The sequence below is a fragment of the Rhodococcus sp. ABRD24 genome (genome assembly GCF_004328705.1).
Taxonomy (GTDB): Bacteria; Actinomycetota; Actinomycetes; order Mycobacteriales; family Mycobacteriaceae; genus Prescottella.
The window spans coordinates 461,372-519,042 of sequence record NZ_CP035319.1 but is presented as its reverse complement, the minus strand read 5'-3'; the positions used below and the strand labels follow the sequence as shown (position 1 = coordinate 519,042).

Sequence of the window (57,671 nt, the reverse complement as noted above, 5' to 3'; positions counted from 1 at the left end):
GACTTGGCGGCTGTGGTGCGGTCGGGCATGTCACCCTCGATTGCGGGAGGGGGGGATGAACTCATCTGTATCCCTTTGGTATGTCGGGACGACTGAAGCGTCAGGGGGCTGCCTGGTCGTTCAGCTGGCTAACGGATGAAATAAATCGTGGCGAACAGGCCGATCCACACAATGTCGACGAAGTGCCAGTAGTACGAGACGACGATCGCAGCAGTGGCCTGGGCAGGCGTGAACTTGCTGACCTTGGTGCGGATGATCAAGTAGACGAACGCGATGAGGCCGCCGATGACGTGCAGGCCGTGGAAGCCGGTCGTCATGAAGAAGACGGAGCCGTACACGCTGCTCGAGATGGTGACGCCGTCGCTGACGAGCACCGTGTACTCGTAGCCCTGGCCGAGCACGAAGAACGTGCCCATGGCGAGGGTCACCAGGTACCAGCGCCGGAGGCCGAAGACGTCACCCTTCTCCGCCGCGAAGACACCCATCTGGCAGGTGAAGGAGGATGCGATCAGCACCGCGGTGATCGGCACGGCGAGTGCCAGATTCAGATGCACGGGCTCCGGCGGCCAGTTGTCGCCGGCTTGCGCCCGCGCAACGAAGTACATAGCGAAGAGCCCTGCGAAAAACATGAGCTCACTTGACAACCACACGATGGTGCCAACGCTGACCATGTTTGGTCGGTTCAGCGAGTGCACGCGTTGGGTGATTGCCGATCCTGAAGTCCCTACTGCGCTCGTCACGCTGAGAAGTATGACGCTTCGTCGTAACAGAAGGCCACCCGGGTCCGCTCTCGGCGCGTCGGCGCACGTCAGAGGGTGTTCTATTCCTGCGGCGGTGGGGCCCGGCAAACGTGACAAGGTAGGCACATGGAACTCACGCGCGGTGTCGCACGTTGGCTACGTGAACTTCTGTCTCGCGACGGTCCCGCGCCCCTGGATTCGGCCCGCACCGACCTCGTCGTGGTGGCGTCCGGATTCGACGACGCCGAGTCGTGCTCGACGGTGCTCGAACGGGGCGCCGCGGGGGAGCCCGCGTGGATCCCTGCGAGCGAGGCAGTTCTCCGACATCACCTGACTTTGCCCGCCGATGCTGTCGATGCGGCTGCTGGGATTGCGGCGCAGGACGGCTACAGTCCGGCCGGCGAACCGACCCCTGGCACGGATGGCAGCGTCACCCTCCTGTTGCAGCGGGTGCAGGTCCTCGACGCCCTGCATTGTTCGCAGGAACGGTCCCGGATGGCGAGTCTGGCGCAGCGACTCGGCGGCACCGCGGTCGGTTGGGAGGGATTGCAGGCGCCGTCGTCGTCGGGGGATGAGGGCTGAGCACTAAGCTGCGGGGCGACAGGCTCCGCCGTGCGGTCGGTGGGCAACGAGAGAAGGGGTCGCGATGGTGCGGCAGGCAGTGGCGCAGGGCACGGAACAAGTGGCAGGCGCAACTGACCGGAGCTGGCCCGCCGTGCTCGGAGTGCTGACCGACGGACGCGACCTCACCGCCGCGGACACAGGCTGGGCGATGGACGAGATCATGTCCGACAATGCGACGTCCGCGCAGATCGCGGCGTTCGGGGTAGCCCTCAAGATGAAGGGCGTGACGGCCCCGGAGCTTCGGGGACTCGCGGACGCGATGCTCGGCCACGCGAAGACCGTGCCCGTGTCCCAGGACGTCGTCGACGTGGTCGGCACAGGTGGTGACCGCTCCCACACCGTGAACATCTCGACGATGGCGTCGGTCGTCGTTGCCGCGGCCGGCGTGCGCGTGGTCAAGCACGGCAACCGGGCGGCGTCCTCGAAGAGCGGCGGCGCTGATGTGCTCGAGGCGCTCGGTGTCCACATCAACCTCGGCGCGCAGGAAGTTGCTCGCTGTGTCGAGGAGGTCGGGATCGGTTTCTGCTTCGCACCGGTGTTCCATCCGGCACTGCGCTTCGCTGGGGCCCCGCGGAAGGAAATCGGCATTCCCACGGTGTTCAATGTGCTCGGACCGCTGACCAACCCGGCGCGCCCTCGGGCCGGGTTGATCGGGTGCGCGTTCGAGGACCTGATCCCCGTGGTCGCGGGTGTGCTGGCGGAGCGCGGCAACTCGGCCCTGGTGGTCCGGGGCGACGACGGGCTCGACGAGATCACGACGTCGACCACATCGGTGGTCTACGTGGTCGACGGCGGCAGCGTGACCGTGCGGAAGTTCGACCCGACCGCACTCGGGATCGCCCGGGTACCGCTCGATGCGCTTCGCGGCGGGGACGCGGAGGACAATGCGAGGGTTGCTCGGGGCATCTTCGCCGGGGAACCCGGTCCGGTGCGGGATGCTGTGCTACTCAACGCCGCGGGTGCCATCGCAGCCTTCGACGGTATCGGCGACAGCCTCGAGTCGTCGCTGGCTGCCGGGATGGCGAAGGCGGCCCACGCCATCGATTCCGGCGCGGCAGCGGCGCTTCTGGACCGGTGGGCGGCGCTGACCGCAGAGCTGGCAGCTTCGCGGTGACCCGGAGTCGATCCGCCGGGACGCAGCGCTGATCCGGCGCAGCAGGCCGCCGCGCTCGACTCGAACGCGGCGGCCTGCTGCGCGTGGACTTCTACTCGCCCAGCGAGAACGCGGCCTCGATGTCGGCACTGGAGTATGACTGGAACGCGATGTGAGTGGCGGTCTTGGTGACTCCACGCACCTTGTTGATGCGTTCGGTCACGACCTCCGCGATCTGGGCGTGGTCGCGCACCCGGACGATCGCGACGAGATCGATATCGCCGGCGCACGAGTACACCTCGGCCACCCCGGCGAGGTCGGCCACTGCCTGCGCGGTCTCCGGGATCCGGTTGGCCTCGGCATGGATCAGGACGATGGCGGTGATCATTGCGCTCCTCGAGTGTGCTCTGCACAGTGCTGCGGTTCGGCACCGTGCGGTCATTCGACCATCACAGTAGGCGGTGCGGCCGCGCGGGCGAGTGTGCACCAGTCCTCCCATCCGCCGGCGCCGTGGGCGGGTTCGGCGTAGCCGCTACTGGCGCGAACGATCCGTACGCCATCGGATTCGAGCCAGCGGGCCACGACGGCCAGTTCCTCCGGCGAGGCGCCGCGCAACGGCGTCGGCTCGGTGCGGACCGTCTCGGCCGACGCGGCGAGGGTCTCGACGACCGGCATGGGAGGCACGCCCTGCGCGGCCGTGCCGGCGGACGCCAGACGGCCGGCGCGGATGACCGCGATTTCCCAACCGCCGCCTGGGTCCTTCCGGGCGGCTATCAGTTCCTCCACCGCCGCGAGGGCGGACAGCCGCTGCATCCGGCGCAGTGCCAGTCCCAGCGCCGCCGTTCTGTCTCGCAGCCGGGCCGCGCTCTCGAACAGCTCGCTCGCGGCCAGTTCCTCGATGCGCTCCCGCATCCGGTGTAGCGGTGCGTCGTCCGTGCCGCGGAAGAGCGCCCGGGCCAGCTCTGGCGCAGCGCGGTACCCGTCCTCTGTGTCGGCGGTCGCCGGGCAACTACCGATCTCCTTCGGCGGGCACTTGGAACCGTGCCTGCTGCCCTTGGGGATTCGCGACCGGCAGGTCCGGATGCCGCAGAACTCTGCAACGGTCAGAGCGGCATCGGCGGCGTCGCTGCGGGAGCGGAACGGCCCCAGCGAGTCGATGGTCGGCATCCGGACCACCGCCAGCCGTGGGAAGGCCTCCTCGGTGAGCGTGATCCACCACCCACGCATCGGGAACTTGGAGCGCCGGTTGTACGGGGGCACGTGAGCGCTGAGCAGTCGCAGTTCGCGCACGCCGGCCTCGAGGGGATGTGCGCATACGACGTGGTCGACCCGTATTGCCAGCGCGACCATCTCCCGAATCCGGCCTCGGGTCTCGGAACCGGTGAAGTAGGTGCGGACCCGTCGGCGCAGATCGGATGCGGTACCCACGTAGAGCACTTCTTCGGACGGTCCGCGGAACAGATAGACGCCGGGGGCTTGCGGGAGGTGCGTGGCGAGTGACCGTTTGGCGCGCTGCGACGATGAGACGTTCGGGATGTAGTCGAGCAGCTCGGGCAGGCTGTGCACGCCCTGGTTCCCGACCCGCCCGATGAGCGCGTGCAGGACGTCCACGGTCGCACGGGCATCGTCGAGCGCGCGGTGAGTCGGTGTGGTTTCCGAGCGGAACAGCGTCGCGAGTGCGGAGAGCTTGACCGATGGGGCCTCGTCGCGGCTGAGTACGCGCCGCGCCAGTTTGACGGTGCACAGCACCTGGAAGCGGGGCCAGGGCAGTGCGGCTCGCGCCGCCGCCGCTTTGAGGAAGCCGATATCGAATCCGGCATTGTGCGCTACCAGGACCGCCCCCTCCGCGAACTCGAGGAACGTCGGTAGCACCGCGTCGATCCGCGGCGCCTCCCGCACCATCGCTGTGGTGATGCCGGTGATCTGGACTATGTAGGGCGGAATGGCGCGGCCCGGGTCGACGAGCGTGCCGAACTCGCCCAGTATTTCGCCGCCGCGCACCTTCACCGCGCCGATCTCGGTGATGGCGTCGGCGTCAGAACTGCCGCCGGTGGTTTCCAGGTCGACCACCACGAAGGTGGTCTCGCGTAGCGGGGTGTCGAGCTCGTCGAAGCTGAGTTGGATGCCGCCCGAACGATCCGAGTCGAGACTCCGGCCAGACGGTCGGGGACGGGGCAGGCTCACGGCGATGACACTAGAGATGAGTACCGACATCTCGGTGGCGGGCACTTCCTGGCAGACGAAAATTGGTGTGGCAACACCGGAATCGGCACCGAAAAAGCATCGAGAGACGAGGATCACATTCGTCGTGCCGGGATGCGAGGGCGAGGTTCGTGTGGGGGTCGGCGAACCGCGGAGGTGGGGTCGGTGGATGGCGCCGGTGGGCGATCGAAGTAGACCGACCGGTCTTCGTCACGGTCCGTCCTGAGGGTGGTCGGGTGACCTGGTGTAACCCGGGCTCGGGGTGTCGCGGGCGGACCCGGGCGCGGCTCGCCGGTGCCGCGGTGGGGTGTGTGCTCGGCGCGGAATCGGACCCATCGTTATCTGGTCGTGACTTGGTTGCCGATGGTCGACCCGAACGTCGGGCAAAAGCGGTGAATCGGATCAATATTCGGCGCTGCGGTCGACACGAAGGTATGCGGTTTCGTAATCTTCTCGAGACCTAGCGGAGTCTTGCCGCCCGAACCGGGGTGGCATCGCTGGGACCGCCTAATCGAAGCCTCTCGAGAGGTGACGTGCCGGGAACCCAAGTTCTTCTGGGGTGAATCCCACCGAGTGTGCACTGCGCGCTTCGGAGGGTAGGGCTGATCTTCCCAGCCCGAACCCGTCAGCTAACTCGGTCGGCGGATGAACGGAAGAAACGGAGTACCCCTTTTCGTGGCGTCATCAACTTTCAAGCGTTCCGCGCGACGCGCAGTCGTCGCCGGTGCACTTGCCTTCGGAGCGGTCACGGTTTCCGCGGCACCGGCACTCGCCGAGCCGATCAGCATCCCGGGCGTCGGCACCGTCGACGTTCCCGGTGTGTCGCAGGCGCAGGTCGACTCTGTGCTCGGAAATTTCGCGCCGGCTCCCGGCGCCCCCGCGCCCGCTCCGCTGGCTCCGGTTGTCACCGCAGGTGAGAAGGCTGTGAAGGCTGCCGAGAGCAAGCTCGGCGCTCCCTACGTCTACGGCTCGGCCGGCCCGGATTCGTTCGACTGCTCCGGTCTGGTGCAGTGGGCCTACAAGCAGGCCGGGCTGAACCTGCCCCGCACCAGCTACGACCAGGCCGCTGCGGGTGTCGCGGTTCCGCAGTCGGATCTGCGTCTCGGCGACGTGATCTCCTTCTACGGCGGCAGCCACTCGGGGATCTACGCCGGCAACGGCAACGTCATCCACGCGTCGACCGCGGGCCAGCCGGTGAAGCTCGCTCCCGTTTCGTCGATGCCGTTTGACGGTGCTCGCCGCTACTGAGGCCACCGCGGCCACCGCGGCCACCGCGGCCGCTGAGCTAGTGTGATGTGAAGACACAGATACGAAGGGCGGGTCCGGCGACGTCGGGCCCGTCCTCGTGTTTGTGCCTGAGGGGGTCGTCGTGATCCCGCGGGTGTCTACTCCCGGGTAGACACGGACATATGCCATTCCGTAACCTCTTCGAGACATTACGGACTCTGCCGCCCATCTGTGCGGCAGAGGCAAATCGAGAAGACAAATCGAGAAACGGAGAGTCGCGCTGCTGTGGCCTCGCAGAAGATGAAGCGCTCGATGTGTACTGCTCTGGCTACGGGAGTTCTCTCCCTGACGCTCGTCGCGATTCCGGCGATGCCAGCGTCCGCCGATCCGGTCGTGGCCAACCCGACCGAGGCGTTGGAGCGACTGGCTGAGCTCTCCCGTCAGTCTGAGCAGACGACCGAGGCGCTACACAACGCCCAGATCGATCTCGACGGCAAGCAGTCCGCCCAGCGGACCGCCGAGGCGCGGTTGGCCAGCGACCGCGAACTCCTCGCTGCCGCCGGTGCCCGGATCGACCAGTTCCGTCCTGCGGTCGGCAAACTCGCGGCCGCGAGCTATCAGGGTGCCCGGACCAACCGCCTGTATGCGCTCATGGTCAGCGATTCCCCCCAGCAACTACTCGATCAGATGTCCGCGCTCGACGCGATCTCGAACGAGACCGCGAAGGCCGTCTCCGGCTTCAAGCAGGCGACGTCCGAGGCAGCCGTGGCCGCGGAGGCCTCGCGCGTGTCGGCGGACGCCGCCCGCGCCGCGACCGAGCAGGCCAAGCTGGTCAGCGACGAGCTGCAGAACAAGCAGAGTGAACTGCAGAAGCAGATCGACTCGGTCACCCGGGCCTTCGATCAGCTCACCGGCGCCGAACGGGCTCAGCTCGCCGGTAGTCCGTTCCCCGCGGGCTTCGACGCGGGCCGGATACTCGCCAATCTTGCGCCAGGATCCGGCTCCGCAGCATTGCAGGCGGGCCTGACACAGGTCGGAAAGCCGTACAGCTGGGGCGCGACCGGACCCGATGCGTTCGACTGCTCCGGGCTGGTGGTCTGGGCGTACAAGCAGATCGGCAAGGTCCTGCCCCGTTCGAGCCAGGCTCAGGCGGGCGGCGGCACTCCCGTCGACAAGGGGCAGTTGCAGCCCGGCGACGTCGTGCTGTTCTACAACGACGCCTCCCATGTCGGGCTGTACGCCGGCGATGGGAACGTGCTGCACGCTTCGACGTACGGCACTCCGGTGAAGGTCGATTCGATGGCGTCGATGCCGTTCTATGGCGCGCGGCGGTACTGACGAGGTACCGATCCGCGTCTGATGCACGGACCCGATGAACCCGATACCCAGGGGTATCGGGTTCATCGGCGTCTGTGGCTCTTACACTTTCGGGCGTGCCCGCTGAAGATCAATCTCCCAGTCCCACGCCGCGTCGGCGTGTGCGGCGGTGGGAGTGGGCGGGACTGGCCGGACTCGCGGTCGCGGTGACGCTGGTCCTGGCTTTGACGGCATTCGACCGGGCGGGTCACGATCGAGATGGCCGTCATGGCGCGGCACCGATCGGCAACCCGTACGAGGATGGCCGCCGGGCGGGTGCGCAGGCCCTGCTCGACGCGTGGGCCCAGGCGGTGCGAACCGGGGATACGACGGCATTGCCGGCGTTGTTCGATCCGGGAGCCACCCCCGGATTTCTCGACGCGGAGATCCGGCGGGCCGGCAATGCGGCGGATGTGCCGTTCTCCGAGTTCGGTTACGAGATCGCCGAGGATCCGGAGGTTCCGGTGCCGTCTGTGGTGGTGGACCAACTGGGGGCCTCCGACGTATGGGCGCCGACGGTGTACCTGCGCTACGCGATCGACGGAGCCGATGCCCAGCCGACGCGAAAGCCGGTGTCGGTCCTGCTGGCCCGTCACGGTGACGACTGGGCGCTCGTGAGTGATTCGCAGATGCCGGGATCGGAGCGCGAGACATGGCGGGGCCCTTGGGATTTCGGTCCGGTCGAGGTGCGTCGGGTGGGCGGCGCCGACGGCCGATCCTCGGTGGTGCTGGGGCATCCGGAGCAGTCCGCAATGGTGGATGTGCTCGCGACCGAGCTAGCTGACGCGGTCGCGCACGTGACCGATGTGTGGGGCGAGGACTGGGCTCGCCGCGCTGTCGTGATGGTTGCGGGCTCACAGGAGGAGTTCGCGGCGCTGGTCGGCTCCGGCCACAGCGGATCCGACATCGCGGCGGTCGCGATATCCGACGCCATCGAACCGGGATCGGACACGGTCTCGGGTCAGCGGATCGTATTCAGCCCGGCGGCAGCGAGTCGCCTGACCGATGTGACGAGGGTGGCGGTGCTGCGGCACGAACTCACCCACGTTGCGGCTCGATCGGCAACCGAGGACGGGTCACCCATGTGGATGCTCGAAGGGTACGCCGACTACGTCGGATACCGGGGCCTGGAGGCGACGTTCGAACAGCTCGCCCCCACCCTCGCTGCGACGGTTGCCGAGAGTGGGCCACCGGCGTCGTTGCCGAGAGACGAGGATTTCCGGGCCGGCGGCGATGTGGCCCGCCTCGCCTACGAATCATCTTGGTCGGTTGCTGCTTTCGTTGCGGCCACATATGGCGAATCCAGCCTCGACGCGCTGTACCGCGACCTTGCATCGGGGCCGGTCACGGGGGTCGAGCTCGATGCGCGGATCCGCGCCGTTCTGGGCACGAGCGCGGAGGGTCTGGTCCAGTCCTGGGGAACCTGGGTCAAGCAGCAGCTGTCCTGACCCTGCGTCGGTCCTTTCCGGCGTCGGGTCCTACGGTGAACACATGCGTCGAACCCTGTTGGTGACGAATGATTTTCCTCCGCGCCCGGGGGGAATCCAGTCGTACCTGCAATCTTTCGCGGCCCAGTTGCCGCCCGGTGAGCTGGTGGTCTACGCACCGCGTTGGCGCGACGACAGTCATGTGCGCTTCGACGCGGAACAACCGTACGAGGTGGTGCGCCACCGGACGACACTGATGGTGCCGACGCCGTTCGTGGCGCGCCGGGCGGCGCGGCTCGTCGAGAAGTTCGAATGCACGAACGTGTGGTTCGGCGCGGCGGCACCTCTGGCGCTGTTGGCCCCGACGGTCCGACGGGCCGGTGCCCAGCGGGTGATCGCGTCGACCCATGGCCACGAGGTGGGCTGGTCGATGCTTCCCGGGTCTCGCCAGGCGCTGCGCCGGATCGGTGACCACACCGACGTCGTGACCTATGTCAGCAAGTACACGCGTGGCCGTTTCGCGTCGGCCTTCGGCCCGCATGCGGGACTCGAGCATCTGCCGTCGGGGGTTGATACCGAGGTGTTCTGCCCGGACCCGGCGGCGCGGGCAGATCTGCGCGCCCGGTACGGACTCGGCGACCGGCCGACGATCCTGTGCCTGTCGCGGCTGGTCCCCCGGAAGGGCCAGGATCAGCTGATCCGGGCGTTGCCGACGGTGCGACGGACCATCGACGGAGCTGTGCTGGTGATCGTCGGCGGCGGTCCGTACGCCGAGCGCCTGCAGGCGATCGCCCGCGAGTGCGGCGTCGCCGAACATGTCGTGTTCACCGGCGGAGTCCCTGCGGAGGAACTGGCCGCCCACCACACGATTGCGGACGTCTTCGCGATGCCGTGCCGCACCCGAGGCGCCGGACTGGACGTCGAGGGGCTGGGCATCGTCTATCTGGAGGCTTCGGCGACGGGGGTGCCGGTGATCGCCGGGCGTTCAGGGGGAGCGCCGGAAACGGTCGTCGAGGGTGAGACCGGGCTGGTGGTCGACGGCACTTCCGTCGACGAAGTTGCGCAGTCGCTGATCGAGGTGTTGGGGGACCGGGACCGGGCCGCGGCGATGGGCGCGGCCGGACGCGACTGGGTGAGGGCACACTGGCGCTGGGACGGGCTCGGCGCGAAGTTGCGTACCCTGCTGGCCGGATAACGGCCGACACCCGCGGTCCGAGCGGACCGCGGGTGCCGGATTCGAGCGGGGGCTACGTGCTGTAGATCGCCTCGATGTCGTTCGCGAAGCTCTGGTGCACGACATTGCGCTTGAGCTTCATCGTCGGGGTGAGTTCCCCGGTCTCCTCGCTGAAGTCGATCGGCAGGATGCGGTACTTCTTGATGGCCTCTGCGTGCGAGACCAGCTTGTTGGCCTCGGCGATGGCCTCGTCGATCTCGGCGGTCAGGTCGGGGTCCGACAGCAACTCGGCGACGGTGGTGCCGGCGGGCTTGCCGTTGCGCTGGTTCCAGCCGGGCAGCGCCTCCGCGTCGATGGTGAGGAGCGCGCCGATGAACGGTTTTTGGTCGCCCACGACGATGGCCTGGCTGATCAGTGGGTGCGCGCGCAGGTGGTCCTCGAGTTGCGCCGGGGCGACGTTCTTGCCGCCCGCGGTAACGATGATCTCCTTCTTGCGACCGGTGATGGTGATGTAGCCGTCGGCGTCGACGGTGCCGAGGTCTCCGGTGTGGAACCAGCCGTCCTCGATCGCTTCCTTCGTCGCGGCCTCGTTGCGCCAGTAGCCGGAGAAGACAACCGGTCCACGGAGCATGATCTCGCCGTCCTCGGCGATGCGAACGGAATTGCCGGACAACGGCTTTCCAACCGAGCCGACCTTCTGGTGACCGATCGTGTTGACGGCGAACGCGGCCGTCGTCTCGGTGAGGCCGTAGCCCTCGTAGATCGTGACGCCGATGCCGCGGAAGAAGTGACCCAGACGGGCACCGAGCGGTGCGCCGCCGGAGATGGCCAGCCGGCACTTGCCGCCGAGGGCGGCCTGGAGCTTCGAGTAGACGAGCTTGTCGAACACTGCGTGCTTGAGGTTCAGCAGCAGGCCCGGCCCGCCGTTGTCCTTGGCCTCACTCCAGGCGATAGCGGTGGCAGCGGCGGCGTCGAAGATCTTGCCCTTGCCCTCACTGTGTGCCTTCTGTCGAGCGGTGTTGTAGACCTTCTCGAACACGCGGGGGACCGACAGAATGAAGTCGGGCTTGAACTCACCGAACGTCTGGACCAGGTTCGGGATGTCGCTCGTGTGGCCGACCGACGCCCCGGCGTCGAACGCGGCGATGGATACAGCCCGCGCCAGGACGTGTGCCAGCGGCAGGAACATCAGAGTGCTCACGCCGGGCGTTTTCAGCAGGTCACCCAGGCTGGATTCGATGATGCCCTTGGACTCTGCGATGAGGTTCGAGTGGGTCAGCTGGCAGCCCTTCGGGCGGCCGGTCGTGCCGGAGGTGTAGATGAGCGTTGCCGGGTCGCTGGCCCCGAGCGCGTCGGCGCGGGCCCGGACCTCCTCATCGGAGACGGCGGCACCGTCCGCGGTGAGCTCCGCGATGGCTCCGGTGCTGTCGCCGCCCGGTTCGATCTGCAGGACCGCACGAACATCGGGCGCCTCTTCGGCGACCTGGGTTACCGACTTCGTGTGCTCGGCGGTCTCGACGATCAGCTCGATCGCGCCGGAATCCTCCAGGATCCACCGCACCTGATCGGGAGCGGACGTCTCGTAGATCGGCACCGTGACGCCGCCGGCCGCCCAGATCGCGTAGTCGATCAGCTGCCACTCGTAGCGGGTGGCGGACATGAGAGCGACACGGTCGCCGGGCTGGACACCGCGGGCGATCAGCCCCTTGGCGACCGCGGTGACCTCGTCGGCGAACGTGCGCGCCGAGACGTTCACCCAGGTTCCGCCGACCAGACGCCGGAACACGACGTGATCGGGCTTCGATGCGGCGTGCGCGAAGACGGAGTCGACGGTTGCGGCATCCTCCGGGATTGTGAACGTCGCTGGAACGTGGAACTCGGGCACGACAACCTCCGACACTGCAGATACTGGCGAGTAGGGTTTCCTGGCCCTCACGATAGACCGCGTGCCGGGAGCGTGCTGCAAGGCCGTCGGTGTTGCACCGACAACCCGCGCCTCCTCCGCGGAACGTGGTCCCCGTCACGGCCGTGCAGAGCGGTGTGTGAAGCTGTGGGAGTGAGCAGCATTCAGGTCGCCGACCAGACGTTCGTCGCCGCAGCCCCCGAGAAGGTAGCCGCCCGCGTGTCCGTGCCTGCACGGTGGCGGGCCTGGTGGCCGGACCTGGTTCTGGATGTACGCGAGGATCGCGGTGAGAAGGGCGTCCGGTGGACTGTCGCGGGCCCGCTGACCGGGACGATGGAGGTGTGGCTCGAGCAGGTCATGGACGGGACGATCGTCCACTACTTCCTGCACGCGGAACCGACTGGAGTGAGCTCGCCGGGTCTGGCCTCGCTCGACCTCGCCGGGATGAACCATGCGCGTCGCCTCGCCGGCAAGACCATGGCGTTCGAGATCAAGAAGCAGCTCGAGGCGGGGCGCGCTGCGGGCGAACCCCCGGTTTAGCTTGCGGTTGCGGTCCGTGTCGCTGATTGTGTGTCCGGCCGGGAATCGTGTGTGATGGACGAGCGGTGGGACGCCACCAGCCACAGGCGAGGCGCGGCACCGCTCGATTCTGAAAGGAAGCGCCCGACGTATGGCCGAGAAGACCAAGAGGTCGATCACCATCGACGCCCCTGCCGAGCAGATCATGGCCGTCATCGCGGACTTCGACGCCTACCCGGCATGGGTTGCGGCAGCGAAGTCTGTCGAGGTGCTCGAACCAGGTCTCGACGGCCGCGCCGACCGGGTCCGGTTCGTACTGGACGCCGGCATGGTCAAGGACACCTACGAGCTGAAATATCGCTGGGCGGCAGACGGTATGGCGGTGAGCTGGGAACTGGTCGCGGGTGAGATTCAGAAGTCCCAGGTCGGTTCGTACCGACTCGCGCCCGGGCAGGACGGCGGTACGAGCGTCACCTACGAGCTGACCGTCGACCTCACGATCCCGATGATCGGGCTGTTCAAGCGCAAGGCGGAGAAGGCCATCACGGACACCGCGCTCAAGGAACTCAAGAAGCGAGTCGAGGGCTGAGCGCCCAAGGTTCCGGCGCGGTCACCCAGGTCCGGCTGGTCGTCGGAAAAGGCGGGGTAGGCAAGACGACGCTTGCGGCAGCGACCGCGGTGGCCCTCGCACGGGACGGGCGTCGGGTTCTGATCGTCTCGCTCGATCCGGCGCACTCGCTGTCCGACGTCCTCGACCGGCCGATCGGCGTTCGAGGGCGTGCGGTGGCCGGTGAGGTACGGATCACCGATCGCCTCGACGCTCTCGAAATCGACACGCTCGCGCTGCTCGAGGAGCGGTATCGAGGGCTCGTCGCTCTCCTGGCGCTCGGGGGCACCCACGACCACGGCGCACAGTTCGCAGACCTCGCACCGGAGGAACTGACCGGGATGCCCGGGATCGAGGACCTGCTCGGTCTCGGTGAGGTTGCCCGCCTGGCCGCGCGGTCGCGCTGGGACGTGATTGTCGTCGACTGCCCGCCGACGGCGGAAGCGCTGCGCATGCTGGCCGTGCCGGAGACGGTCGCGGGTTATGTGGAGCGGGTGTGGCCACAGCACCGACGCGTCGCCGCGGCGACATCGCCGGATACCCGGCTGGCGCTGATCGTCGCGCTGATCGATCGCCTCGTCGATGCCACTGCGGCGGTGACCACGCTGCTCTCCGACTGGTCCCGCACGGCGTTGCGGGTGGTGACCACCGCCGAACGCGTGGCGCTGGCCGAGACGCGGCGGGTGCTGTCGGCTGCGGCGTTGGCGGGCCTGCGGGTGGATGCGATCATCGTCAACAAGCTTCTGCCGGAAGTGGATTCGCAGTCCGGCGTGGCGTTCATGATGGCCTGGTACGAGGGCTGCCGCGCGGCGCAGCAGGACGTACTGTCCGCCGTCGAGGCGGTGGCGGGCGACGTCCCGATCTTGACGGCGGACCGGGCCGACGCCGAACCGATAGGGTGGGACGCTCTCGATGTGTTGGCGCGGTCGGTCTTCCGGGGCGTGGCCGATGCCGGCGCGATGCTCGTGGACGGATCGCGACCGATCCGCGTCACACTCGAATCGGGGTCGGGAGTGGACTCGGTGTACGAGATGCGGATGCACTTGCCGCTCACGGACCCGGGAACGTTGACGCTGGGACGAGTGGAGGACGACTTGGTGGTGGGGGCCGACGGGAAGAGACGTCGGATTCGTCTGGCATCGGTGCTTCGACGGTGCACGGTCCGGGATGCGGACTTCGACGGTGCCGATCTGGTGGTGCGGTTCGTGCCCGACCCCGCGGTGTGGCCGCAGTGACGGGCGAACACGCCGAGCTCACCGCGGAACTGCGGGCTCTTGCCGAAACGGTGCTCGAGAGGCTCGGGCCGGTCCTGCAGAAGGCGGCGGCGCCGCGGCCGGAGGGTGCTGTCGGCGATCCCGCTCCCTGCCCCAGCTGCTCGTGGTGTCCGCTGTGTGCGCTCGCGGCGCTGATCCGGGGCGAGCAACACGACCTCGTCACCCTGCTCGCGGGACAGGCGTCCACCCTGCTTGCGGTGCTACGCGAAGCGCTCGACAACCACGAGTGGGCCCCCGCGTCCCCGGGGACCGAGCCCGATCCGGCCGGTGGCACATCCTCCTTCGTGCCGATCGACGTCACGATCAAGAACTGAGGTGTTGCGGCGGAAACCGGTCGACTGCTGACGGGTTCCGAGTCAGTGGTACCTGGCGTACCGGCATTCGGGGCGGATGGGCAGAATACTTGTCGTGGAGAACACCGAGCTGCTCACAGTCGGAATCGATATCGGCGGCACGAGCATCCGGGCGTCGGTGGTCGACGCGAACGGTGAGGTACTCGATTCGACGCGCGCGCCCACCCCGCATTCCGCGGACGCCCTGGAACGCGGGATCTGCCGGGCCGTGAGCGAGCTGGCGGGTCGGCACGAGGTCGCTGCCGTCGGACTGGCGGTGGCGGGCTTCATCGATCTGGACCGCACCACGGTCCGGTTCGCGCCGCATGTGCCGTGGGTGGATGCTCCGGTTGCGCGGATTCTCGGTGACATGCTCGGGCTGCCCGTGGTGCTCGAGCACGACGCCAATGCGGCAGCATGGGCCGAGAGCCGATTCGGCGCGGCCGCCGGCGGCCGCAACGTCGTGATCGTTGCGATCGGAACCGGAATCGGTGCCGCGTTGCTCGTCGACGGCCAGCTCTATCGCGGCTCGTTCGGCGTCGCACCGGAGCTGGGACATCTGCAGGTCGTTCCGGACGGACGAGCCTGTGCGTGCGGCAAACGTGGATGCTGGGAGCGCTACTGCAGTGGCACTGCGCTGGTGGACACCGCACTCGAACTGCTCGCGGCTGATCCGTCGGCGTCGACGGTGCTCGCGCGCGATGTTGCAGTCGACCCGGGGTCGCTCACGGGACGACGGATCGCCGCCGCCGCGCAGGAAGGCGACATGCTCGCGATCGAGACGTTCGCGGATTTCGCACGGTGGCTCGGGGTGGGGCTCGCCACGGTGACGGATGTCTTCGACCCTGACTTGGTTGTGATCTGCGGCGGCGTGGGCAGTTCTGCGCCGCTGTTCCTCGACGCTGCGCGTGAGCATTACGCGGGCCTCGTCACCGGAGCGGGGCACCGTCCGCTGGCCCGGATCCGGCACACGCAGCTCGGTGAGGCCGCCGGCATGATCGGCGCTGCCGACCTCGCACGGACCGCGGTCTCGGGTCCGTGACCCGGGGCCCGATGGTGTCCGCGGAACCCAGTCCTGACCAGGCCACCGTGTGGCACCTCACGGTCACGCTGAGTACAGTCAACCCCTAGGTAGGACTGGGGGAATCGACCCCGGACGGAAGGACGCCATGTGGTACTGGCTGTTTAAGTACGTGTTGTTGGGTCCCATGCTGTGGCTCCTCGGCCGCCCGAAACTCGAAGGTGCCGAGAACATTCCGGCGGACGGCCCGGCGATTCTGGCCAGCAACCACCAAGCCGTGCTCGACTCGTTCTTCTTGCCGCTGAGGGTCAATCGACGCATAACTTTCCTCGCCAAGAGCGAGTACTTCACGGGCACAGGCGCAAAGGGAGCCTTCCAGAGGTGGTTCTTCTCTGCCGTTGGTCAGGTGCCGATAGACCGGACCGGTGCCGATGCCGCGCAGGACGCACTCAATGCGGGTCTGCGCGTGCTCTCCGAGGGCAAGCTGCTCGGCATCTACCCCGAGGGCACCCGCTCTCCCGACGGGCGGCTGTACAAGGGCAAGACCGGCATGGCGCGGCTCGCGCTCGAGTCGGGCGTCAAAGTCATCCCCGTAGCCATGATCGACACCGCGAAGGTGAATCCGATCGGTTCGCGCGTGTGGCGGCCGGCCAAGGTCACCGTCCGCATAGGTGAGCCGATCGACTTCTCCCGATTCGAGGGGATGGGCGGTAACCGGTTCGTCGAGCGCGCCATCACCGATGAGGTCATGTACAAGCTGATGCGCCTGTCCGGTCAGGAGTACGTCGACATCTACGCGGCAACTCTGAAGGATGCCGCCGGTACCGCGCCGGAGACTCGGCCTGCCGCCGACGTCACTCGCGTGCCGGACACCCAGGCCAGCTGAGCGCGCCGCTGCGCGCGGTATCTTGCCAATCGTGTCCTTCCTGCGTACCCGGCCGCGTGTGCTCTGGGGCATCGTCGTAGCGGTGATGGCCTGTGTCTATGTCGGTTCGCTTGCGGTGTATGCCGCGAGCAGTTCGCGCGATACCGGTTGGGTGACAACGATGCCCGCTCCCGACGAGGTGATCGTTCTCGTCACGTCCACGTCGCTGCACCCGACCGCCGACCGGCTCGATGTCGAGGTCACGATCGCGCCGGGTAGCGACTTCTACAGCGAGAACGGCGACACGCTGGACCGTCCGATCAGCCTGTTCGTGGTGCCCAGTACGTCGAAGACGGAATTGGTCTTTCCTGCGGGATCGGTACCCACGACATTCGACGCCCAGTTGATCGTGCGGGGATCGGCCGGCCATTGGCCACTGGACCGCTTCGACGTCAGCCCGCTGTTGGTCGAGGCATACACCGGGACCGGTAGCGGTACCGAATTGCACCCCACCCGGGTGCTGTTCGACGGTCGTCTCGACGGTTGGAACATGCGGCAGGAGCGGGTGGACGTCGACGATCAGTTCTCGGCGACCGGCGAGGGTACGAATCTGCAGTTCGAGCGTTCCGGGGGGACGCTCGTCTATTCGGCGATCCTGTTGCTGATGATGGCGGTGCTGGCGGTGCTCGCGGCGTTTGTGGCGGTCCAGACCGCGCGGCGTCGCAGGCTCGTGCACACCGACATGCTCGGCTGGATGGCGGCAATGCTGTTCGCAGTCATCCCACTGCGCGGAATCCTGCCCGGTAGTCCGCCGATCGGTTCGTGGGTGGACATCGCGTTGACCATGTGGGTGGTGGTGACGCTCGTCGGATCGCTCGCGTTGTACGTTTGGTGCTGGTGGCGGGACACAGCGGCGGAAGAACCGCCGCGTGGGTCACGAGACGGTGGTGAGGTCTGCGGGGTCCCCGTGGGCCGAGGAGCGGTCGACACGCGGTCGGGGAGGGAGACCGGCGCCGGCGATCGCGACGATCACCGCGACGGCCCACCAGACATACGACGACGCGAGGAACTGGTCCCACAGAGGCCAGCCCACCCCACTCCAGCGGCCTTCACCGAGGCTCCAGTGGGGTGCGATCTGGAAAAGGGCCCAACTCGCGGCGACGAAGACCCCGAGGCCGACGCTGCGCCGACGGTGGGCGTGTACCGCGAGTAGGACCAGTAGCGGAACCACCCACACCCAGTGGTGCGACCATGAGACCGGCGACACCAGCAGGCCGAACAGGGCGTTGATGCACAGCGCCAGTGCGGGCGCCCCGGCGGTGAAGGCGCGGTGCATCGCAATCGTGGCCGGGACGAGGATCAGCAGTGCCGCGGCGATCCACAGCATCGACCGCATCGACGGATCGAACCCCAGCCGGGCCAACATCCCGGTCAGGCTCTGATTCGCCGGGTAGCCGGGCTCGCCGATGCGGCTCGAGTCGAACAGGGTGTCGGTCCAGTACGTCCACGAATCGCCGCGGGTAGCCAGGAATCCGATCGCGGTACACGCGAGGAAGCTCAGTCCGGTCGTCACCGTGGCCCGGAAGTCCTTCCGGATCAGGAAGTACAGGACGAACACCGCGGGGGTCAGCTTGAGCGCGGCCACGAGGCCGATCAGCATGCCGCGTGGCCACGGCGTCTTCTTCGGCAGGATGTCGGCCGCTACGAACACCATCAGCAGGATGTTCACCTGCCCGTAGTCGAGCGTCGAACGCACCGGCTCGAGCATCAGCGCCAGGGCGGTGGCACCGGCCGCGGCCCACAGCATTGTCGTGCGTGGCGCGACGCCGACCGATCTCAGCGTCAGCACCACGGTCGCGAACAGTGCGACCAGCGTCAGGACGGTGAGCACGACGCCGGCCGTGGCGAGCGAGATCCACGACATCGGGACGAACACCACGGCCGCGAGCGGTGGATACGTGAACGGCAGTTGCGAGCCGTGGAACGTCGGCGGCATCTGGCCGTAGAGCTCGGCACCCGACGCGAACGCCGCCCCACCGAGCCGATAGACGTCGAGATCGATCCGGTAGTGGTTACCGAACTCACGCAGTCCCGGGAACCCGTAGAGGTTGAAGAGCATTCCGATCGCCAGGGCGGTCGCGATCGCGATCCGGCACGCGACGGTGGCAGCGGGCAGTCCTTGTCCCGGTGGCGTCCGACCGTGGATCGGTTCGGACCCGGCGACGGAATCGGGGGTGGGGCTGCGCACGGATGGACCCTTCTACGAATCGGGGGGCGCCGTGTGAGGTACCCCTGCGCGTGGGGCATAGGCTGCCTCCGTGCGCTACTTCTACGACTGCGAGTTCATCGAGGATGGTCGCACAATCGAGCTCGTCTCGATCGGTGTGGTTTGCGAGGACGGGCGCGAGTTCTACGCGGTGTCCACCGAGTTCGACCCCGAGCGTGCTGGTAAATGGGTGCGCCGGAATGTGCTTCCGAAGCTGCCGCCGCCATCGTCGCCGCTGTGGAAGAGCCGCTCCCGAATCCGCGACGATCTGGTGAAGTTCCTCGTGCCCCGGCCCGGCATCGAACCTGAGCTGTGGGCATGGGTCGCGGCATACGACCATGTCGCACTGTGTCAGCTGTGGGGTGCGATGACCGAGCTGCCGTCGAACATGCCGCGGTACACCCGTGAGCTGCGTCAGCATTGGGAGAGTCACGGCTGCCCCCCATTGCCGCCGGTCCCCGACGACGCGCACGACGCGCTCACGGACGCCCGGCACAACCTCGCCAAGTTCGATGCGATCGAGGCTTTCCGCTCCGTTCGGTGACGAGAATCACCGCTCTCGGCGGTGATCGATCCCGAACTGATCTTGTTCAATGGGGGCCTTCGCTCACCCTGGGTCGACGGGGCGAATATCCTGTAGAGGTGAACTGGACTGTCGACGTTCCCATCGACCGCTTGCCCGAACTTCCGCCGCTGCCCGCGGGTATGCGTGAGCAGCTCGATGCCGCGCTCGCCAAGCCGGCCGCGCAGCAGCCGCAGTGGCCTGCCGACCAGGCGGCCGCGATGCGCACCGTCCTCGAGAGCGTGCCGCCGATCACGGTGGCCAGCGAGGTCGAGGCACTGTCGGCGAAGCTCGCTGAGGTTGCGCGCGGTGAGGCCTTCCTGCTGCAGGGCGGTGACTGCGCGGAGACCTTCGCGGACAACACCGAACCGCATATCAAGGGCAACATCCGTACGCTCCTGCAGATGGCGGTCGTGCTCACCTACGGTGCGAGCCTGCCGGTCGTCAAGGTGGCCCGCATCGCGGGTCAGTACGCCAAGCCGCGCTCGTCCGACACGGATGCGCTGGGCCTGCAGTCGTACCGCGGGGACATGGTCAACTCGATCGTCGCCGACGAATCCGTCCGCGTCCACGATCCCTCGCGGCTGGTCCGCGCGTATGCCAATGCCAGCGCCGCGATGAACCTGGTCCGTGCGCTCACCGGCGCCGGGATGGCCGATCTGCACAAGGTGCACGACTGGAACCGCGAATTCGTCGCGTCGTCTCCGGCCGGTGCCCGTTACGAGGCCCTCGCCGCCGAGATCGACCGCGGCCTGCGGTTCATGAACGCGTGCCGCGTCAACGACCCCAACTTGCAGTCCGCGCAGATCTTCGCCAGCCACGAGGCCCTCGTACTGGACTACGAGCGTGCGATGCTGCGGCTGGACAACACCGACGACCACCCCAAGCTGTACGACCTGTCGGCTCACTTCCTGTGGATCGGTGACCGCACCCGCCAGCTCGACGGCGCGCACATCGCGTTCGCGGAGCTGGTAGCGAACCCGATCGGACTCAAGATCGGTCCGTCGACCACGCCGGAGCAGGCCGTCGAATACGTCGAGCGCCTCGACCCGACCAACAAGCCTGGGCGACTGACCCTGATCTCCCGGATGGGTAACCAGAAGGTCCGCGACCTGTTGCCGGCGATAATCGAGAAGGTGCAGGCCACCGGACACCAGGTGATCTGGCAGTGCGACCCCATGCACGGCAACACTCACGAGGCGACCACGGGTTACAAGACCCGCCACTTCGACCGCATTGTCGACGAGGTGCAGGGCTTCTTCGAGGTGCACAACGGTCTCGGCACGCACCCGGGCGGCATCCACGTCGAGCTCACCGGTGAGAACGTCACCGAGTGCCTCGGCGGCGCGCAGGACATCTCGGACATCGACCTGTCCGGCCGCTACGAGACGGCATGCGATCCGAGGCTGAACACCCAGCAGTCGCTGGAGCTGGCGTTCCTGGTCGCGGAGATGCTGCGCGACTAGCGCCAACTCCCGCCGATCTGAAAGGTCCCTTCATTCGCTGAGAGCGCGTGAAGGGACCTTTCAGTCGTTCAGGTGGGGGCGCGGGATCACGGGAAGGAGATCAGCGTGACGGTGCTGCCGGGAGCAACGCGATCGTCCGAGCCGGGGTTCTGGGAGATCACCAGCGAGCGGTCTGATCCGGCCACCTGACGGACCTCGTACCGCAGGCCCAGTCGGTCCAGCTCGGACTTCGCGGACCCGACCGTGCGTCCGAGCAGCGACGGCACCTCGACCGCGTTCGACACCCGCAGGACGACGCTGGTGCCCGCGGTCACGGACGTGCCCACGGCTGGGTCGGTGCCGACCGCGTCGCCGCCGTTCACCTTCGCGTCGAATACCTGAATCACGTCGCGGACCGTGATCCCGACGGCCTCGAGAGAGGTGCGTGCGGCGTCCGCCGACAGCCCTGCGACATTGGGGATGGTCACCGGCGGTGCACCTTTGCTGCGGATCATCCGCACCTGCGAGCCGACGTCCAGCGCCGTTCCGGGCGCTGGGTCGAGTGCCGCGACGGCGCCGACCGGGACGCGGGTGCTGAAGGCCTCGCCGCCGTCGACCGGTTCGAACGTGCGATCGCGGAGGCCACGTGCCACCGTCTCGGAATCCCCGCCCCCGGTCACCTCCGGCACCGTGGGCCGGCCCAGGGAAACGAGCAGAACCACCGACGATCCCCGCGGCACTTTCGACCCGGCGGACGGATCGGTGCCGACCAGCGTCTCGGCGCCCGCCGTGTTCGAGTACTCGCCACGGGTCTCGGCTGTGAACCCGGCGGCCTCGACCGCGGACGCCGCCGCCGCGCGATCGAGGCCAGCGACAGCCGGCACGGCGGCGAACCGGCCGGAGCCCAACCACCAGCCGCCGAGTCCCACCGCTGATGCGATCATGAGAACCACCAGCACCCACACGATGATCGCGCGACGCGACCGCTTGCGTCGAACAGCCGCGCCGTCGAACGGGTGCTCGTCGCCGATCTCTGACTCGTCGGGTAGCCGGGGAGTGGAGGTGGTGACCACCTTGGTGTGGTGTGGGCCGGCGTTCCGGGCGCCGACATGCGGGTCCGCTCTTGGTGCGGGCGTGACGACCGTCGGATCCGCGTCCGATGTGGCCCCCGGCTCGAGCGGGGTGCGGGTGGTCGCTGCGGTCGGGACGCCGGCCTGCTGCGCGGTTCGGCGGGGTGCCGGAACCCGGTACGCCGGCAGTTGCAGCTGCGTGGCCACCGCCCGCAACTGCGCCGCCATCGCACCGGCATCGGCGAAGCGGTCCTGTGGGTCGCGTTCGGTGGCGCGGACCACCAGGTCGTCGAACTCCGGCGGTACCCCTTCGATGTGCGAGCTCGGCTCGGGTACGTCGTTGTCGATCCGCTGGTACGCGATCGACAACGAGGTATCGCCGGTGAAAGGTGTTTGGCCGGTGAGCATCTCGAACAGGAGCACGCCGGCGGCATAGACGTCGCTGCGGGCGTCGGCGCTGCCGGTGGTCACCTGTTCCGGTGACAGGTACGCGGCAGTACCGAGGATGACGCTGCGCGAGGTGGTGCTCGAAGCGGCGATTGCTCGGACCAGCCCGAAGTCGGCGATCTTCACCTCCCCGGAATGCGAGATCAGGATGTTCTCGGGCTTGATGTCCCGGTGCACCAGCCCGGCCCGGTGGGCGACGGCGAGCGCCTCGAGGACCGGACGGGCAACGGCCGCGGCGGCGTGCGGCGGCATCGGACCGCGCTCGCGCAGCAGCTCGCGCAGTGTGCCGCCCTCGACCAGTTCCATGACGAGGAACGCGTGCTCGCCGTCGCTGCCCTGATCGTGGACACCGACCAGGCCGGGATGATTGAGGCGGGCGACGGCGCGGGCCTCGAACTCGAACCGGGCCAGGAACTGCGGGTCGGCGGCGAACTGGGGATCCATCACCTTGATTGCGACGGGGCGGTCCAGACGCAGATCCATGCCGCGGTAGACGGTGGACATCCCGCCCCGGGCGATGGATGCATCGATGCGGTACCGGCGATCGAGCACCACGCCGATCAACCGTTGACCTCCAGAGTTCAAGCTCGCGCCCCTCGTCCGTATCTGTTTCGAGTCGCAGATCCACATAGATCGTAGTCAGCTGACGGCACGCTCCGGTTTGCCCCGGCGTCGCTGGGGGCGTCGCGTTCGGTGGGACCGTGGTGATCGGCGGCGCCCGGACCCGATAACGTTAGGGGAGTGAGTGCTATCCCTTACTGCGATGACGTGTTGGACCGTTCGATCTCGCTGCTGCAGCTGGTGGACGTGTCGAAGAGCCTGGATGTCGCCGTCACCCGCGTGCACCAGCTCCTGCGGGACCACCAGTTGATCGCGGTCCGCCGAGACGGCGTGCTCGGTGTTCCCGAGACGTTCTTCGGCGCGGACGGCCAGATCCTCAGATTCCTGCCCGGACTGTTCTCGGTGCTCCGCGACGGCGGCTACGAGGACGAGGAGATTCTGCGATGGCTGTTCACCGCGGACGACTCTCTCCCAGGCACGCCGATCGAAGCGATGCACGGCGACAAGGCACGCGAGGTCATTCGCCGGGCCCAGGCCATGGCCTTTTGAGGCTTTCCGAGGCGTTCTGAGACGTTCTGAGACGTTCTGCCGCGTACCCGAGCGACTGCTGTACCGGACGTTTCAGGCCGGAGGGAGCAGTGTCCGCGCGAGCAGGGGCAATGCGACCGCGACGCGGCGTCTGCGGGACACCGTCGCGCGTCGGTCGAGGACGCGGTATCCGGACCGCTCCACCTCGTCGAGGATCTCCCCGTAGAGCACGAACGCCGCACGCAGCCCGGGACGGACTCGGGGCGCGAGCATCTCCAGCCCGGGTTCGGCCCGTCGGTACAGCGCGCGGGTGAGTGCGGTGAAGTGTGCCAGTGCCCGGCGTAGGCGGGGATCGACGGTGCCCGTCCGGCGACAGTGGTGCAACAGGTCGGCGTCGACGCCGAATGCCGCGAGATCATCGGCGGGCAGGTAGATCCTTCCCCGATCGAGGTCCTCACCGACGTCCCGGATGAAGTTGGTCAGCTGGAACGCCTCGCCGAGCGCGGCAGCGTGCGGTGCGGCCACGGAAACGGGGACGGTCGTTCCCAGCACCGGCAGCATCTGCAGACCGATGACGGCCGCCGAGCCGTACATGTACCGGCGCAGCTCGTCCATGTCGCGATAGGTGCCGCGGTAGGACGCCGAGCCGGGGATATCCATTCGCATGGAGTCGAGGAAGGCCCGGAAGTACTCCACCGGGATGTCGTAGCGCCGCACCGTGTCCGCGAGGGCGAGGACGACCGGTCCGCTGCGCGTGTCGGTGACAGCGCGGCCCGCGAGTGCGTCGTCGAGGTGCTGTTCTATCAGGTCGACGGCGGCGGCGCGGTCGACGCCTGGGCGTCCCGCACAGTCCGCGTCGACCACGTCGTCGACGGTTCGGGCGAATCCGTACAGGGCATGCACCGCGGGGCGTTGCGGCGCCGGCAGCAATCGAGTGGCCAGATAATAAGTCCGGCCGTGTTCGGCGGCCAGTAGCCGGCATTGCCGGTACGCCGCGGACAGATCCTCGTTCACCGTGTTCCGATCACAGCGGCGACGAGCGCCGCTCGGTGACATCGGTCAGCTCGGTCGCAATGTTCGGGACGAGTGGCGCGGCGCGCTCAGGGTCGGTGACGGCCACCGACCGCAGCCGGAGCGGGTCGACCGTTCGCAGTGACAGCGCCGCGACCACGGCAGCGAAGGTCGCCAGTGCCACCTGTGCGAAGTTGTAGAGCCCGATCGAGCCGTCCGGCTGGAACACCAGCATGAGCCACGTCGACAGGCCGACCAGGATCTGCAACACCCTGGTGGAGATTGCGAAGCCCGCTGCCACCGCGAGCGGCCACGAGTAGTACCACGGCAGCGCGGCCGGGGAGAGGACGACGATCGCGACGAGGGCGATGAGGATGCCCATGACGGCGTCGCGCTCGGTCTTGCGGAATCGCCACCACACCGCGACGAGGATCGCGACGAGCGCGAGCGCACAGATCATGCGCGTGACCCCGAGGACCGGGTTACCGGCGTGCAGGTCGGTGCTCACCGTGACGATGTGCGCCATGATCGTCGGAAGCGACAGCCAGTTGATGATCTTCGCGGACCCGGACAACGCCGTCAGCCAGCCGATTCCGACACCGGCGATGGCGGAGGCGGCAGCGAAGACCGCCAGGAAGACGGCGACGCCGGTACCGGCGGTCTTCGTGAACAGTGCGAGCGGCGTCGCAGGCTCTCTGCCCTCCGCCTGCGCGCGATCACGTTCGTGCAGCATCCAGATCCACACGATGAACGGCAGGGCGATCCCCGCCATCGCCTTGACGGCCACGCCGAGCGCCACGACCGCGACGGAGGCGACGTGATGCCGGTCCAACGCCAGCGTGATTCCGGCAACCATGAGGCCGACCATCAGCAGCTCGTTGTGCACCCCGCCGATGAGGTGAATGAGGACCAGCGGGTTGAGTACCGCGAGCCACAGCGCGATCGAGGGGTTCCCGCCGAGCTGACGCGCCAGCCGCGGCAGCGCCCACATCATGAGCGCCAGGCCCGGCAGCATCGTCAAACGCAGCATCATCGTGCCGGCGATGACGTTGTCGCCGGTGATGGCGGTGATCCCCTGGCCGATCAGCAGTGAGACCGGACCGTAGGGCGCGGTGGTTGTGGTCCACACGTTGCTGACGTTGTCGAGCAGGATGCCGGGGTTGACCACAGGGCCGACCGCATAGGGGTCGAAGCCGTCCCGGAGCAGAGCGCCCTGGGCAAGATACGAATAGGCGTCCCGGCTGAACATCGGGGGAGCGAGCAGCAGCGGCGCGATCCACACCGGCACCGTCCACAGCAGGGCCCGCGTTCCGACCCGTCCGGCAAGTGCACCGCGGCCGAGGCGCACCCACGCGGCAATCATCGACAGGACGCCGACCCAGATGAGCACGGTCGAGAGCGCATAGCCGTGCCCGAACCGCAGCCACGACAGATTGATGTCCTCGAGCAGTGGATCGTGGCGGCGCACACTCCCGGCGCCGAATCCGCCGAATGTGATCATCGCCGCGCCGGCGGACCCGAGCACCGTCGAATGACCGTTGGGGGTCCGCAGGAAGCCGGCGCTCGAACGCAGCCAGGACCGACCGGCGGCCGACGTGTCGCGGATGCGGGTAGAGGCCGACATCGGTGCAGGTTCCTCCCCCGGAAGGATGGTTCGGTGCGCTCCGGCCGTGTAGTCACTGCCGGGGAGCATGGGACGGCTACTCACTTTAGTGGGTCGGCGGCAATTTTCCGGCAAGCCCGGTACCCAACGTTCCGCAGATGCGTTCGGCGGCGAGCTTGCCCGAGATCAGCACCGTGGGAACGCCCACGCCGGGGGTGGTTCCGGATCCTGCGAGGACTACGTTGGCGGGATGTCGTAGCAGGTTGCGTCGCCGGAATGGCCCGGTTTGCCGGAATATGTGCGCGGGAGCGAACGGACTTCCGGCGGCCATGCCACGCTCGGCCCATGTCTGGGGTGTATCGATGTGATCAATGACATATCCCTCGGTGATGCCCGTGTATCCGCGGCCTTCGAGGACGCGCAGCAGTTCCCGCGTGTAAGCGCCGGTGAGCACCGACCAGTCGAACGGTGCGCTGTCGAGATTGGGGCACGGCGCCAGTACCGACAGTGGCTCACACTCTTCGCCGCCGCGGGTGATCAGCAGCCCCGGATCGGTGACCGCAGGGCGGGTGATCAGCAGCGACGGGTCGCTCATGAGCTTTCCGCGGCCAGACCGCGCCGCGATCTCCGCGAAGGTGCGCTCCCACGCCGCGCCGAAGTCGATCGTGTGATGGTGTGGCGCACCCCATCCGGCGCTCGTGCGCCGTGGCACGGTTCCGTGCAGCACGACAGCTGACGGGGAGATGCGCTGAGGGCGCTGACGGCGCTTCGTGAGCAGCTGGTCGACAACGGGCAGATCCGGCGTCATGACCAGGGCATCGCACTCGAAGGCCTGTCCGTCCGCGGTACGGACTCGCCGCGCCCGGCCACCGGACCGCTCGATCCGCGTCACCGTGGTCGCGAGGTGCAATCGGCCGCCCGCGGTGGTGAATGCGTCCGCCATCGACTCCGCGATCGTGCGCATGCCGCCCTCGGGGAACGAGACGCCGAGCGAGGTGTCCATGTGTGCGATCGCGCCGTACACCGCGAGGGCCTTCGCCGGTGCCACCCCCGCATAGAGTGCCTGGAACGTGAAGACCCGGCGCAGCCGCGGGTCGGTAATCCGACGCGCGACCTGGTTCCCGAGCCGGCCGAAGCCACCGGCCGCGGTCAGCCGCGCCAGGTCCGTGGCGGCTCTGCGGCTCGAGACCAGGTCGAGTAGTGAATCGAAGTTCGAATCGATGAACGTGCCGAACTCGGCCTGGAAGATGCGTGCGAGCCACCGGCGCAGATCCAGGTACCGTCGTGCCTCCGCGGGCCCACATACCCGCGTCACCTCGGCGACCATCTTGTCCGGGTCCGAGTGCACGTCGATGGTGGAGCTGTCCGCGAACCGCGCGTGATAAGCGGGTTCGAGGGTGTGGAGCCGCAGCGGCGGCGTCGTGGAGTCGAAGTCGGCGCCGACCGCGGCCAGGGCGTCGCGCACCAGCTCCGGCATCGTCAACACCGTTGCGCCGTTGTCGATCGTGTAGCCGGGACCCCGGTGCACGCCGACGCGTCCGCCCGGATGGTCCTCCCGTTCGAGCAGCGTGACGTGCCGCCCGGTGCCGCGCAGATGCAACGCCGCGGACAGTCCGGCGAGCCCTGCCCCCACGACCACGACCCGGTCCGTGGCACCGGCAACGGTGCGCGTGCCCACGGCGATCAGGCGTTCCGGCGGGTGACGGCGATCGCCATTTCCCGAAGCTGGCGTTTGCCTTCCGCTGTTGCGGTGCTGCCGTCGAGCGCGGTGAGCGCACTGTCCGTGAGTTCCGCGATGCGACGTTCCGCGTCGTCGACAGCGCCCAGGTCGGTGATCAGTCCGCGCAGCCCTTCGACCTGTGCGTCGGTGAGATCGGTTCCGATCGAGCTGCGGAGCAGTGCCGCAGCCTTCGGGTCGGTCTCGTCTGCGCGTTCGAGCGCCACCGCGAACAGCACTGTGCGCTTCCCGGCCCGCAGATCGTCGCCCGACGGTTTGCCGGTGACGTCGGGGTCACCGAACACTCCGAGCAGGTCGTCGCGCAACTGGAACGCGATCCCGATGTCGGTGCCGAAGCGGCGGTACGCCTCGATCAGCGACGCGTCTGCGTCGGCGAGGGCCGCGCCCAGGTGCAGCGGTCGTTCGATCGTGTAGGCGGCAGTCTTGTAGCGGTTGACGCGGAGTGCGGCATCGACCGACTCGTCGGCGCGGACCTCGTTGCTGATGTCGAGGAACTGTCCGCCGAGTACCTCGGTACGCATCGCCGACCACACCGGTGAGATTCGCGCCGCCGCCGCCGGCTCCAGGCCCGCCTCGCGGACCATGTCGTCGGCCCAGGCAAGGGCAAGGTCGCCGAGCAGGATTGCCACGGCACGGCCGAATTCTGCCGATCCGCCGTTCCACTGCTGCGTGGCGTGCTGGTCGGCGAACTCGACGTGCACGGTGGGGAAGCCGCGACGGGTGGTCGACGCGTCGATGATGTCGTCGTGGACCAGCGCGCACGCCTGTACCAGTTCGAGCGCTGCGGCGGTGCGCAAGGTGGCCGGCGCCTGTGGGCCGGTGGGGTCGCCGCCCGCACCGAGCCAGCCGGTCCAGGCGAACACCGGCCGCACCCGTTTGCCGCCGCGCAGGACGAAGCTCTCGAGTGTCTGGACGGCGGTCTCGTAGCCGCCACCGACTGTGGCGATCGCGTCGGCGCGGGATGCGAAGAACTCCCGCAGCACGTCCTCGACGGCATCGGTGAGCGGTGGAGTGGACTGGGAAGGGTGCGGGGACACACCGGCTCCAGCGGACAGGACTGCCTCCAAGTTGAGTGCGGACTCGACATCGATCACTGAAACGCTGCGCGTGCTGGCGCGAATGCCTTGTCCCCACCATAGTGGCCGGGTTCGGGTCGCCGGTCGCATATCCCAGGCAATGCGATGCGATTGCCTGGCGCCGCTGTACTTATGCTGGATTGGTGACTTTCGATTCCGTCCGAGGGCGTGACAGTGCGGGCTTCGTGACCCGGACGCCCTCGATCGTGGACCGGATCCGCTCGTCGACGAGTGGCCGGATCCCGTTTTCCGTCGAGTTCTCCCCACCGCGCGACGCCGACGCCGAGGCGCGGCTCTGGCGCGCGGTGCGCGAGTTCGAGCGTCTCGGACCGGCATTCGTGTCCATGACCTATGGGGCTGGTGGCTCTACCCGGGACCGCACCGTCCGAGTCACCGGGCAGCTCGCCGAGGACACGACTCTGCTGCCCGTAGCGCATCTCACCGCGGTGGGGCACAGCATCGACGAACTGCGCTCGATGTGCGGTGCCTACGCGGACCGCGGGATCAGCAATATCCTCGTGCTGCGCGGCGACCCCCCGGGCGATCCGCTCGGCGAGTGGGTCAAGCACCCCGACGGTGTCGAGTACGCGGAGGAACTGGTCCGCCTCGTGCGCGACATGGGCGACTTCCACGTGGGTGTGGCCTCGTTCCCCGAGGGGCACTACCGGGCCCCCGACCTCGAGCACGACACCAAGTACCTGGTGTCCAAACTGCGTGCCGGCGCCGAGTACTCGATCACCCAGATGTTCTTCGATGTCGAGGATTACCTGCGCCTTCGCGATCGCGTGTCCGCATTCGATCGTGAGCAGGGCGACAAGCCGATCATCCCGGAGATCATGCCGATCACGTCACTGCGCTCGGCTCGCCGCAGCCTCGAGCTGTCCGGGTCCACACTGCCTCCGGCGCTCGAGGAGCGGCTCACCCGGGCCGCGGGCACCGGAGCGGAAGAGAATCGGGCCGCGGTCCGCGAAATCGGTATCGAGATCGCGACTGAAATGAGCGAGCGGCTCATTTCCGAAGGTGCCCCGTGCCTGCACTTCATCACGCTCAACTTCGCGCGGGCGACCAGCGAGGTGCTGGCCAACCTCGGCATGGCGGCCCCGGCCGCCGTCTAGCCGAGTACCCGGTCCTTCCATCGCAGTCGGCCGAGCCGCCGATCGCGGTGCGAGGCGGCCGTGAGACCAATCAGCCCGACGATCGACGCTGGGTGTGCGGCCGCGTCGAGCACATCGCGCGGTGACGGTCGACGGCCGGACTCGACGGCCCGCGCGATCAGCCTCGACGCCGTGGCCGCGATGTATCCGGCCGCGCCCCACCCGCGGGTGCGCCCGCGTCCGATCAGCATTGCCACCGGCGGCACCAGGTAGGTGAGCGCGGCGCCGGCAGTCACCGCCGCTGATCCGGCCGGCGAGCCGAACGCCGACCACAGCCAGCGGGCGTATCCAGCCCGCAGCGGCCCAGGACCGTGGTACATGCGACATGTGATGCGGTCCTGCGCCGCAGCCACCACGCTGCGTCCTCCGCGTCGGCGCAGCGCTCGGGCCATGTCGAGGTCCTCGGTGAAGCTGTCCGCCGCCGCGGCGTGTCCGCCGATTCGGTAGTAGGCGGCGGCGTCGAAGACCAGGATCTGGCCGCAGGCCACGGCCATGGACGGACGGGTCGTGCGATTGGCGAGCATCATCGGCAGCGTGGCGAACCAGGACCAGCACAGCAGCGGCTGGATCAGACGCTCGACGCCGGTTCCCGAGTCCTGGCGGGGCCACGCTGAGACCAGATCTGCCCGGGTCCGGCGCAGTTCGGTGACGCCCGCCGCGAGCGCGTCGGATGTCAGCCGTACGTCGGCGTCGAGGAAGACCAACACACCTGGTCCTCGGCGATCCACCAGTCGTGCGGCGTGCTCAGCGGCCCGCCTGCAGGCCGCCGTCTTGCCGACCCAGCCGGGTTCCGGTGCCTGAGTGTTGCGGACGAGCGCGAATCGGCTGTCGCCGCCGAAGGCACGAGTCGACACCTCGGCCGTCTCGTCGGTGGAGTCGTCGTCGAGGACGATGACCCGCAGGGTGCCCAGCAGCGTCTGGGCGCGCAGGTCTGCGACGAGGCCGGCAATCCTGTCCGCCTCGTTGCGGGCAGGTACGACGACGGTCACCGGTTCGGTGACCGGCTCGGCCCGCAGCCGCGGCAGAGTGCGCGCGTTGACGGCTGCCACGACCGCACCATAAATCGAGACAACGGCGCCGGCACGAACCGCGACGGCGATCGGTGACGCCACTAGCGCAGGCTCACGGCGTCGATGTCGTTTCGAGGGCCCCATCCTGACGGGGACCGGGCGGTGCGGTCCGGTTCCGGGTGGCCCACGCCATGACCCCGACGATCGCCGCGATGCCGATCGTGACCCCGGCGGCCATGCCCGCCCATCCGGCGAAGCTGCGGGTGCTGGGGTCGGCATATCGAACCTCGGCGCGCAACGTGCTGATCTCTCCGGCGGGCAGCTTCCACGTCACGGTCGACTCGCCCTCGCGGGTGCCGTTGGTTGTCGCGATCCGCGCCGGGAACGCGATCGTGAACTGGACATCGGTGCCCTGCGCCGGGACGTTTTCCAGGTCGATCCGGCCGTCGAGACTCACCAGATCACCGGCCCGCCGCAGCGTCAATTGCAGGGCGCCGTCCGTCTGCCCGGCCATGGCACCGATCTGCTGTACATCGCCGAACGACAGGCCGCTGAAGAACGCCTGGGTGCCGACATACCCGTCTTTCTGATACTCCTGCACGCGGATTCGGTTGGCCAGCGAACTCGGCGGCGTCAGCTGCGGGCCCTTGTCGTTGTCTTCCTTGGGGACGGTTGCCGCGACGATCTGTCCGGACACCTTGTCATCCGCCGACACGCCCATCGAGACCTGCACCCGCAGGCACCCGGCAAGCATCGGCACGAGCAGCAGCGCGAGGGCTGCGGTCGAGAGCAGGCGGATGCGGGCACGGGAGGGCGTGGTTCTGGACGGTTGCACAGCGATCATCGTGCCAGTCACTGGTATTCGTGTCAGGCGGTAGGGGTGTTGTCCGGTTCGGACTGGTCGGTGCGTACCAGCCGTGCCCCCAGATGCACGACCAGCGGCACCCCCAGCACACCCATAGCGAGGAATCCGTACACCGCCGAGTACCGCAGTTCGGGTGCGTCGAGGAACACCGCGTGAGCCAGCGCCGAGCCGAGCCACGTCCACAGGAACAGCGCGGTGGGCACGCCGTCGCGGCTGGGCGGCGGCTTCGGTCCGAGCCCGCGCCGGTCGACGATCTCCAGCAGAACGGCCATCACCGCAGCGACCAGCACCCAGCCGGCATAGTTGGTGAGCGGGATGTGGGCGATGCCCGGCAGTCCGGCATCCGCAACGCACCAGGCCCACTGGCCGTCCGCGACCATCTGCGGGTCCAGGAACAGGTCCCACCCCACGACGCCGACGGTGGTCAGCGCGATCCGGCCCGTGGGCCCGCGCGCCAGCCGGGTCGCGACGCACCACACCGGATAGAACCCCGCCGTCCACGCGAAGGGCACCACCAATGGCACATCGGCGATCGACCACCCGAGGCGGCCGACGGCGTAGTCGTAACAGCCGTACGGCATACCCGTCGCGGTCCCGAGAATCTCTGACAGCAGCCCGATTCCGGCGGTGATCAGCACCATCCCGGTCGCCCAGCGGACCCCGCGAACGGCGACGGCGTGGGTGACCGATGCAGCCGCGAGGAGGGCGACTACCGCGACGGTGACGGCATCCCGCGCCTCGCCGTTCACCAGGGGGTAGACGATCTGGGCAGCGACGGCGGCGATCGCGATCACCGCCGACGCCCGCAGGACCGGCGCTCTCATCGGAAGGTCCTGCGCAGCGCTCGCCGGATCCGCCCGCCGCGAGCGTCGGCCAGCGCGATTCGTGCGGCGCTGCGTCCGCTCGCTCCGGAAACCCCACCACCGGGGTGCGTCGACGCGCCCGTGAGATAGAGGGTGTCCGCGTCCGGCACCCGATGCCCCGACAGTTCCGGGATCGGGCGCCACAGCATCATCTGGTCCAGCGACATCTCCACGTGCATCACGTTGCCACCGATCAGTCCCATCTCCCGCTCGATGTCGGCAGGCGTCTGCACGTGCCGGTGCCGGATGCTCTCGGCGAACCCGGGTGCGAGCGCGTCGACGCCCGCGACGATGCGGTCGGCCTCGCTCGCGCCCAGCGCGTCCCAGCTCCGGCAGCCGGACAGCGCGTACGGGTGCCACTGCGACCACAGCGTCACCTGGTGTTCGCCGGGCGGGGAGATGGTGGGGTCGATCCCGCTGAAACTCATCGCGAGCACCGCAGGTTCGGGCGGCAGCTCACCGGCCAGCGCGGCCCCCTGCGCGAGCCGTAGCTGCGCCCGATCCGAGACCAGTAGCTGCAGACCCGACGTCGCGTCAGCGCTCGACGGCGCACTCGGGTAGGACGGCAGCGCGTCCGTCCCCAATCGCAGCACCATGCCGATACCGGGGCCGACTCGAATGCGCCGCCGCCAGCCGCCTAGTACCGCCCGGTCGTAGCCGCCGCGTTCGAGCAGGTCGAGGGTGGTCAGCACGTGGCAGCCGGCGATGACACTGCGGGCGCGAACCCGGCGCCCGGACTCGGTCACCACCGTCCAGCCGTCCTCGTCGCGGTGCAGTTCGACGGCCCCGTCCCCGAGCGTCACGGAGGCGCCGTCGGCGGTCAGCCGGGAGGCCAGTGCTGCGGTGAGCGCGCCACTGCCACCGACCGCGCGGCCCGGCGGCAGCGTGTGCATCAGTGCCGCGAAGCCCACCATCGGTGCTGTTCCCGGTTCGGACATCGGCGGCCCGGATTGCGCGCCGAACCATGCGAGTGCGGCCTTGAGTGGTTCGCTGTCGAAATACTCGTCCAGCAGGGCGTCGCCGGACGTGAGGAACTCTCGGGACAGTTCGCTGCCGCCGCCTCCGGTGTCGAGTCCCCAGAACGAACGCAGGAGATGACCGCCGGTCGGTGGCGCGGAGAAGGCGCGCATCACACGGGTGGTGCGTGGGCCCCACGTCTCGACGAAGCGCCGGTAGGCAGCCGCGTCGGCGGGTCCGCAGGACTCCTCGACGGACCGGCATGTGCGATCGAGATTGCGGTGGAAGACGATTCCCGGACGATCCGAACCCGGGGGAGCAGGCGCGAACGCCCACGGGTCGCAGTCGATGTAGCGCAGGCCGTGAGCGGCGAGGTCGAGCTCCTCGATGATGCCGGTGTGCCGGATCATGATGTGTGCCGAGGAGCCGCGGTCCACTTTGTGCCCCGGGAATCGTTCGACGGTCGAAACCGCGCCGCCGAGGACCGTATCGCGTTCGAGGACTTCGACCGACCATCCGGCCTTCGCGAGGTAGCAGGCCGACACCAGTGCGTTGTGGCCCGAGCCGATCACGACAGCGTCAATCACAGTGGTAGCCCCCTGCCCAGGACCGCGAACGGTCGCTGATCGCCGGCGAAGGTGAAGCTGCGGACGACGTCCTGGAAACCGGTTCGCCGATACAGGCGCCACGCGCGATTGCTCTCGTCGGCCACCTCGGGGGTGGACAACAGCACACCGCGTTCCGGGCGGTCAGCGAGCAGTCGCCGCAGCATCTGCTCACCGAGCCGATGACCCTGGGCGCTCGGATGGACGTGGAGTTCGGTGAGTTCGAAGTAGTTGCCGAGGATGTGGTCGATCTGCTGGCGCCTCCAGCCCGCCGCCTGCATTCCGCGCCGGACCTGCTGCTGCCACCACTGGTCGGGGGCGCCGCGGTAGCCGTACGCGATGGCGACCAGGGGGGAGGGACGGTCGGGTGCGGCTGCGGGGTCGGGGAGAACGGCGCCGACCGCCCGCCAGCCCGGTCGCCGGGTGTGTTCGGCCCACATCGGTGCCCGGTGGTGCTCCGTGCCGCGGGGGTACCCCATCGCGGCAACGTAGATAGACAGCGCCTCGGACAGCCGGGCGCGCATCTCCGCTGCCGACAGGTCTGCGATGACCGGCACGGAGTCCGGGTTCGCGTCGGGGTTCGAGTCCATGCGTGGGCTCACCCTCTTCTCTCTCTTGACGACGTGTCGGTGGGGCCAGCTATATTGAATATGTCGAACGCGTGTTCGATATCGGCGATCCGGTGATGTTCGAGGGAAGCGAACCTCGCCGGATCGCCGGCTCTGAGCTTCGGACCGGTGGGAGGTGCTCGAAGTCATGTCGAAGGTCAAGCCGACGGTAGTGCCAGGGCGGGGGCAGGTCTCGATGTCCGGGCCGATGGGGCCGTCCCGCTGTGTCCCGGTGGCAGGTCCTGCCGCCGCGCCGCTCCGTGCGAGGACTCTGCTCCGTCGTGCCGATGGACTCCTCGCCGAGGCGGTGGGTGCGCCGGATGCGGCCGAGCGTTTCCGTTGTGCGTATCTCGGTGCGCTCCGCGGGTCGGCTGCCGTGCTCGCTGCCGCGGAGGCGACTGCCGGTGCGCGGGCCAGTGCACGCCGTCCTCGGTCGCGCAATGCGTGGGTGCTGATGGCGGGTGCGGCACCCGAGTTCGCGGAATGGGCGGACTACTTCGCCGGGTACTCGGCCCTGCGGGCTGCGATCGATTCGGGTCTCACGCGGACCGTCGCGGAAGCGGAGGCTGACGGGTTCTATGCCGAGGCGGGGAGATTCCTCATCGCTGTGGAGGATTTCCTCGGCGCATGCGGTCCACCGAATCGGGCTCGAGGGTAGTCGGGATTGCCCGGCTCGGGTGATTCCGGACACGTTGGAGGCTGCTTGGAGGCTGCAGAGACCCGTTACATCACTGGATCGCCGCCGAATCGATGACAACTCGTCGGTGGAGTAGGTGGTCTGGGGCGGGCTGTGCTCGTATTATTGAATTCAGGTAGCCGCCAGTCGGTTACCCACCTCCCCGCACCGCGGGGAAGGTGCCGCTACCAGTGCCGGGGGAGGGACCGTGCCACTCTCCGAGCACGAGCAGCGCATGCTCGACCAGATCGAGAGCGCGCTCTACGCCGAGGATCCCAAGTTCGCCTCCACAGTAAGAGGCGGTCGCATACGTGCGGTTTCCAGTAAACGTCGATTGCAGGCGGTGGCCCTATTTGTTCTGGGCCTCGTCCTCCTGATCGCGGGTGTCGCGCTTCCAGTCAAGCTGGGCGACTTCCCGATCATCAGTCTCGTCGGCTTCGTAGTCATGTTCGGTGCCGGCGTGCTCTTCCTCCTGGGTGGGGGAAAGCCGCATCTCGCGGCAGTTCCCGACGGCGACAATTCGCCGCCGGCCGAAGGGTCGGGCTCGCGGGGATCGCATTCCCGCAAGTCCCATGGGGGTAAGAAGTCCGGTGGCGGATTCTCGTCTCGGATGGAAGACCGGTTCCGGAAGAGATTCGAGCAGGAGTAACCAACTCGATCGAACACAGCGATGGCGCGGCACCTCTGGTGTCGCGCCATCGCTGTCTTTCGGTGCCGACGAAGACTGCCTTCATGTTCCCCGGTCCGGATAGCGGTGGCCCCCACCGCGCCCCACTGTCTTCCCCACCGTGCCCCACTCGTTCGGTGAACAGTCTCGGCCGATGTGTTCTGCGTGACGCACACCCCGTCCCACCTGGCCATCTGTATGCGGTCGCGTACCAACGCGAGGTCCTACTCGGTGGCACGGCGGGTGTTTGCGATCACGTCCCGAAAGTTCCCCCACTCCACTCCACGCTTGCGAACTGCGGTTATTGGCGGCCACTTGTCAAATTCGTGCGTTCTTTGGACTCGCAGTGGAGGGAAGTGGGGTATTGTGGTGTACAGCGGATCGCGGATGCGACCCGCATGAATGCAGGGCCGCGCCACCGGGCGTCGGTCCACACGTTCGCCACAACGGAGCGCGGCGGGAGGTGTCGAGATGTTTCTCGGTACCTACACGCCGAAGCTCGACGACAAAGGGCGGCTCACGCTGCCGGCCAAGTTTCGGGATGCACTGGCGGGAGGTTTGATGGTCACGAAGGGTCAGGACCACAGCCTTGCGGTGTATCCGCGCGACGAGTTCACTGCTCTCGCACGTCGCGCTGCGGCGGCATCCCGGAGCAACCCGCAGGCGCGCGCCTTCGTGCGTGGACTCGCGTCGGGTACCGACGAACAGCATCCTGATGCGCAAGGGCGGATATCGCTGTCCGCCGATCATCGTCGCTATGCGGGCCTGTCCAAGGACTGTGTGGTGATCGGATCAGTCGACTTCCTCGAGATATGGGACGCCCAAGCCTGGGATACCTACCTCGCGGAGAACGAAGAAAGCTACTCGCAAGCCAGAGATGAGGCGCTCGAGGGGATCTTCTAGCCCACCGGACGCCATTGGCGAGTGCCGCGAGGCCTCTGCCCGAAGCGCGACCCTGACGCACTTCCCCAGTGTCAGGTGCGCCACCGGGAACCTGACGCACTTCCCCAGTGTCAGGTTCCCCGATCGGACAGGGACCTCGAGGCATTCGCCTCCCGGAAGAAGTGCAGTTCGCGAGTTTCGTTGCAGGACAGGTCCGACGCCAGCACGTAGAACCACTGACTTCCGGCCTTTGAACGACACGTAAGAGTGCCAGCACCGCACCCTAGAAGGAGCCGGAGGAACCATGGTCGACGGCGAGGACGACACCCAGTCCGTCCCCGGCGGCTTCGGTCATGTCCCGGTGCTGCTGCACCGCGCTGATGAACTGCTCGGGCCGGCGCTGACGCGCGACAACCCGCGGGGTGAGGGCGCGGTCATGATCGACGCGACCCTCGGCCTCGGTGGACACTCCGAGCACTTCCTGCGTACCTACCCGGGGCTGCATCTGATCGGGCTGGACCGAGATCCCAACGCACTGCGCATCGCATCCGAGCGGCTGGCGCCCTACACGGACCGCACCACGTTCGTGCACACCCGCTATGACGGCATCGTCGACGCGCTGGACCAGGCCGGGCTCGCTTCCACCGGGACGGTCCACGGCATCCTCTTCGATCTGGGTGTGTCGTCGATGCAGCTCGACGAGGCGGACCGCGGTTTTGCATACTCGGTCGACGCTCCGCTCGACATGCGCATGGATCCGACGGCCGGCCTCACCGCCGCGGAGGTGCTCAATACCTACAGTCATGGCGACCTGGCCCGCATCCTGAGCACGTACGGCGAGGAGCGGTTCGCCGGACGCATCGCTTCCGAGGTCGTGCGCCGTCGTGAAAAGCAACCGTTCACGACCAGCGCGGCACTAGTCGAGCTCATCTACGACGCCATTCCGGCAGCTACTCGGCGCACCGGCGGCCACCCCGCCAAGCGGACCTTCCAGGCGCTGCGTATCGAGGTGAACAGCGAGCTCGACTCGCTGCGCGCGGCCGTCCCTGCCGCACTCGACGCATTGGCGGTCGGTGGGCGTGTGGTGTTCATGTCGTATCAGTCTCTCGAGGATCGAGTCGTCAAACAGGAACTCGCTCCGCGCGCGAAGTCGAAGACCCCGGAGGGGCTTCCCGTCGAGTTACCGGGCATGGGGCCGGAATTCCGGATCCTCACCCGCGGCGCGGAGCGCGCATCCGAGCAAGAGATAGAGGAAAACCCGAGATCGGCTCCCGTGCGCTTGCGCGCTGCGGAAAGAATCGCGAGGAGGACGACGTCATGACGGTTCAGGTGCCTTCCGCCGGTGCCGACGGTGCGCGCGTTCGGCGATCCACTGCAGCTCAACGGGCATATGAACGTCGCCAGCACCGGGCCTCGGTTGTTACCGGGGATACCACGTCACCGGTCGTCTCGGTAACCTCCGCGGCCTATTCCTCGAAGGTGATCGTGGCGCGAATTCCTTTCGTGGCCACCATCATCGGTTTGCTCTGCCTCGGCCTGGCGGCCACCCTGTTGTTGACAACGCGATCCGCGGAGGACTCGTACCAGCTCAGCGCAGCGCGCTCGCACAATCAGACGCTGCGTGAGCAGAAGGCGGCGTACCAGCGTCAAGTGGCGGCGGGTAGTTCGGCGCCGATCCTTGCGGCGGAGGCGGCCAAACTGGGGCTGATTCCGGCGAAGGATCCGGCGCGTCTGGTGATGTCTACGGACGGCAGTGTGCAGGTGGTCGGGACACCGAAGCCTGCCGAGGGCAAACCGGTGCCTCCACTCGACCGGACGCCTGCGCCCACCCCTGCTCCCACGGCAGCGCGACCTCCGGCAGGTTCCCGCCCTGCGGCGCCGGTACCTGCAACGCCGAATTCTTCTCCCCAGACACCCGCACCGGCACCCACCACGCCGCAGCCCGTCAATGACGGCCGGATCCAGGCGCGGGAGGGACAATTGACTCCTGTGACCGTCATCACGCAGCCTTCGCCTGGTGGTCGGCAGTGAGTGGACGCACTCCTGCTCCACGCCGCCGCGGGCCGGTACCTCCGCATCCGAGAACAGGACGGGGGTCCGCGCGAGGACGCAAGCCGCCTTCGCGCAGCACCGAATCGTTCGGGTTCCGGCTCAGGTACGGCAGGGCGATAATGCTCGTCGCCCTCGGCCTCACCGCGGTGCAGCTGCTGTGGGTCCAGGGCATCGACGCCCCGCGGTTGTCGGCGGAAGCGGCCAGCCAGCGCACGACGACCGTGGTTCATCCGGCCGTGCGCGGCGCGATCCTGGACCGCAACGGCAACAAGTTGGCCTACACGCTCGGCGCGAAGGCGCTGACCTTCCAGCCGGTGCGTGAACGCAAGAACATCGAGGAACTTCACGCCAAGGACCCGGACGAGCCGAATGTCCCGACGCGGCTGAAGGAAATCGCCAAGGGGATCCACGGCCGGCTCGGTGAGGACGCCCCCGAGAGTGACCTCCTGGCCAAGCTGGAGAGCGAGAAAACATTCGTCTACCTGGCGCGCAGCGTCGACCCGGCGGTGGCCGCCGACATCGCGGACGAGTTCCCCGAAGTCGGCCTCGAACGCCAGGACATCCGCGAGTATCCCGGTGGTTCCCTCGCCGCGAACATCGTCGGCGCGACCGGATGGGACGGGCACGGACTGCTCGGCCTCGAGGACTCGCTCGATTCGACGCTCGCCGGCACGGACGGTTCCGAAACGCACGACCGGGGCTCGGACGGTGCCGTGATTCCCGGTAGCGAGCGGGACAAACAACCGGCTGTGGACGGTTCGACTGTCGAGCTCACGATCGATGCCGACCTGCAGTACTACCTGCAGCAGCAGGTCCAGCAGGCCAAGGACCTCTCCGGTGCGAAGAATGCGTCCGCGATGGTCATGGACGCGAAGACCAGCGAAGTTCTCGCGATGTCGAACGATGGGACGTTCAATCCGGCGATCGGCGTCGGCAACAACCCACGTACGGCGCAGATGGGCAACCTGCCGGTCAGCTCGCCGTTCGAGCCGGGTTCGGTGAACAAGATCGTCACCGCGGCCGCCGCGATCGAGTACGGACTGACCACACCGGAAGAGGTGCTACAGGTCCCCGGCACCATCCAGATGGCCGGAGTGTCGGTCAAGGATGCGTGGGCGCATGGCGTCGCGCCGTATACCTCCACCGGCGTCTTCGGGAAGTCGTCGAACGTCGGGACCCTGATGCTCGCTCAACGGGTCGGCGAGGACCGCTTCGCGGACATGCTGCACCGATTCGGGCTCGGCCAACGCACCGATGTCGGGTTGCCGGGCGAGAGCCCCGGCAACGTGCCCGACCGGGACCAGTGGTCCGGCGGTACCTTCGCGAACCTGCCGATCGGTCAGGGCCTGTCGATGACATTGCTGCAGATGACCGGGATCTACCAGGCGATTGCGAACGATGGTGAACGAATTGCCCCGCGGATCGTCAAGTCGACGGTGGCCGCTGACGGTACACGCACCGATACCGAGCGTCCCGAGTCCGTTCGGGTCGTGAGCGAGGAGACGGCCAAGACCGTCCGCGACATGTTCCGTTCCGTCACGCAGAAGGACCCGATGGGATACCAGCAGGGTACGGGTCCGCAGGCTGCGGTGGAGGGCTATCAGATCAGCGGCAAGACCGGTACCGCGCAGCAGGTGGATCCGGCGTGCAAGTGCTACTCGAACTCGAACTACTGGATCACGTTCGCGGGCATCGCTCCCGCCGACGATCCGCGCTACGTCATCGGGATCATGCTCGATGCGCCGGTGCGCGGTATCGACGGTGGTGGCGGGCAGTCGGCGGCACCGCTGTTCCACAACATCGCATCGTGGCTTCTGCAGCGTGACAGCGTCCCGCTGTCCCCGGACCCGGGTCGGCGGCTGGTGCTCCAGGCAGATTGACCCCGTAGGGACCGACGCCCGCCTTTCCAGGTGACGATTCCCACGTACCCGGCGTGCACTTGGACGTGGTGGGTCGTGCGCGCGGTGGCGGCGCCGGTAATCTGACACGTCGATCTTCTTCCCTGAGGATCTCCACGACCGAGTGTGCGTGCCGACACACGAAACCCGTTACACGAGCTTGAGAGGATTCACCACCTGTGCATCCGAGTCCGCAGCAATCCACACCGGGCGCGGCGCCGGGGCGCGGTCTCCGCCCGACGCATCCGCCCGTGACGGAGCTGACGGACCTCGCAGCCCGAATCGGCGCGCGGATCGAGTGGCTGGGTTCAGCGGCGTCGCGGCAACAGTCGCGCGCGGCTGCGGTGACGGGCGTGGAACTGCGGGCGCAGGCGGTGCAGGCAGGCGACCTGTTCGCGGCCCTTCCTGGAGCCCGCGCGCACGGCGCGGAGTTCGTCGGGACAGCCGTGCAGGCCGGTGCAGCGGCGGTGCTCACCGATGAGCTCGGGTTGGAGTCGGCCGCCCGGCAGGTGCGCGAGGGTGCGGTGCTGCCGGTTCTGGTCCATCCCGAGCCGCGCCGCGTGCTCGGCGAGGTGTCGGCGACGATCTACGGGCGCCCGTCCGAGCAGATGCAGGTCATCGGTATCACCGGCACCTCGGGCAAGACCACGACGTCTTACCTCGTCGAGGCCGGACTGGTTGCGGCGGGACGCACTGTCGGTCTCGTGGGGACCATCGAGACCCGGATGTCCGGGCATCGGGTGCCGAGCGCACTGACGACGCCGGAGGCACCCCAACTGCATGCGCTGTTCGCCGTGATGCTCGAGCAGGGGATCGACACCGTCGTCATGGAGGTCTCCAGCCACGCGCTTTCCCTGGGCCGTGTCGACGGCGTCAGGTTCGCGATCGGTGCGTTCACGAACCTGTCCCAGGATCACCTGGACTTCCACCGCGATCTCGACGACTACTTCACGGCGAAGAGCAGGCTGTTCGCCGCTGATTCCACCGTTCGCGCCGAGCGCGCCGTCGTGTGCATCGACGACGAATGGGGTGTCCGGATGGCGGACATCGCCCGTGGCGCCCACCCGGGCGACCCGGCGGCCGTCGTCACGGTCGCGACGTCCACGCCGGGCGACTGGGCGGCGGGTCCGGCGAGAGCCACCGATTCCGGCACCCAAACGTTCACGCTCACTGCTCCGGGCGGCACCGATCACGCCGTGACGCTGCGGTTGCCCGGCCACTACAACGTCGCCAACGCGACGCTGGCGGTGGCGGTCTGCGCTGTGGCCGGAGCCGACGTCGATGCTGCCCTCGCTGGCATCGCGCAGGTCGACGTGCCCGGACGGGTGCAGCGGGTCGATCGGGGGCAGGACTTCCTGGCCGTCGTCGACTACGCCCACAAGCCGGCCGCTCTCGAGGCGGTGATCGCGACGTTGCGCGGACAGCTGCAGGGCCGGATGGGCGGCGAGCCGCAGGGCCGGATCGCGGTAGTGGTCGGCGCGGGCGGCGACCGGGACAGCGGCAAACGGATCCTGATGGGGGAGGCGGGAGCCCGCGGCGCGGACCTGCTCGTCGTCACCGACGACAACCCGCGAAGCGAGGATCCGGCCACGATCCGGGGCGCGCTGATCGAGGGCGCCCTGGCAGTGCCGTCGTCGGAACGCGGTGAGGTCCGCGAGATCGGCGATCGAGGGGAGGCGATCGCCGCGGCGGTGGCCTGGGCCGAGCCCGGAGATGTGATCCTGGTGGCGGGGAAGGGTCATGAGACCGGCCAGGAGATCCACGGGGTGAAGTACCCATTCGACGACCGCGAGGTTCTCGGCGAGGCGATCGAACGGATCGCACCGAACCGCGCACACGGAGGAAACGCATGATCCCGATGACGCTCGCTCAGATCGCTCAGGCGGTCGGCGGGACGCTGCACGACGTCGACAATCCGTCGGCCACCGTCTCGGGAACGGTGGAGTTCGATTCCCGCAAGATCACCCCCGGCGGACTCTTTCTTGCGCTGCCCGGTGCGAACGTGGATGGTCACGACCACGCCGCGGCGGCCGTCGCCGCCGGTGCCGTTGCGGTCCTCGCTGCCCGGCCGGTGGGCGTGCCGGCGATCGTCGTCGAGCCACTCGGTTCTTCCGGGAGCGGTGCCCTGGCGCTCGAACATGACACGGACGGCTCGGGTGCGGCGGTGCTCGAGGCGCTCGCGAAGCTAGCCCGCGTCAGCGTGGACCGGCTGACAGCCGAGGCGGGTCTGACCGTTGTCGGCGTCACCGGCTCGTCGGGGAAGACGTCGACCAAGGACCTGCTTGCCGCGGTGTTGACCCCGCTCGGTTCCGTCGTGGCTCCGCCCGGGTCGTTCAACAACGAGCTCGGGCATCCGTGGACCGCACTGCGGGCCGACACCGATACACGTTTTCTCGTGCTGGAGATGTCCGCGCGGGGACGGGGACACATTGCTGCGCTCGCGCAGACCGCACCGCCGCGGATCGGCGTAGTGCTCAACGTCGGCACCGCCCACCTCGGCGAGTTCGGTTCCCGCGAGGCGATCGCCGAGACCAAGGGTGAGCTGCCGGCGTCGCTTCCGGCCGCGGCGGACGGTGGTGTCGCGGTGCTCAACGCGGACGATCCGCTGGTGGCGGCGATGGCGCAGCGGACACAGGCTCGCGTCGTGCTGGTGGGGCAGTCTGGCCGCGCGGACGTCCGGGCCACCGATGTCCAGCTCGACGATCAGGCCCGGGCCAGCTTCACGCTGACCTGCGCCGCCGGCAGCGTTCCGGTGACGCTGGCCGTGCACGGCGAACATCAGATAGGCAACGCTCTCGCCGCTGTTGCCGTCGCGCTCGAATGCGGGGCGACGCTCGAGCAGATCGCCGCGGCTCTCAGGGATGCGACGCCGGTCTCGGCCCGCCGGATGGACGTCCGGGACCGGGCCGACGGAGTCACCGTCGTCAACGACTCGTACAACGCGAACCCGGATTCGATGCGCGCGGCCATCAAGGCGCTGGTGTCGATGGCACGTTCCGATCGTGGTGCGGCACGCCGGAGTTGGGCAGTCCTCGGCGAAATGGCTGAACTGGGTCCAGAATCAGTGGTCGAGCACGATGCGATCGGACGGTTCGCGGTGCGCCTGGACGTAACCAAGCTGATCCTCGTCGGAGCCGGCCGATCTGTCCGCGCGATGTACCAGGGAGCAGTAATGGAAGGTTCTTGGGGTGACGAGGCGGTTCACGTGCCCGACAGCGCGGCTGCGATCGCGCTGCTGGAGCAGGAACTCGAATCCGGTGACCTGGTGCTGGTGAAGGCCTCGCAGTCGATCGGGCTGTGGGAGGTCGCGGACGCTGTCCTGGCGGGACCGGTCACTCGTTCGGAGGCGTCCCAGTGAGACAGATTCTCTTCGCCGCGGGAATCGCACTCGCGGTGTCCATCCTGCTGACGCCCGTACTGATCAAGATCTTCTCGCGACAGGGCTTCGGCCAGGAGATCCGCGTGGAGGGTCCGGCCAGCCACCAGGCCAAACGTGGGACCCCGACGATGGGTGGCGTCGCCATCCTGGCCGGCCTGTGGGCTGGGTACTGGGGTTCGCACCTCATCGGTATCGGCTACGACGCGGAGGGCCCGTCGGCCTCCGGTCTGCTGGTCCTCGGCCTGGCGACCGCTCTCGGCGGTGTCGGCTTTCTCGACGACTTCATCAAGATTCGCAAGCAGCGCAACCTCGGCCTGAACAAGACCGCGAAGCTCGTAGGGCAGCTCGTGGCCGCGGTCGCCTTCGGCATCCTGGCCCTGCAGTTCCGCGGCGGCAGCGATCTCACCCCCGGTAGCGTGCACCTGTCCTACGTGCGTGACATCGCCACCGTCAGCATGGGCTCGATCGTCTTCATCCTTTTCTGCTACTTGCTGGTCAGTGCGTGGTCGAATGCGGTGAACCTCACCGACGGCCTGGACGGTCTCGCGGCCGGTTCGATGAGCCTCGTGCTCGGCGCATACGTGATCATCACGTTCTGGCAGTACCGCAACGCGTGCACCGGGCCGGGGAGCATCGGCCCGTCGAAGGGCTGCTACGACGTCCGTGATCCGCTGGACCTGGCGCTGCTGTGCGCTGCCGGCGCCGCTGCGTGCATCGGCTTCCTGTGGTGGAATGCCGCGCCCGCGAAGATCTTCATGGGTGACACCGGTTCGCTCGCACTCGGCGGCATGCTCGCCGGCCTGTCCATCACCACCCGCACCGAACTGCTGATGGTCGTCATCGGCGCGCTTTTCGTCGCGGAGGCCACCTCCGTCGTCATCCAGGTCGCGGTCTTCCGGTCGAGCCGCCGCCGGGTGTTTCGGATGGCGCCGTTCCACCATCACTTCGAGCTGGGTGGCTGGGCCGAGACTCAGGTGATCATCAGATTCTGGTTGCTGGCCGCGATCGCGTCCGCGATCGGTCTGGCTTTGTTCTACAGCGAGTATCTCGCCGCGCTCGGGGGCTGACTCATGCCGATCGACGCGGTGGGCTCAGCCGTCCCGAGTCCTGAGCTGGACCGACTGCGCGGGGCCCACGTACTGGTCATGGGCGCGGGGATTTCCGGTCGTGCGGTCATCGCGCCGCTGCACGATCTCGGCGCTCGGGTCACCGTCACGGACTCGAACACCGATGCGCTGGGCAGGTGCGTGGACCTCGGCGCGGGAATCGTCCCGTTCGACGAGCTGGCCGCAGAACCCGGCCGGATGGCCGACTTCGCGTTGGTCATCACGAGTCCCGGTTTCCGTCCGGACACGCCGGTGCTGCGCGTGGCCGCGGATGCGGGTATCCCGGTCTGGGGAGACATCGAGTTCACGTGGCGAGTGGACCGCGCGGAGGTCTACGGTCCGCCACGACCGTGGCTCGTCGTGACCGGAACCAACGGCAAGACCACGACGACGTCGATGCTGCACTCCATTCTCGAGGCTGCCGGGGTGTCGTCCGCGGCGTGCGGGAACATCGGGCTGCCGGTCCTCGATGCGCTGCGTGCACAGGGGCCGCGGGTAGACGTGCTGGCCGTCGAGCTGTCGTCGTTTCAGCTGTACTGGGCTCCGTCGGTGTGCCCGGACGCCGGTGTCGTACTCAACATCGCCGAGGATCATCTCGACTGGCACGGCGGCATGCAGGGATATGTCGACGCCAAAGCACAGGCGCTTACCGGTGCGATCGCAGTGGTGGGGTTGGACGACGAGGCTGCTGCCCGGCTCGCGAGCCGCCCCCGAGACGGGCACACTGTCGGATTCCGGCTCGGCGCCCCCGACGTCGGGCAGCTGGGTGTGCGCGGCGGGATGCTGATCGATCGGGCGTTTGCCGATTCCGTGCCGCTCGTCGCCGCCGACGAGATCAGTCCGCCGGGTCCTGCCGGGATTTCGGACGCCCTCGCCGCGGCCGCGCTGGCCCGGGCGATCGGTGTGTCACCCGCGGCGGTTGGCGCCGGTCTGCGGGCATACCGGGTGGGACCGCACCGAGCCGAACTAGTCGGCCGCGTCGGCGAGGTGTCCTATGTCGACGACTCCAAGGCGACCAACCCGCACGCGGCGCGGTCGTCGATCGTCGCTCACGAATCAGTGGTGTGGATAGCCGGAGGGCAGCTCAAGGGCGCGCGCGTCGACGACCTTGTCGTCGAGGTCGCCGATCGCTTGGCCGGCGCGGTACTGCTCGGCCGCGATGCGGACCAGATTGCCCAGGCCCTCGCCCGACACGCCCCCGACGTCCCGGTGGTTCAGCTCCGTTCGGGAGACCATGGTCCGGTGGGCGAACAGATCGCCGGGGCCGAGGTGCTCCACCTCGATCTTGCCGCCGCCGACGCGGAGACCGTGATGGCGGAGGCCGTTCGCGCTGCCGCGGCGCTGGCCGCGCCGGGTGACACGGTCCTGCTCGCCCCGGCCGCCGCATCGCTGGACATGTTCGATTCCTACGGTCACCGCGGTCGCAGCTTCGCCGCAGCCGTCGCGGCGCTCATGGACACCGAGCCGGGGCCCGGGACACCCGGATGACCCAGTCCGCCGAGCGCGCGCCGCGTACGCGGATCGGGGCATGGCTGGCGCGTCCGCTGACGTCGTTCCACCTGGTTGTCACAATTGCGGTGCTGCTGACCGTGCTCGGGCTCGTCATGGTGCTGTCCTCGTCGAGCGTGGAGTCGGTGGCGCAGGACGGTTCGGCGTACGGCAAGTTCGTTTCGCAGCTGATCTTCGCCGGCCTGGGCATGGTGATCTTCTATGTCGCGCTGATGATTCCGGTTCGGATGATGCGCAGGTTCGCGCTGCCCGCTTTCGGAATCACCATTGTGATGTTGATGCTGGTGCTGATCCCCGGCATCGGTACGAAGTCTCAGGGCACGCGCGGGTGGTTCGTGATCGCGGGGTTCTCGCTGCAGCCGTCGGAGCTTGCGAAGATCGCATTCGCCGTGTGGGGCGCGCATCTGCTTGCGACACGGCGACGAGGCGGCGCGTCGCTCAAGGAGATGCTGATTCCGCTGGTGCCGGCAGCGTTGCTGGTGTTCGTCCTGATCGTGCTGCAGCCGGACCTGGGCACCACGATCTCGCTCGCGATCATCCTGCTCGCGCTGCTGTGGTTCGCGGGGCTGCCGCTCAAGATCTTCCTGGGCATGCTCGGCGCCGGCGCCGCTGCCGCGGTCACGCTCGCGTTGACCGCCGGCTACCGCTCGGCCCGGGTACAGGCCTTCTTCAATCCCAGCGCGGACCCGCAGGGTGACGGCTACCAGGCTCGGCAGGCCAAATACGCCCTCGCGGACGGAAGTATCTTCGGCGAGGGCCTCGGGCAGAGTCGCGCCAAGTGGAGCTATCTGCCGAATGCGCACAACGACTTCATCTTCGCGATCATCGGTGAGGAACTCGGCTTCATCGGCGCGGGGGCGGTCATCGGGTTGTTCGCGCTGTTCATCTACACAGGCCTACGCATTGCGCGACGTTCGGTGGACCCGTTCCTGCAGTTGCTCACGTCCACCGCGACCGCCTGGATCACGGGGCAGGCGTTCATCAACATCGGCTATGTGATCGGGCTGCTGCCGGTGACCGGACTGCAGCTGCCGTTGGTGTCCGCCGGCGGCACTTCGACCGCGACGACGTTGCTCATGTTCGGCCTCGTCGCGAATGCCGCGCGGCATGAACCGGAGGCTGTGTCCGCCCTTTACAGCGGGCAGGATGGACGCGTCAGCCGGCTGCTCCGGCTGCCGAAGCCCGCGGCGTATGTCCCTCCGCGGCCGCGTGGCGCGGCGGTGGTCCGGCCGCAGGAGACCCGCAAGGTCCGGCCGACCCGTGAACAGCAGTCGGCGTCTCGGGCACAGCGGAGAGCCGGACATGACGACCCGCGCCGGTCTGTGGACGACCGGCGCCGAACAGACGACAACCGGGGGCGCAGTGCCAACCCAGGGAGCAGTGCCAACCCAGGGAGCAGTGCCAACCCGGGGCGCGGTGCCAACCGGGGGCGCAGTGCCGCCGACGACCAGACACACAGACCGATGACAGACCGGGGACGGCCGACACGTCAGCGCGATCCCCGACCAGGAGAGCGAGGAACGCGTAGGTGAGCGGCGACAAGTCTGCCCTGTCAGTGGTGGTGGCCGGGGGTGGCACCGCCGGGCACATTGAACCGGCGATGGCCGTCGCCGATGCGATCCGTGCCCTCGACCCGTCCGCGACGGTGACGGCATTGGGTACAGAACGCGGACTCGAGACCACGCTGGTGCCCCAGCGCGGCTACCCGCTGGAGCTGATCCCGCCGGTTCCGTTGCCACGCAAGCCCACGATGGACCTGCTCCGGCTGCCAGGCCGCATCCGGCGTTCGGTCGCTGCCGCACGGGCAGTGCTCGACAACGTGGACGCCGACGTCATAGTGGGCTTCGGCGGTTACGTCGCGCTCCCCGCCTACCTCGCGGCTGGTCCGGGGCTGCTCCGGCGCCGACGACGGATTCCGATCGTCATTCACGAGGCGAACGCGAGTGCGGGCATCGCCAACAAGATCGGTGCGCGACGCGCACGGCGCGTGTTGGCCGCAGTCGCGGGATCCGGGGTCGCTGCTCGCGGCGCGGCGGATGCGGAGATCGTCGGTATCCCGGTGCGCTCGTCGATCACGAGCCTCGATCGGGCGGCGTTGCGAGCACAGGCCCGTGAGCACTTCGGATTGCCCCAGGAAGGTCCGGTGCTGCTGGTCTTCGGCGGATCCCAGGGTGCCCGCTCGCTCAACGATGCGGTGTCGGGGGCGGCGAAGGAGCTAGCCGCGGCCGGCATATCGGTGCTGCACGCCTACGGTCCCAAGAACTCGGTGGACGTCGAGTCGACGCCGGTCGCACCGTATGTCGCCGTCCCGTATCTGTCGCGGATGGATCTCGCGTACTCCGCGGCCGACGCGGTCATCTGCCGCTCGGGCGCGATGACGGTCGCCGAGGTCTCGGCGGTGGGACTGCCCGCGGTCTACGTGCCGTTGCCACACGGAAACGGCGAACAGGAACTCAACGCCCGGCCCGTCGTCGCCGCCGGAGGTGGGATGATCGTTCCGGACGCGGAATTGACGCCGCAGTTCGTCGCGGATGCCGTGGTGCCGCTGCTCGGGGATCGGGCACGGCTCGAAGATATGGGCCGCAGTGCGGCGGACGCCGGTCACCGCAGCGCGGCCACGACAGTCGCACAGATCGTTGTCGACGTAGCAAGGGGTAACCGATGAGCGAGCAGCTACCCGAGGGGCTCGAGCGGGTGCACATGGTCGGCATCGGCGGCGCCGGGATGTCCGGCGTCGCCCGGATCCTCTTGGCCAGGGGCGGGCAGGTGTCCGGATCCGACGCCAAGGAGAGCCGTGGGGTGCTGGCACTACGTGCCCGCGGCGCCGTCGTGCGCATCGGACACGACGCCAGTGCGCTGGATCTGCTTCCAGGCGGCGCGACGGCGGTCGTCACGACCCATGCTGCGATCCCCAAGGACAATCCTGAACTTGTCGAGGCCGCTGCCCGTGGCATCCCCGTGATCCTGCGTCCGGCGGTACTGGCGTCGCTGATGAAGGGGCATCGCACCCTGCTGGTGTCCGGAACCCACGGCAAGACCTCGACGACGTCGATGCTCGTGGTGGCGTTGCAACACTGTGGATTCGACCCGTCGTTCGCGGTCGGTGGCGAGCTGAACGAGGCTGGGACGAATGCTCACCACGGCTCCGGCGCGGTCTTCGTCGCGGAGGCCGACGAGAGCGACGGCTCCCTGCTGCAGTACGACCCGGATGTAGTGGTGGTCACCAATATCGAGGCCGACCATCTGGACTACTTCGGTACCAGCGAGGCATACACGCAGGTTTTCGATGACTTCGTCGCCCGCATCGCGCCGAATGGACTGCTGGTTGCGTGCCTCGACGATCCAGGTTCGGCATCCCTCGCGCGGAGGGTTGTCGGTTCCGGTCGTTCTGACATTCGGGTGATCGGGTACGGCACCGAAGAAGGTGCGCGAGATGCAGGGGATGTCCCGGTGGGCGTGCGACTGCTCTCGTGGGAGGCACGTGATGTCGGGGGAGTGGCCCACATCCAGCTGGCCGGTGAGGGCACGCCCCGTTCTCTCGCTCTGAGTGTCCCCGGAAAGCACATGGCACTCAATGCTCTTGCGGCTCTGCTGGCGGGCCTGGACGCGAGTGCGCCGGTGGACGAGCTACTCGAGGGACTCGCCGGGTTCGGTGGCGTGCATCGCCGTTTCCAGCTCACCGGGCGTGAGCGCGGGGTCCGGGTGTTCGACGACTATGCGCACCATCCCACGGAGGTCCGCGCGGTGCTCGGCGCGGCCCGGGAACTCGTCGCGGGCCGCGATCGGCCCGGCCGCGTGATCGTGGTGTTCCAGCCGCATCTGTACTCGAGGACGGTGACGTTCGCGCAAGAATTCGGCGAAGCGCTCGATCTCGCGGACGAGGTGGTGGTGCTGGACGTCTACGGGGCGCGCGAGGAGCCGATTCCCGGCGTCAGTGGTGCGCTCGTAGCCCAGGCGGTGACGAAAGACGTTCACTATCAACCCGATCGATCGCAGGTTCCGCGTCAGGTCGCTACCCTCGCGGAGTCGGGTGACGTGGTGATCACGATGGGCGCCGGCGATGTGACAATGCTCGGCGGCCAGATCCTCGACGCGTTGCGCATTCGACCCAACCACGGCAGTCGTTCGGCGGCAGCGGGATCCGGTACGGAGCTGCAGTGACGGCGCCGCGCCGATCCGGGTCCAGTGCCGACCGGCGTTCACCCCGGCGGTCCACGGACCGCCGAGGCGGGCGTTCACGTAGTACCGTGCGCGAGCGCCGCGAGCCGTCGGTCCGGACCACCACGACCGAACCTACCGGTCGCGGCAGCGCGGATCGTGAACGCGCGCGTTCGTTGCGGCGCAAAGTATTTCTGCTCTCCGGGGTCGCCGTCACGATTGTTGCCGTCCTGTTCGCGGTGCTGTGGTTCAGTCCACTGATGTCGGTGCGGAAGATCGAGTTCGTCGGCGACGGCGTCCTCACCGAGGAGGAGCTACTGCCAGTTCTCGGTATCGCCGAGGGCACGCCGTTGCTGCAGATCGACACCGGGGCAGCCGCTCGCCGTATCGCGGGCAATCCCCGGGTTGCGGAGGCAAGAGTGCAGCGGAACTATCCGTCGACGGTCCGGCTCACCGTGACCGAGCGGATTCCCGTGGCGTTCTTCGATTCCCCGCAGGGTACCCATTTGCTCGACTCGGACGGCGTCGACTTTGCGATCGAGCCGCCGCCGTTCGGAACGGTGCGGCTGGTCACTCCGGCGCCGGGCTCCGAGGATCCGGCGACGACCGCTGCCCTCGGGGTTCTCGAGGCACTGCCCCCGTTGGTACGTGGCCAGGTGGCCGAGGTTGCGGCACCGACGATTTCGAGTGTTTCGGTTAGGCTTATGGACGGGCGGGTCGTGGTGTGGGGCGGTGTCGACAACTCAACGAGGAAGTCGGCAGTGGTCTCCGCGCTGCTCACGCAGCCCGGACAGACCTTCGATGTGTCCAGCCCCGAGCTACCCACAGTAAAGTGAACAGTGATCTGATAGTCCGATGCCCGGAATCCATGTTCCGGGAAGGCTCTGGGCCTGCGCCCCGAGCAAAAACTTGGCGCGCGTCGGCGCGCCTGCTGGCGGATTGCTATGGCACTGCATAGCGTTTCGCTTCACTGGAGTACTTGACATAACCTTAACCCTGTGGTTGAGGTTGAGGGTTTTCCTCATCCCGTACGTACGAGCGCGAAATCCACTCACGGAAGGCGAGAGCCCATGACGCCCCCGCACAACTACCTCGCCGTAATCAAGGTCGTCGGTATCGGCGGCGGCGGCGTCAACGCGGTCAACCGCATGATCGAACAGGGACTCAAGGGAGTCGAGTTCATCGCGGTCAACACCGACGCACAGGCTCTGCTGATGAGTGATGCCGATGTCAAGCTCGATGTCGGTCGCGAACTCACCCGTGGCCTCGGTGCGGGCGCAGACCCCGAGGTCGGCCGTAAGGCCGCCGAGGACCACAAGGACGAGATCGAGGAAGTGCTCAAGGGCGCCGACATGGTCTTCGTCACCGCCGGCGAGGGCGGTGGTACCGGAACCGGTGGTGCGCCTGTCGTCGCGAGCATTGCCCGTAAGCTCGGCGCGCTCACCATCGGTGTGGTCACCCGTCCGTTCTCGTTCGAGGGTAAGCGTCGCGGAGGCCAGGCAGAGGCCGGTATCGCCGCTCTCCGCGAGTCCTGTGACACGCTGATAGTGATTCCGAACGATCGACTGCTGCAACTCGGTGACGCCGCGGTCAGCCTGATGGATGCGTTCCGCAGTGCTGACGAGGTCCTGCTCAACGGTGTCCAGGGCATCACCGACCTCATCACCACCCCGGGCCTGATCAATGTCGACTTCGCGGATGTCAAGAGCGTGATGTCGGGTGCGGGCAGCGCCCTGATGGGCATCGGCTCCTCGCGCGGCGAAGGCCGATCGATCAAGGCCGCCGAGACCGCGATCAATTCCCCCCTGCTCGAGGCGTCGATGGAGGGTGCGCGCGGCGTGCTGCTGTCGATCGCGGGCGGATCGGACCTGGGCCTGTTCGAGATCAACGAGGCCGCCTCGCTGGTGCAGGAAGCGGCGCACATCGACGCGAACATCATCTTCGGCACGGTCATTGACGATTCCCTCGGCGACGAGGTCCGGGTCACGGTGATCGCGGCGGGCTTCGACGGTGGGGCGCCTGCGCGCCGTCCGCTCGACGTCCAGGCCGCTATCGGCCGCAGCAACATCGGTGCCGGCCGGGCCGGTGAGATCGGCCAGTCACCTCGTACCGCAACCCCACCGAGCGATGCGACACCGCCTGCACGCGAGCCAGTCGGTTCGCCTGCCGGGTCGAGCCTGCCGCCGCTGAGTGGCACAGGCGCTTCGCGTACGGTTCCGGTCGGTAACGAGGAAGGCGAAGACGACGACGTCGATGTGCCTTCCTTCATGCGCCGTTGAGCGGGCTCTCCATGACCGGTGTCCGTGTCCGCCGGGTCGTCACGACCCGGGCAGGCGGGGTGTCCGGGGCGCCGTACGAGTCCTTCAATCTCGGTGATCACGTCGGTGACGATCCGGCGGCGGTCGAGACCAACCGCCGCCGGCTCGCCGAGGGCATCGGGCTGCCCTTCGAGCGGCTGGTATGGATGGAACAGATCCACAGCCGCAATGTGACCGTGGTCGACGGACCGGTGGACGCCCCCGTGCCCGCCACCGATGCGCTGGTCACCAAGGTGCCTGGCCTGGCACTGGTGACATTGAGCGCCGACTGTGTCCCGATTCTGCTGTCCGATGACGAAGCCGGTGTCATCGCCGCCGTACATGCCGGACGAATCGGTGCGCGCATCGGCATCGTGCCCAAGGTCATCGGCGCAATGATCGAGCAGGGTGCGCGGCCGGAGCGGATCGGAGCCTTCCTCGGTCCCGCGGCCAGCGGCCGCCAGTACGAGGTACCCGCTGCGATGCAGGCCGACGTCGAGAAGTTCCTGCCGGGAAGCGCGAGCCGGACGGTGAAGGGAACTCCCGGATTGGATCTGCGGGCGGGGCTGCGTCGCCAGCTCCTTGCGGCCGGAGTCTCCGGTGTCGCAGAGGATCCGCGCTGCACGATCGAGGACCGCACTTTGTTCAGTCATCGCCGGGGCTCGCCCACCGGACGGCTCGGCGCCGTGATCTGGATGGATCCGTCCGGGGACGAGTGACGGGTGATGAGTAGGCGCGAGGACATCGCATCGGCGCTGAGGTCGGTGCGCGACCGGCTCGATGCGGCGTGCCGGGCCGCGGGCCGGGACCCGGCCGCGGTCGCGATGCTGCCGGTCACCAAGTTCTTTCCGGTGTCGGATGTACACATCCTGTACGAGCTCGGTTGTCGTGAGTTCGGTGAATCCCGTGAGCCTGAGGCGAGCACCAAGGTCGCGGAGTTCCGCACGACCGGAGCTTCGCCGGATGAGGTCCGCTGGCATATGATCGGTCGCCTGCAGCGGAACAAGGTCAAGTCGGTTGTCCGCTGGGCCGATGTGGTGCATTCGGCGGACAGCTCGCGACTGGTCGATACGCTCGATGCCGCGGTCGCCGATTCGATCGAGGCCGGTGGCCGCACTCGGCGGCTCGACGTGCTGCTCCAGGTCAGCCTCGATGCCGATCCGGCTCGGGGCGGGGTGCCGGTAGCGGAACTCGCTGCGCTGGCCGACCGGGTCGAGTCAGCCCCCAGCCTGAATTTTCGGGGTCTGATGGCGGTGCCTCCGCTGGACTCGGATCCGGCCCGCGCCTTCGAGCAATTGGCGGCCGTCCACGCAGATCTGCTCCGCACTCATCCACGCGCGACGGAGCTGTCCGCCGGGATGACCGGAGACCTCGAAGCGGCAGTCGCCCACGGCTCCACGTGCGTGCGTGTCGGAACCGCACTGCTGGGGTCTCGACCGATAGCCTCGAAATGATCGCCAGCCAGATGAAGATCGTCAGTCAGCCCCGCCCAGGAAGGTCGATCAATGAGCACCCTGCACAAGTTCAAGGCTTACTTCGGCATGGTTCCCCTCGAGGACTTCGAGGACGACTATATCGATGAGCCGGGGCAGGCCCGCCGGGACTACGCCGAGCCCGGATACGCGGCTTCCCGCCGCGACGAGATCGAAGACGACTTCGACCGCTACGACTCGTCGGCCCCGCGTGGATCGGCGCGTATCGAGCCGATCGCCCCGCGGGCGACCCGGCCCGCGCCCAGCGCTGCGCCGCGAGGAACTACTCGTGGCGCGCTTGCGGTCGACTCCAGGATGGATCGACTCGAAGGCCGTCGCCCGACGGTCGACGAGGCCGGCCCACTGTCGAAGATCACTACGCTGCGTCCCCGTGACTACGGCGAGGCCCGGACGATCGGTGAGCGCTTCCGCGACGGCAGCCCGGTGATCATGGATCTGGTCGAGATGAGCAACGCCGACGCCAAACGCCTCGTCGATTTCGCGGCCGGCCTCGCCTTCGCGCTGCGTGGCTCGTTCGACAAGGTGGCCACGAAGGTGTTCCTGCTCTCACCCGCCGATATCGACGTCTCCGCGGAGGAGCGTCGCCGCATCGCGGAGACCGGCTTCTACAACCAGAAGTAAGTTCGTTCGCCGAGGGACAATCTGCCGTCCGGACCGAATGGACCGCACGCCGCAAGGTGTGACGAGAGACTCGGTGAGGGCGGGGGTTTTGATCGACCGGTCGTTGTCAGGCAAAGTGAAGGTGTGGCCGTGTTCTCGGTGATCTACATGATCCTGTTCGTCTTCTGGCTGTTGCTCATCGGGCGGATCATCGTCGAGTTCATCCGGGTTTTTGCCAGGGACTGGCGCCCATCGGGTTTCGTCGTCGTGATTCTCGAGGCGATCTTCACGGTCACGGACCCTCCTGTGAAGCTTCTGCGCAGACTGATTCCACCGATCTCGCTGGGCGGCGTGCGGTTGGATCTGTCGATCATGGTGCTGCTGTTCCTGCTGTTCATTCTCATGCAGGTGGTCGGCGGACTGGCTTCGTCGGGCACATTCGTGTGACAGAATGGCCCGCAGTTACAGTGTGATGGGTAACGAAATGGTTAACGAGTACGCGCGACGCGCTAGAACTGAATGCGTGCTAGACCGCCAATTGACGCGTGAAGGGATCCTTCCATGCCGCTGACTCCAGCTGATGTGCACAACGTCGCGTTCAGCAAGCCTCCTATAGGGAAGCGTGGCTACAACGAGGACGAGGTCGATGCCTTCCTCGACCTCGTCGAGCAGGAGCTGTCGCGACTGATCGAGGAGAATGCAGACCTCCGTCAGCGGGTGGGTGAGCTCGATCAGGAGCTCGCCGAGTCAAAGAACGCGCCGCGCCCGGCCGCGACTGCAGCAGCTCCCGTCCCGGCGCCGGCGCCTGAGCCCGTCCGCGTGGTCGAGCAGCCCAAACCGGCTCCGGTCCCTGTGGCCGCACCGCCTCGGTCCGAGGATGCCAACATGCAGGCCGCGAAGGTACTCGGCCTTGCGCAGGAGATGGCCGACCGGCTCACCGGCGACGCCAAGGTGGAGGCCGAGCAGCTGCTCAGCGATGCTCGCACCAACTCGGAGCGTCTCGTGAGCGAGGCCCGCACCAAGTCGGAGACCATGGTTGCCGACGCCAAACAGAAGTCCGAGTCGCTGCTGTCGGACGCGCAGACTCGTTCGGAGACCCAGCTGCGTCAGGCCAAGGAGAAGGCCGATGCTTTGCAGGCGGACTCCGAGAAGAAGCACACCGAGATCATGGCGACCATCAACCAGCAGCGCACCGTGCTGGAGGGTCGGATCGAGCAGTTGAAGACGTTCGAGCGCGAGTACCGCGTGCGGCTCAAGTCGTACCTGGAATCGCAGCTCGAGGAGCTGGAGCAGCGCGGTTCGGCAGTTCCGGTCGACGGCGGCCAGGACAATTTCGGCCAGTCGGGTTCACAGTCCGGCTTCCGGCAGTCGTTCGCCAAGGGAAACAACTAATCGAGCCGACGCCCGGTCGGCTCTCGAGCAGAGGCTGAATCGTGCTGGTCATGACGCTGGTCCTCGCGGCAGTGGGGTTCGCCCTACTTGTGATCGCCCTGATGACCGGATCCGTCATCTGGGCGTGGGGATGTATCTCGGTTTGTGTCGCGGGTGCCGTTCTGCTGCTCGTCAGTGCGCTGGCAAACAGAAGAACGGCCCCGGCGTCGTCGGTCGGTGGGTCCGACTCGCCTGAAGCCGGCGACAATGAGCCGGGTACGTCCGATGCCGGCAATTCCAGTCGAGACTGACCACAGAGCTACACTGAACGCACAATCGGCGACGATCCGGCCATCACCGGTGAGCCTTCGGAAGAACGGTCGATCAGTCCTCCCGGTGGGGGCGTCGACTTATTAGACCCGAACGGGTGGGCCCGTCACAGCCCTCGATCGAGTGGCCCGGCCCGCGCAGGCGGAGGCGGGCAAGCGGGGTGGTACCGCGGTTACGGCGTACAGGGCGCCGTTGTCGTCCCCGTGCCGGAAGTTGGGCACGAGGAGCCACGCGGTGACCAGTAACGAATCCATCCCTCCCCAGACGAACGACGGGTACCCCCGCGTCGATCTCGTCGGCGGACGCGCTACCGGAAGTGTGTCCTTCCCGGCGCTCGAGCAGAAGGTGCTCGCGGCATGGGACGCCGACGGCACGTTCGAAGCCAGCGTCGCGAACCGTGAGGGTGCCGAGGAATTCGTGTTCTACGACGGCCCGCCCTTTGCGAATGGCCTGCCGCACTATGGCCACCTCCTCACCGGGTACGTCAAGGACTTGATCCCGCGCTACCAGACGATGCGTG

At 67.9% G+C, this 57,671-nt stretch carries 54 protein-coding genes, 1 pseudogene and 1 riboswitch (2 of these 56 running past the window's edge); of the genes and pseudogenes, 39 read left to right on the top strand and 16 right to left on the bottom strand.

Going from position 1 to position 57,671, the window contains the following annotated elements:
* Together ERC79_RS02180 and ERC79_RS02175 are read right to left on the bottom strand one after the other, a co-directional pair.
* Nucleotides 1–65: the 5' end (the start) of a c-type cytochrome gene (locus ERC79_RS02180; protein ID WP_207390412.1), read on the bottom strand. The gene continues 799 nt to the left of window position 1, outside the view; 65 of the gene's 864 nt are visible here — the first part of the coding sequence; it begins with the start codon at nt 63–65; its stop codon lies beyond the left edge, outside the window.
* Nucleotides 66–128: 63 nt separating this feature from the next.
* A complete protein-coding gene (locus tag ERC79_RS02175; protein ID WP_131575338.1) occupies nt 129–740 on the bottom strand; it encodes a heme-copper oxidase subunit III in 612 nt (203 codons plus the stop codon).
* 126 nt (nt 741–866) lie between these two features.
* Between ERC79_RS02175 and ERC79_RS02170 the strand changes: the two genes are divergently transcribed.
* Complete coding sequence (locus ERC79_RS02170; protein ID WP_131575336.1) at nt 867–1,322, top strand: hypothetical protein; 456 nt, start codon at nt 867–869, stop codon at nt 1,320–1,322.
* Nucleotides 1,323–1,386: 64 nt separating this feature from the next.
* Complete coding sequence (trpD, locus tag ERC79_RS02165) at nt 1,387–2,478, top strand: anthranilate phosphoribosyltransferase (RefSeq protein WP_131575334.1); 1,092 nt, start codon at nt 1,387–1,389, stop codon at nt 2,476–2,478.
* A 91-nt stretch (nt 2,479–2,569) separates the two neighbouring features.
* Here trpD and ERC79_RS02160 read toward each other — a convergent pair whose 3' ends face one another.
* Together ERC79_RS02160 and ERC79_RS02155 are read right to left on the bottom strand one after the other, a co-directional pair.
* The gene (locus ERC79_RS02160) at nt 2,570–2,845 is read right to left on the bottom strand and encodes an Lrp/AsnC ligand binding domain-containing protein (RefSeq protein ID WP_131575332.1); all 276 of its coding nucleotides are present in this window, start codon (nt 2,843–2,845) and stop codon (nt 2,570–2,572) included.
* A 50-nt stretch (nt 2,846–2,895) separates the two neighbouring features.
* Nucleotides 2,896–4,635, bottom strand: coding sequence for a DEDD exonuclease domain-containing protein (locus ERC79_RS02155; protein ID WP_242676833.1), 1,740 nt, complete (start codon nt 4,633–4,635; stop codon nt 2,896–2,898).
* 518 nt (nt 4,636–5,153) lie between these two features.
* A riboswitch (cyclic di-AMP (ydaO/yuaA leader) is annotated at nt 5,154–5,319 on the top strand.
* Between the two features lie 15 nt (nt 5,320–5,334).
* On the opposite strand from ERC79_RS02155, the gene ERC79_RS02150 reads away from it, so the two are divergent.
* From ERC79_RS02150 to ERC79_RS02135, 4 genes are all read left to right on the top strand, one after another.
* Complete coding sequence (locus tag ERC79_RS02150) at nt 5,335–5,907, top strand: C40 family peptidase (RefSeq protein WP_131575330.1); 573 nt, start codon at nt 5,335–5,337, stop codon at nt 5,905–5,907.
* Between the two features lie 264 nt (nt 5,908–6,171).
* Nucleotides 6,172–7,224, top strand: a complete 1,053-nt coding sequence (locus ERC79_RS02145) for an NlpC/P60 family protein (RefSeq protein WP_207390411.1) — start codon at nt 6,172–6,174, stop codon at nt 7,222–7,224.
* A gap of 95 nt (nt 7,225–7,319) precedes the next feature.
* Complete coding sequence (locus ERC79_RS02140; RefSeq protein ID WP_207390410.1) at nt 7,320–8,690, top strand: hypothetical protein; 1,371 nt, start codon at nt 7,320–7,322, stop codon at nt 8,688–8,690.
* Nucleotides 8,691–8,733: 43 nt separating this feature from the next.
* Entirely contained in the window at nt 8,734–9,864 is a 1,131-nt protein-coding gene (locus tag ERC79_RS02135) for a glycosyltransferase family 4 protein (protein WP_131575328.1), read from the top strand.
* A 52-nt stretch (nt 9,865–9,916) separates the two neighbouring features.
* On the opposite strand, the gene ERC79_RS02130 is transcribed toward ERC79_RS02135, so the two are convergent.
* Entirely contained in the window at nt 9,917–11,728 is a 1,812-nt protein-coding gene (locus ERC79_RS02130; protein WP_131580648.1) for a long-chain fatty acid--CoA ligase, read from the bottom strand.
* Between the two features lie 171 nt (nt 11,729–11,899).
* Here ERC79_RS02130 and ERC79_RS02125 point away from each other — a divergent pair, with 171 nt between their 5' ends.
* The 7 genes and pseudogenes from ERC79_RS02125 to ERC79_RS02095 all read left to right on the top strand — a co-directional run.
* The gene (locus tag ERC79_RS02125; protein WP_131575326.1) at nt 11,900–12,286 is read left to right on the top strand and encodes a polyketide cyclase / dehydrase and lipid transport; all 387 of its coding nucleotides are present in this window, start codon (nt 11,900–11,902) and stop codon (nt 12,284–12,286) included.
* 130 nt (nt 12,287–12,416) lie between these two features.
* Nucleotides 12,417–12,854, top strand: coding sequence for an SRPBCC family protein (locus ERC79_RS02120; RefSeq protein WP_131575324.1), 438 nt, complete (start codon nt 12,417–12,419; stop codon nt 12,852–12,854).
* Nucleotides 12,855–12,943: 89 nt separating this feature from the next.
* Complete coding sequence (locus tag ERC79_RS02115) at nt 12,944–14,107, top strand: ArsA family ATPase (RefSeq protein ID WP_242676726.1); 1,164 nt, start codon at nt 12,944–12,946, stop codon at nt 14,105–14,107.
* The gene (locus tag ERC79_RS02110) at nt 14,104–14,460 is read left to right on the top strand and encodes a hypothetical protein (RefSeq protein WP_165497031.1); all 357 of its coding nucleotides are present in this window, start codon (nt 14,104–14,106) and stop codon (nt 14,458–14,460) included. Before ERC79_RS02115 ends, ERC79_RS02110 begins: the two co-directional genes overlap by 4 nt.
* A 76-nt stretch (nt 14,461–14,536) precedes the next feature.
* Nucleotides 14,537–15,520, top strand: a complete 984-nt coding sequence (locus ERC79_RS02105; protein WP_131575318.1) for an ROK family protein — start codon at nt 14,537–14,539, stop codon at nt 15,518–15,520.
* 127 nt (nt 15,521–15,647) lie between these two features.
* Nucleotides 15,648–16,385: a lysophospholipid acyltransferase family protein gene (locus tag ERC79_RS02100; RefSeq protein WP_131575316.1), complete on the top strand. Its 738-nt coding sequence runs from the start codon at nt 15,648–15,650 to the stop codon at nt 16,383–16,385.
* Nucleotides 16,312–17,208 (top strand): annotated as a pseudogene (locus ERC79_RS02095) (DUF4436 family protein); the annotation flags it as partial. The gene ERC79_RS02100 and the pseudogene ERC79_RS02095, both read left to right, overlap by 74 nt.
* 90 nt (nt 17,209–17,298) lie before the next feature.
* On the opposite strand, the gene ERC79_RS02090 reads toward ERC79_RS02095, so the two are convergent.
* The gene (locus ERC79_RS02090; RefSeq protein ID WP_242676832.1) at nt 17,299–18,540 is read right to left on the bottom strand and encodes a glycosyltransferase 87 family protein; all 1,242 of its coding nucleotides are present in this window, start codon (nt 18,538–18,540) and stop codon (nt 17,299–17,301) included.
* A gap of 142 nt (nt 18,541–18,682) precedes the next feature.
* Between ERC79_RS02090 and ERC79_RS02085 the strand changes: the two genes are divergently transcribed.
* Together ERC79_RS02085 and ERC79_RS02080 are read left to right on the top strand one after the other, a co-directional pair.
* Nucleotides 18,683–19,174 carry a polyadenylate-specific 3'-exoribonuclease AS gene (locus tag ERC79_RS02085; RefSeq protein WP_131575314.1) on the top strand — a complete coding sequence of 164 codons (492 nt, stop codon included), beginning with the start codon at nt 18,683–18,685 and terminating at the stop codon, nt 19,172–19,174.
* 98 nt (nt 19,175–19,272) lie between these two features.
* Entirely contained in the window at nt 19,273–20,658 is a 1,386-nt protein-coding gene (locus ERC79_RS02080) for a 3-deoxy-7-phosphoheptulonate synthase class II (protein ID WP_131575313.1), read from the top strand.
* A gap of 86 nt (nt 20,659–20,744) precedes the next feature.
* Here the strand turns inward: ERC79_RS02080 and pknB are convergent, their stop codons facing one another.
* Complete coding sequence (gene pknB / locus ERC79_RS02075; RefSeq protein WP_131575311.1) at nt 20,745–22,739, bottom strand: Stk1 family PASTA domain-containing Ser/Thr kinase; 1,995 nt, start codon at nt 22,737–22,739, stop codon at nt 20,745–20,747.
* A gap of 156 nt (nt 22,740–22,895) precedes the next feature.
* Here pknB and ERC79_RS02070 point away from each other — a divergent pair, with 156 nt between their 5' ends.
* Entirely contained in the window at nt 22,896–23,264 is a 369-nt protein-coding gene (locus ERC79_RS02070; RefSeq protein ID WP_131575309.1) for an Rv2175c family DNA-binding protein, read from the top strand.
* Between the two features lie 72 nt (nt 23,265–23,336).
* Here the strand turns inward: ERC79_RS02070 and ERC79_RS02065 are convergent, their stop codons facing one another.
* The 4 genes from ERC79_RS02065 to ERC79_RS02050 all read right to left on the bottom strand — a co-directional run bounded on the left by ERC79_RS02065 (nt 23,337) and on the right by ERC79_RS02050 (nt 28,632).
* The gene (locus tag ERC79_RS02065; RefSeq protein WP_131575307.1) at nt 23,337–24,299 is read right to left on the bottom strand and encodes a phytoene/squalene synthase family protein; all 963 of its coding nucleotides are present in this window, start codon (nt 24,297–24,299) and stop codon (nt 23,337–23,339) included.
* On the bottom strand, nt 24,268–25,878 hold the full coding sequence (locus ERC79_RS02060) for an alpha-(1->6)-mannopyranosyltransferase A (protein WP_131575305.1): 1,611 nt from the start codon (nt 25,876–25,878) through the stop codon (nt 24,268–24,270). The genes ERC79_RS02065 and ERC79_RS02060 overlap by 32 nt, the downstream gene beginning before the upstream one ends.
* Before the next feature lie 85 nt (nt 25,879–25,963).
* Nucleotides 25,964–27,541 (bottom strand): phytoene desaturase family protein, encoded by a 1,578-nt coding sequence (crtI, locus tag ERC79_RS02055; RefSeq protein ID WP_131575303.1) that lies wholly within the window; start codon nt 27,539–27,541, stop codon nt 25,964–25,966.
* On the bottom strand, nt 27,541–28,632 hold the full coding sequence (locus ERC79_RS02050; protein WP_242676831.1) for a polyprenyl synthetase family protein: 1,092 nt from the start codon (nt 28,630–28,632) through the stop codon (nt 27,541–27,543). Before ERC79_RS02050 ends, crtI begins: the two co-directional genes overlap by 1 nt.
* A 224-nt stretch (nt 28,633–28,856) precedes the next feature.
* On the opposite strand from ERC79_RS02050, the gene ERC79_RS02045 reads away from it, so the two are divergent.
* Nucleotides 28,857–29,786, top strand: a complete 930-nt coding sequence (locus ERC79_RS02045) for a methylenetetrahydrofolate reductase (protein WP_131580645.1) — start codon at nt 28,857–28,859, stop codon at nt 29,784–29,786.
* Here the strand turns inward: ERC79_RS02045 and ERC79_RS02040 are convergent.
* Genes ERC79_RS02040 through ERC79_RS02020 form a run of 5 tightly spaced genes read right to left on the bottom strand, consistent with a single transcriptional unit; the run spans nt 29,783 to nt 34,715 of the window.
* Complete coding sequence (locus ERC79_RS02040) at nt 29,783–30,937, bottom strand: glycosyltransferase family 2 protein (RefSeq protein ID WP_242676725.1); 1,155 nt, start codon at nt 30,935–30,937, stop codon at nt 29,783–29,785. The two genes, ERC79_RS02045 and ERC79_RS02040, sit on opposite strands and share 4 nt — an antisense overlap.
* A gap of 10 nt (nt 30,938–30,947) precedes the next feature.
* A complete protein-coding gene (locus tag ERC79_RS02035; RefSeq protein WP_131575299.1) occupies nt 30,948–31,679 on the bottom strand; it encodes a DUF3153 domain-containing protein in 732 nt (243 codons plus the stop codon).
* 23 nt (nt 31,680–31,702) lie between these two features.
* Nucleotides 31,703–32,524 carry a carotenoid biosynthesis protein gene (locus ERC79_RS02030; protein WP_131575297.1) on the bottom strand — a complete coding sequence of 274 codons (822 nt, stop codon included), beginning with the start codon at nt 32,522–32,524 and terminating at the stop codon, nt 31,703–31,705.
* The gene (locus tag ERC79_RS02025) at nt 32,521–34,107 is read right to left on the bottom strand and encodes an NAD(P)/FAD-dependent oxidoreductase (RefSeq protein WP_131575295.1); all 1,587 of its coding nucleotides are present in this window, start codon (nt 34,105–34,107) and stop codon (nt 32,521–32,523) included. Before ERC79_RS02025 ends, ERC79_RS02030 begins: the two co-directional genes overlap by 4 nt.
* A complete protein-coding gene (locus ERC79_RS02020) occupies nt 34,104–34,715 on the bottom strand; it encodes a GNAT family N-acetyltransferase (protein WP_131575293.1) in 612 nt (203 codons plus the stop codon). Before ERC79_RS02020 ends, ERC79_RS02025 begins: the two co-directional genes overlap by 4 nt.
* A gap of 166 nt (nt 34,716–34,881) precedes the next feature.
* On the opposite strand from ERC79_RS02020, the gene ERC79_RS02015 reads away from it, so the two are divergent.
* From ERC79_RS02015 to ileS, 22 genes are all read left to right on the top strand, one after another.
* Entirely contained in the window at nt 34,882–35,391 is a 510-nt protein-coding gene (locus tag ERC79_RS02015; RefSeq protein WP_242676724.1) for an SAV_6107 family HEPN domain-containing protein, read from the top strand.
* Between the two features lie 226 nt (nt 35,392–35,617).
* A complete protein-coding gene (locus tag ERC79_RS02010) occupies nt 35,618–36,058 on the top strand; it encodes a DUF3040 domain-containing protein (RefSeq protein WP_131575291.1) in 441 nt (146 codons plus the stop codon).
* Between the two features lie 489 nt (nt 36,059–36,547).
* Nucleotides 36,548–36,979: a division/cell wall cluster transcriptional repressor MraZ gene (gene mraZ, locus ERC79_RS02005; RefSeq protein ID WP_131575289.1), complete on the top strand. Its 432-nt coding sequence runs from the start codon at nt 36,548–36,550 to the stop codon at nt 36,977–36,979.
* Nucleotides 36,980–37,262: 283 nt separating this feature from the next.
* Nucleotides 37,263–38,279, top strand: coding sequence for a 16S rRNA (cytosine(1402)-N(4))-methyltransferase RsmH (rsmH, locus tag ERC79_RS02000; RefSeq protein ID WP_131575287.1), 1,017 nt, complete (start codon nt 37,263–37,265; stop codon nt 38,277–38,279).
* A 164-nt stretch (nt 38,280–38,443) separates the two neighbouring features.
* Nucleotides 38,444–38,989: a hypothetical protein gene (locus tag ERC79_RS01995; RefSeq protein ID WP_242676723.1), complete on the top strand. Its 546-nt coding sequence runs from the start codon at nt 38,444–38,446 to the stop codon at nt 38,987–38,989.
* A complete protein-coding gene (locus tag ERC79_RS01990; protein ID WP_242676722.1) occupies nt 38,986–40,890 on the top strand; it encodes a penicillin-binding protein 2 in 1,905 nt (634 codons plus the stop codon). The genes ERC79_RS01995 and ERC79_RS01990 overlap by 4 nt, the downstream gene beginning before the upstream one ends.
* A 197-nt stretch (nt 40,891–41,087) precedes the next feature.
* Nucleotides 41,088–42,761, top strand: a complete 1,674-nt coding sequence (locus ERC79_RS01985) for a UDP-N-acetylmuramoyl-L-alanyl-D-glutamate--2,6-diaminopimelate ligase (RefSeq protein WP_131575282.1) — start codon at nt 41,088–41,090, stop codon at nt 42,759–42,761.
* Nucleotides 42,758–44,266 (top strand): UDP-N-acetylmuramoyl-tripeptide--D-alanyl-D-alanine ligase, encoded by a 1,509-nt coding sequence (gene murF / locus ERC79_RS01980; protein ID WP_131575280.1) that lies wholly within the window; start codon nt 42,758–42,760, stop codon nt 44,264–44,266. Before ERC79_RS01985 ends, murF begins: the two co-directional genes overlap by 4 nt.
* Nucleotides 44,263–45,354, top strand: coding sequence for a phospho-N-acetylmuramoyl-pentapeptide-transferase (gene mraY, locus ERC79_RS01975; RefSeq protein WP_131575278.1), 1,092 nt, complete (start codon nt 44,263–44,265; stop codon nt 45,352–45,354). Before murF ends, mraY begins: the two co-directional genes overlap by 4 nt.
* A 3-nt stretch (nt 45,355–45,357) precedes the next feature.
* Entirely contained in the window at nt 45,358–46,881 is a 1,524-nt protein-coding gene (gene murD, locus ERC79_RS01970) for a UDP-N-acetylmuramoyl-L-alanine--D-glutamate ligase (RefSeq protein ID WP_131575276.1), read from the top strand.
* On the top strand, nt 46,878–48,434 hold the full coding sequence (gene ftsW / locus ERC79_RS01965) for a putative lipid II flippase FtsW (RefSeq protein WP_131575274.1): 1,557 nt from the start codon (nt 46,878–46,880) through the stop codon (nt 48,432–48,434). Before murD ends, ftsW begins: the two co-directional genes overlap by 4 nt.
* On the top strand, nt 48,431–49,567 hold the full coding sequence (gene murG, locus ERC79_RS01960) for an undecaprenyldiphospho-muramoylpentapeptide beta-N-acetylglucosaminyltransferase (RefSeq protein ID WP_131575272.1): 1,137 nt from the start codon (nt 48,431–48,433) through the stop codon (nt 49,565–49,567). Before ftsW ends, murG begins: the two co-directional genes overlap by 4 nt.
* On the top strand, nt 49,564–51,063 hold the full coding sequence (gene murC, locus ERC79_RS01955; RefSeq protein ID WP_131575270.1) for a UDP-N-acetylmuramate--L-alanine ligase: 1,500 nt from the start codon (nt 49,564–49,566) through the stop codon (nt 51,061–51,063). Before murG ends, murC begins: the two co-directional genes overlap by 4 nt.
* A gap of 86 nt (nt 51,064–51,149) precedes the next feature.
* On the top strand, nt 51,150–51,896 hold the full coding sequence (locus tag ERC79_RS01950) for an FtsQ-type POTRA domain-containing protein (protein WP_242676721.1): 747 nt from the start codon (nt 51,150–51,152) through the stop codon (nt 51,894–51,896).
* A gap of 234 nt (nt 51,897–52,130) precedes the next feature.
* The gene (gene ftsZ, locus ERC79_RS01945; protein ID WP_131575266.1) at nt 52,131–53,339 is read left to right on the top strand and encodes a cell division protein FtsZ; all 1,209 of its coding nucleotides are present in this window, start codon (nt 52,131–52,133) and stop codon (nt 53,337–53,339) included.
* Between the two features lie 11 nt (nt 53,340–53,350).
* Nucleotides 53,351–54,076, top strand: a complete 726-nt coding sequence (gene pgeF / locus ERC79_RS01940) for a peptidoglycan editing factor PgeF (protein ID WP_131575264.1) — start codon at nt 53,351–53,353, stop codon at nt 54,074–54,076.
* A 6-nt stretch (nt 54,077–54,082) separates the two neighbouring features.
* Complete coding sequence (locus ERC79_RS01935) at nt 54,083–54,811, top strand: YggS family pyridoxal phosphate-dependent enzyme (protein ID WP_131575262.1); 729 nt, start codon at nt 54,083–54,085, stop codon at nt 54,809–54,811.
* Between the two features lie 51 nt (nt 54,812–54,862).
* Nucleotides 54,863–55,471 (top strand): cell division protein SepF, encoded by a 609-nt coding sequence (locus tag ERC79_RS01930; protein WP_131575260.1) that lies wholly within the window; start codon nt 54,863–54,865, stop codon nt 55,469–55,471.
* 123 nt (nt 55,472–55,594) lie between these two features.
* On the top strand, nt 55,595–55,897 hold the full coding sequence (locus tag ERC79_RS01925) for a YggT family protein (RefSeq protein ID WP_131575258.1): 303 nt from the start codon (nt 55,595–55,597) through the stop codon (nt 55,895–55,897).
* A 114-nt stretch (nt 55,898–56,011) separates the two neighbouring features.
* Nucleotides 56,012–56,842: a DivIVA domain-containing protein gene (locus ERC79_RS01920; RefSeq protein ID WP_131575256.1), complete on the top strand. Its 831-nt coding sequence runs from the start codon at nt 56,012–56,014 to the stop codon at nt 56,840–56,842.
* Nucleotides 56,843–56,883: 41 nt separating this feature from the next.
* On the top strand, nt 56,884–57,132 hold the full coding sequence (locus tag ERC79_RS01915) for a hypothetical protein (RefSeq protein ID WP_131575254.1): 249 nt from the start codon (nt 56,884–56,886) through the stop codon (nt 57,130–57,132).
* A 253-nt stretch (nt 57,133–57,385) separates the two neighbouring features.
* Nucleotides 57,386–57,671 carry the beginning of an isoleucine--tRNA ligase gene (ileS, locus tag ERC79_RS01910; RefSeq protein ID WP_131575253.1) on the top strand. 2,996 nt of this gene lie beyond the right edge of the window, so only the first 286 of its 3,282 coding nucleotides appear in the window; it begins with the start codon at nt 57,386–57,388; its stop codon lies off the right edge, out of view.

Coding starts and splice junctions, on each gene's coding strand:
- ERC79_RS02170 (WP_131575336.1), top strand. CDS start 867: ATGGAACTCACGCGCGGTGTCGCACGTTGGCTACGTGAACTTCTGTCT.
- trpD (WP_131575334.1), top strand. CDS start 1,387: ATGGTGCGGCAGGCAGTGGCGCAGGGCACGGAACAAGTGGCAGGCGCA.
- ERC79_RS02160 (WP_131575332.1), bottom strand. CDS start 2,845: ATGATCACCGCCATCGTCCTGATCCATGCCGAGGCCAACCGGATCCCG.
- ERC79_RS02135 (WP_131575328.1), top strand. CDS start 8,734: ATGCGTCGAACCCTGTTGGTGACGAATGATTTTCCTCCGCGCCCGGGG.
- ERC79_RS02120 (WP_131575324.1), top strand. CDS start 12,417: ATGGCCGAGAAGACCAAGAGGTCGATCACCATCGACGCCCCTGCCGAG.
- ERC79_RS02105 (WP_131575318.1), top strand. CDS start 14,537: ATGGGCAGAATACTTGTCGTGGAGAACACCGAGCTGCTCACAGTCGGA.
- ERC79_RS02100 (WP_131575316.1), top strand. CDS start 15,648: ATGTGGTACTGGCTGTTTAAGTACGTGTTGTTGGGTCCCATGCTGTGG.
- ERC79_RS02065 (WP_131575307.1), bottom strand. CDS start 24,299: ATGTCACCGAGCGGCGCTCGTCGCCGCTGTGATCGGAACACGGTGAAC.
- ERC79_RS02060 (WP_131575305.1), bottom strand. CDS start 25,878: ATGTCGGCCTCTACCCGCATCCGCGACACGTCGGCCGCCGGTCGGTCC.
- ERC79_RS02035 (WP_131575299.1), bottom strand. CDS start 31,679: ATGATCGCTGTGCAACCGTCCAGAACCACGCCCTCCCGTGCCCGCATC.
- ERC79_RS02030 (WP_131575297.1), bottom strand. CDS start 32,524: ATGAGAGCGCCGGTCCTGCGGGCGTCGGCGGTGATCGCGATCGCCGCC.
- ERC79_RS02020 (WP_131575293.1), bottom strand. CDS start 34,715: ATGGACTCGAACCCCGACGCGAACCCGGACTCCGTGCCGGTCATCGCA.
- ERC79_RS02015 (WP_242676724.1), top strand. CDS start 34,882: ATGTCGAAGGTCAAGCCGACGGTAGTGCCAGGGCGGGGGCAGGTCTCG.
- mraZ (WP_131575289.1), top strand. CDS start 36,548: ATGTTTCTCGGTACCTACACGCCGAAGCTCGACGACAAAGGGCGGCTC.
- rsmH (WP_131575287.1), top strand. CDS start 37,263: ATGGTCGACGGCGAGGACGACACCCAGTCCGTCCCCGGCGGCTTCGGT.
- murF (WP_131575280.1), top strand. CDS start 42,758: ATGATCCCGATGACGCTCGCTCAGATCGCTCAGGCGGTCGGCGGGACG.
- murD (WP_131575276.1), top strand. CDS start 45,358: ATGCCGATCGACGCGGTGGGCTCAGCCGTCCCGAGTCCTGAGCTGGAC.
- ftsW (WP_131575274.1), top strand. CDS start 46,878: ATGACCCAGTCCGCCGAGCGCGCGCCGCGTACGCGGATCGGGGCATGG.
- murC (WP_131575270.1), top strand. CDS start 49,564: ATGAGCGAGCAGCTACCCGAGGGGCTCGAGCGGGTGCACATGGTCGGC.
- ftsZ (WP_131575266.1), top strand. CDS start 52,131: ATGACGCCCCCGCACAACTACCTCGCCGTAATCAAGGTCGTCGGTATC.
- pgeF (WP_131575264.1), top strand. CDS start 53,351: ATGACCGGTGTCCGTGTCCGCCGGGTCGTCACGACCCGGGCAGGCGGG.
- ERC79_RS01935 (WP_131575262.1), top strand. CDS start 54,083: ATGAGTAGGCGCGAGGACATCGCATCGGCGCTGAGGTCGGTGCGCGAC.
- ERC79_RS01930 (WP_131575260.1), top strand. CDS start 54,863: ATGAGCACCCTGCACAAGTTCAAGGCTTACTTCGGCATGGTTCCCCTC.
- ERC79_RS01920 (WP_131575256.1), top strand. CDS start 56,012: ATGCCGCTGACTCCAGCTGATGTGCACAACGTCGCGTTCAGCAAGCCT.